At 67.2% G+C, this 57,671-nt stretch carries 51 protein-coding genes (2 of these 51 cut by a window edge); 16 read left to right on the top strand and 35 right to left on the bottom strand.

The window, feature by feature from the left end:
* The 4 genes from G6N35_RS01825 to G6N35_RS01810 all read right to left on the bottom strand — a co-directional run.
* Positions 1–2,122 carry the 5' portion of a PecA family PE domain-processing aspartic protease gene (locus G6N35_RS01825; protein WP_163802698.1) on the bottom strand. The gene continues 161 nt to the left of window position 1, outside the view, so only the first 2,122 of its 2,283 coding nucleotides appear in the window; it begins with the start codon at positions 2,120–2,122; the stop codon falls past the left edge of the window.
* A gap of 204 nt (positions 2,123–2,326) precedes the next feature.
* Positions 2,327–3,328 carry a ketol-acid reductoisomerase gene (gene ilvC / locus G6N35_RS01820; protein WP_163807409.1) on the bottom strand — a complete coding sequence of 334 codons (1,002 nt, stop codon included), beginning with the start codon at positions 3,326–3,328 and terminating at the stop codon, positions 2,327–2,329.
* Between the two features lie 56 nt (positions 3,329–3,384).
* On the bottom strand, positions 3,385–3,897 hold the full coding sequence (gene ilvN / locus G6N35_RS01815; protein WP_163802697.1) for an acetolactate synthase small subunit: 513 nt from the start codon (positions 3,895–3,897) through the stop codon (positions 3,385–3,387).
* On the bottom strand, positions 3,897–5,786 hold the full coding sequence (locus G6N35_RS01810; protein WP_163802696.1) for an acetolactate synthase large subunit: 1,890 nt from the start codon (positions 5,784–5,786) through the stop codon (positions 3,897–3,899). The genes ilvN and G6N35_RS01810 overlap by 1 nt, the downstream gene beginning before the upstream one ends.
* Before the next feature lie 243 nt (positions 5,787–6,029).
* Between G6N35_RS01810 and G6N35_RS01805 the strand changes: the two genes are divergently transcribed.
* Positions 6,030–6,449 carry a PH domain-containing protein gene (locus G6N35_RS01805; protein WP_179967302.1) on the top strand — a complete coding sequence of 140 codons (420 nt, stop codon included), beginning with the start codon at positions 6,030–6,032 and terminating at the stop codon, positions 6,447–6,449.
* Positions 6,450–6,525: 76 nt separating this feature from the next.
* On the opposite strand, the gene G6N35_RS01800 is transcribed toward G6N35_RS01805, so the two are convergent.
* A complete protein-coding gene (locus G6N35_RS01800) occupies positions 6,526–7,362 on the bottom strand; it encodes a DoxX family protein (RefSeq protein WP_179967301.1) in 837 nt (278 codons plus the stop codon).
* A 146-nt stretch (positions 7,363–7,508) separates the two neighbouring features.
* Between G6N35_RS01800 and G6N35_RS01795 the strand changes: the two genes are divergently transcribed.
* Both G6N35_RS01795 and G6N35_RS01790 read left to right on the top strand, forming a co-directional pair.
* Positions 7,509–8,630, top strand: coding sequence for a PQQ-dependent sugar dehydrogenase (locus tag G6N35_RS01795; protein ID WP_163802695.1), 1,122 nt, complete (start codon positions 7,509–7,511; stop codon positions 8,628–8,630).
* A gap of 181 nt (positions 8,631–8,811) precedes the next feature.
* Positions 8,812–10,164, top strand: a complete 1,353-nt coding sequence (locus tag G6N35_RS01790) for a hypothetical protein (protein ID WP_163802694.1) — start codon at positions 8,812–8,814, stop codon at positions 10,162–10,164.
* A 57-nt stretch (positions 10,165–10,221) separates the two neighbouring features.
* On the opposite strand, the gene G6N35_RS01785 is transcribed toward G6N35_RS01790, so the two are convergent.
* From G6N35_RS01785 to G6N35_RS01740, 10 genes are all read right to left on the bottom strand, one after another.
* Entirely contained in the window at positions 10,222–11,130 is a 909-nt protein-coding gene (locus tag G6N35_RS01785) for a DUF8686 domain-containing protein (RefSeq protein ID WP_163802693.1), read from the bottom strand.
* Between the two features lie 59 nt (positions 11,131–11,189).
* The gene (locus tag G6N35_RS01780) at positions 11,190–12,029 is read right to left on the bottom strand and encodes a hypothetical protein (protein WP_163802692.1); all 840 of its coding nucleotides are present in this window, start codon (positions 12,027–12,029) and stop codon (positions 11,190–11,192) included.
* Complete coding sequence (locus G6N35_RS01775; RefSeq protein WP_163802691.1) at positions 12,030–13,208, bottom strand: NHL repeat-containing protein; 1,179 nt, start codon at positions 13,206–13,208, stop codon at positions 12,030–12,032.
* Positions 13,205–14,095: a NifU family protein gene (locus G6N35_RS01770; protein WP_163802690.1), complete on the bottom strand. Its 891-nt coding sequence runs from the start codon at positions 14,093–14,095 to the stop codon at positions 13,205–13,207. The genes G6N35_RS01775 and G6N35_RS01770 overlap by 4 nt, the downstream gene beginning before the upstream one ends.
* A 3-nt stretch (positions 14,096–14,098) precedes the next feature.
* The gene (locus G6N35_RS01765; protein WP_246224167.1) at positions 14,099–15,391 is read right to left on the bottom strand and encodes a tetratricopeptide repeat protein; all 1,293 of its coding nucleotides are present in this window, start codon (positions 15,389–15,391) and stop codon (positions 14,099–14,101) included.
* Positions 15,392–15,403: 12 nt separating this feature from the next.
* A complete protein-coding gene (locus tag G6N35_RS01760) occupies positions 15,404–15,655 on the bottom strand; it encodes a hypothetical protein (protein ID WP_163802689.1) in 252 nt (83 codons plus the stop codon).
* Positions 15,656–15,676: 21 nt separating this feature from the next.
* Entirely contained in the window at positions 15,677–16,441 is a 765-nt protein-coding gene (locus G6N35_RS01755) for a hydrogenase maturation protease (RefSeq protein WP_246224166.1), read from the bottom strand.
* Between the two features lie 131 nt (positions 16,442–16,572).
* Complete coding sequence (locus tag G6N35_RS01750; protein ID WP_163802688.1) at positions 16,573–18,180, bottom strand: nickel-dependent hydrogenase large subunit; 1,608 nt, start codon at positions 18,178–18,180, stop codon at positions 16,573–16,575.
* 45 nt (positions 18,181–18,225) lie between these two features.
* Entirely contained in the window at positions 18,226–19,197 is a 972-nt protein-coding gene (locus G6N35_RS01745) for an NADH-quinone oxidoreductase subunit B family protein (protein ID WP_163802687.1), read from the bottom strand.
* Positions 19,198–19,302: 105 nt separating this feature from the next.
* Positions 19,303–19,842, bottom strand: a complete 540-nt coding sequence (locus G6N35_RS01740) for a helical membrane plugin domain-containing protein (protein WP_163802686.1) — start codon at positions 19,840–19,842, stop codon at positions 19,303–19,305.
* A 229-nt stretch (positions 19,843–20,071) separates the two neighbouring features.
* On the opposite strand from G6N35_RS01740, the gene G6N35_RS01735 reads away from it, so the two are divergent.
* A complete protein-coding gene (locus tag G6N35_RS01735; RefSeq protein ID WP_163802685.1) occupies positions 20,072–21,133 on the top strand; it encodes an AraC family transcriptional regulator in 1,062 nt (353 codons plus the stop codon).
* Positions 21,134–21,210: 77 nt separating this feature from the next.
* Here the strand turns inward: G6N35_RS01735 and G6N35_RS01730 are convergent, their stop codons facing one another.
* Both G6N35_RS01730 and G6N35_RS01725 read right to left on the bottom strand, forming a co-directional pair.
* The gene (locus G6N35_RS01730) at positions 21,211–22,416 is read right to left on the bottom strand and encodes a GAF domain-containing sensor histidine kinase (protein ID WP_163802684.1); all 1,206 of its coding nucleotides are present in this window, start codon (positions 22,414–22,416) and stop codon (positions 21,211–21,213) included.
* Positions 22,413–23,063 carry a response regulator gene (locus G6N35_RS01725; protein ID WP_163807404.1) on the bottom strand — a complete coding sequence of 217 codons (651 nt, stop codon included), beginning with the start codon at positions 23,061–23,063 and terminating at the stop codon, positions 22,413–22,415. The genes G6N35_RS01730 and G6N35_RS01725 overlap by 4 nt, the downstream gene beginning before the upstream one ends.
* Positions 23,064–23,311: 248 nt before the next feature.
* On the opposite strand from G6N35_RS01725, the gene G6N35_RS01720 reads away from it, so the two are divergent.
* Positions 23,312–23,887: an HAD-IA family hydrolase gene (locus G6N35_RS01720; protein WP_163802683.1), complete on the top strand. Its 576-nt coding sequence runs from the start codon at positions 23,312–23,314 to the stop codon at positions 23,885–23,887.
* On the opposite strand, the gene gatB is transcribed toward G6N35_RS01720, so the two are convergent.
* From gatB to gatC, 5 genes are read right to left on the bottom strand one after another with little or no spacing between them, the layout of a single operon-like run.
* Positions 23,884–25,398: an Asp-tRNA(Asn)/Glu-tRNA(Gln) amidotransferase subunit GatB gene (gene gatB, locus G6N35_RS01715; protein WP_163802682.1), complete on the bottom strand. Its 1,515-nt coding sequence runs from the start codon at positions 25,396–25,398 to the stop codon at positions 23,884–23,886. The genes G6N35_RS01720 and gatB overlap by 4 nt on opposite strands.
* 10 nt (positions 25,399–25,408) lie before the next feature.
* A complete protein-coding gene (locus G6N35_RS01710; RefSeq protein WP_197748403.1) occupies positions 25,409–26,644 on the bottom strand; it encodes a GGDEF domain-containing protein in 1,236 nt (411 codons plus the stop codon).
* Between the two features lie 38 nt (positions 26,645–26,682).
* Positions 26,683–27,714: an ATP-dependent 6-phosphofructokinase gene (locus tag G6N35_RS01705; RefSeq protein WP_163802681.1), complete on the bottom strand. Its 1,032-nt coding sequence runs from the start codon at positions 27,712–27,714 to the stop codon at positions 26,683–26,685.
* A 41-nt stretch (positions 27,715–27,755) separates the two neighbouring features.
* Positions 27,756–29,240, bottom strand: a complete 1,485-nt coding sequence (gene gatA, locus G6N35_RS01700; protein WP_163802680.1) for an Asp-tRNA(Asn)/Glu-tRNA(Gln) amidotransferase subunit GatA — start codon at positions 29,238–29,240, stop codon at positions 27,756–27,758.
* Entirely contained in the window at positions 29,240–29,539 is a 300-nt protein-coding gene (gene gatC, locus G6N35_RS01695) for an Asp-tRNA(Asn)/Glu-tRNA(Gln) amidotransferase subunit GatC (RefSeq protein ID WP_163802679.1), read from the bottom strand. Before gatC ends, gatA begins: the two co-directional genes overlap by 1 nt.
* 110 nt (positions 29,540–29,649) lie before the next feature.
* Between gatC and G6N35_RS01690 the strand changes: the two genes are divergently transcribed.
* A complete protein-coding gene (locus tag G6N35_RS01690; RefSeq protein WP_163802678.1) occupies positions 29,650–30,309 on the top strand; it encodes an ACT domain-containing protein in 660 nt (219 codons plus the stop codon).
* Between the two features lies 1 nt (position 30,310).
* On the opposite strand, the gene ligA is transcribed toward G6N35_RS01690, so the two are convergent.
* Positions 30,311–32,422: an NAD-dependent DNA ligase LigA gene (gene ligA / locus G6N35_RS01685; RefSeq protein WP_246224165.1), complete on the bottom strand. Its 2,112-nt coding sequence runs from the start codon at positions 32,420–32,422 to the stop codon at positions 30,311–30,313.
* Positions 32,423–32,583: 161 nt separating this feature from the next.
* On the bottom strand, positions 32,584–33,249 hold the full coding sequence (locus G6N35_RS01680; RefSeq protein WP_163802677.1) for a TetR/AcrR family transcriptional regulator: 666 nt from the start codon (positions 33,247–33,249) through the stop codon (positions 32,584–32,586).
* 222 nt (positions 33,250–33,471) lie between these two features.
* Between G6N35_RS01680 and G6N35_RS01675 the strand changes: the two genes are divergently transcribed.
* The 6 genes from G6N35_RS01675 (at position 33,472) to G6N35_RS01650 (ending at position 41,980) form a co-directional block, all read left to right on the top strand.
* Positions 33,472–34,611: an amidohydrolase family protein gene (locus G6N35_RS01675; RefSeq protein ID WP_163802676.1), complete on the top strand. Its 1,140-nt coding sequence runs from the start codon at positions 33,472–33,474 to the stop codon at positions 34,609–34,611.
* A gap of 3 nt (positions 34,612–34,614) precedes the next feature.
* The gene (locus G6N35_RS01670) at positions 34,615–35,814 is read left to right on the top strand and encodes a thiolase C-terminal domain-containing protein (protein WP_163802675.1); all 1,200 of its coding nucleotides are present in this window, start codon (positions 34,615–34,617) and stop codon (positions 35,812–35,814) included.
* Positions 35,811–36,260, top strand: coding sequence for a Zn-ribbon domain-containing OB-fold protein (locus G6N35_RS01665; protein WP_163802674.1), 450 nt, complete (start codon positions 35,811–35,813; stop codon positions 36,258–36,260). The genes G6N35_RS01670 and G6N35_RS01665 overlap by 4 nt, the downstream gene beginning before the upstream one ends.
* A gap of 331 nt (positions 36,261–36,591) precedes the next feature.
* Complete coding sequence (locus tag G6N35_RS01660; protein WP_163802673.1) at positions 36,592–38,055, top strand: aldehyde dehydrogenase family protein; 1,464 nt, start codon at positions 36,592–36,594, stop codon at positions 38,053–38,055.
* Between the two features lie 9 nt (positions 38,056–38,064).
* A complete protein-coding gene (locus G6N35_RS01655; RefSeq protein WP_179967300.1) occupies positions 38,065–39,084 on the top strand; it encodes a DUF2889 domain-containing protein in 1,020 nt (339 codons plus the stop codon).
* A gap of 454 nt (positions 39,085–39,538) precedes the next feature.
* A complete protein-coding gene (locus G6N35_RS01650) occupies positions 39,539–41,980 on the top strand; it encodes a CaiB/BaiF CoA-transferase family protein (protein ID WP_163802672.1) in 2,442 nt (813 codons plus the stop codon).
* A 76-nt stretch (positions 41,981–42,056) separates the two neighbouring features.
* On the opposite strand, the gene G6N35_RS01645 is transcribed toward G6N35_RS01650, so the two are convergent.
* The 7 genes from G6N35_RS01645 to G6N35_RS01615 all read right to left on the bottom strand — a co-directional run bounded on the left by G6N35_RS01645 (position 42,057) and on the right by G6N35_RS01615 (position 49,074).
* Positions 42,057–43,055: a uroporphyrinogen decarboxylase/cobalamine-independent methonine synthase family protein gene (locus G6N35_RS01645; protein ID WP_163802671.1), complete on the bottom strand. Its 999-nt coding sequence runs from the start codon at positions 43,053–43,055 to the stop codon at positions 42,057–42,059.
* A 73-nt stretch (positions 43,056–43,128) separates the two neighbouring features.
* Positions 43,129–44,211, bottom strand: coding sequence for a tRNA 2-thiouridine(34) synthase MnmA (mnmA, locus tag G6N35_RS01640; protein ID WP_163802669.1), 1,083 nt, complete (start codon positions 44,209–44,211; stop codon positions 43,129–43,131).
* Positions 44,208–45,413 carry a cysteine desulfurase family protein gene (locus G6N35_RS01635; protein WP_163802666.1) on the bottom strand — a complete coding sequence of 402 codons (1,206 nt, stop codon included), beginning with the start codon at positions 45,411–45,413 and terminating at the stop codon, positions 44,208–44,210. The genes mnmA and G6N35_RS01635 overlap by 4 nt, the downstream gene beginning before the upstream one ends.
* A gap of 57 nt (positions 45,414–45,470) precedes the next feature.
* Positions 45,471–46,307 carry a lysophospholipid acyltransferase family protein gene (locus G6N35_RS01630; protein ID WP_163802664.1) on the bottom strand — a complete coding sequence of 279 codons (837 nt, stop codon included), beginning with the start codon at positions 46,305–46,307 and terminating at the stop codon, positions 45,471–45,473.
* The gene (locus tag G6N35_RS01625; RefSeq protein ID WP_163802662.1) at positions 46,307–47,143 is read right to left on the bottom strand and encodes a GNAT family N-acetyltransferase; all 837 of its coding nucleotides are present in this window, start codon (positions 47,141–47,143) and stop codon (positions 46,307–46,309) included. Before G6N35_RS01625 ends, G6N35_RS01630 begins: the two co-directional genes overlap by 1 nt.
* Positions 47,144–47,283: 140 nt before the next feature.
* Positions 47,284–48,240 (bottom strand): electron transfer flavoprotein subunit alpha/FixB family protein, encoded by a 957-nt coding sequence (locus G6N35_RS01620; protein ID WP_163802660.1) that lies wholly within the window; start codon positions 48,238–48,240, stop codon positions 47,284–47,286.
* 39 nt (positions 48,241–48,279) lie between these two features.
* The gene (locus G6N35_RS01615; RefSeq protein WP_163802658.1) at positions 48,280–49,074 is read right to left on the bottom strand and encodes an electron transfer flavoprotein subunit beta/FixA family protein; all 795 of its coding nucleotides are present in this window, start codon (positions 49,072–49,074) and stop codon (positions 48,280–48,282) included.
* A gap of 206 nt (positions 49,075–49,280) precedes the next feature.
* Here G6N35_RS01615 and G6N35_RS01610 point away from each other — a divergent pair, with 206 nt between their 5' ends.
* From G6N35_RS01610 to G6N35_RS01600, 3 genes are read left to right on the top strand one after another with little or no spacing between them, the layout of a single operon-like run.
* The gene (locus tag G6N35_RS01610; protein WP_163802656.1) at positions 49,281–50,057 is read left to right on the top strand and encodes a class I SAM-dependent methyltransferase; all 777 of its coding nucleotides are present in this window, start codon (positions 49,281–49,283) and stop codon (positions 50,055–50,057) included.
* Positions 50,054–51,619, top strand: coding sequence for a 1,4-alpha-glucan branching protein domain-containing protein (locus tag G6N35_RS01605; RefSeq protein WP_163802654.1), 1,566 nt, complete (start codon positions 50,054–50,056; stop codon positions 51,617–51,619). The genes G6N35_RS01610 and G6N35_RS01605 overlap by 4 nt, the downstream gene beginning before the upstream one ends.
* Positions 51,616–52,854: a glycosyltransferase family 4 protein gene (locus G6N35_RS01600; protein ID WP_163802652.1), complete on the top strand. Its 1,239-nt coding sequence runs from the start codon at positions 51,616–51,618 to the stop codon at positions 52,852–52,854. The genes G6N35_RS01605 and G6N35_RS01600 overlap by 4 nt, the downstream gene beginning before the upstream one ends.
* Before the next feature lie 62 nt (positions 52,855–52,916).
* Here G6N35_RS01600 and G6N35_RS01595 read toward each other — a convergent pair whose 3' ends face one another.
* The 3 genes from G6N35_RS01595 to G6N35_RS01585 all read right to left on the bottom strand — a co-directional run bounded on the left by G6N35_RS01595 (position 52,917) and on the right by G6N35_RS01585 (position 55,649).
* Entirely contained in the window at positions 52,917–53,897 is a 981-nt protein-coding gene (locus G6N35_RS01595; protein WP_163802650.1) for a hypothetical protein, read from the bottom strand.
* Between the two features lie 483 nt (positions 53,898–54,380).
* Positions 54,381–54,749 (bottom strand): DUF4345 domain-containing protein, encoded by a 369-nt coding sequence (locus G6N35_RS01590; RefSeq protein WP_163802648.1) that lies wholly within the window; start codon positions 54,747–54,749, stop codon positions 54,381–54,383.
* Positions 54,750–54,911: 162 nt separating this feature from the next.
* The gene (locus G6N35_RS01585; RefSeq protein WP_163802647.1) at positions 54,912–55,649 is read right to left on the bottom strand and encodes an acyltransferase; all 738 of its coding nucleotides are present in this window, start codon (positions 55,647–55,649) and stop codon (positions 54,912–54,914) included.
* Between the two features lie 79 nt (positions 55,650–55,728).
* Here G6N35_RS01585 and G6N35_RS01580 point away from each other — a divergent pair, with 79 nt between their 5' ends.
* On the top strand, positions 55,729–57,015 hold the full coding sequence (locus G6N35_RS01580; protein ID WP_163802645.1) for a BamB-related PQQ repeat family beta-propellar protein: 1,287 nt from the start codon (positions 55,729–55,731) through the stop codon (positions 57,013–57,015).
* Between the two features lie 2 nt (positions 57,016–57,017).
* On the opposite strand, the gene G6N35_RS01575 is transcribed toward G6N35_RS01580, so the two are convergent.
* Positions 57,018–57,671, bottom strand: the 3' portion of a protein-coding gene (locus tag G6N35_RS01575) for an esterase (RefSeq protein ID WP_163802643.1). 24 nt of this gene lie beyond the right edge of the window; only the last 654 of its 678 coding nucleotides appear in the window; its start codon lies off the right edge, out of view — the gene reads right to left on this strand; the stop codon is at positions 57,018–57,020.

The following is a 57,671-nucleotide window of genomic DNA, read 5'->3' as shown; positions in this document are numbered from 1 at the left end:
GTGAGTCACCCGCTGCGACCTGGGACTCGGTCACTGTCGTCTGGTAGAGCAGCGTCGAGCCATCGGGAGTGAAGACCTCGATGAGGGTGCCGGCGGGCAGCGAGTCATAGTCGGAGAGACCCTGGATGGTCGAGGGCAGCATGCTGGCCGAGGCGCCGCCGCCGATACCACCGCTGTCGATGGTGGTGGTGGCGGGCTTCGTGGTCGTCGACACCCCGTTGTAGGTGATCTTGACCGTCGCCGTCGTGTAGAACCAGCCGGGCACGCTGGTGACCTTGGGCAATGGGTTGGCACCGAAGGTGAGCTGACTGTCGGGCATGTCGACCAAGAGGCCCTGAGCGAGTCCCCCTGGGAGTGTCAGCACCGGGCTGGAGATGTCGCCTCCGGTATAGGGGGCGACGCCCATTGTCGGGGCCAGGGCAGCCGCGTATTTCTGCTCGTCCCAATCGCTTTGCGGAACCGGCACCCACGTGTCGCCCTGCTTCTCCTCGATCTGGTCGACGACCGCGATCGGCGTGCCGGCGGTCACCATGCCGTTGCCGAAGTCGAGCGAGGCGGCATAGACGGTGTAGTAGAAGCGTCCCCACGTTCCGTACTGGATCATCCCGGTGACGCCGAGCGTCGGTCCCAGCGACGCGCTGTCCAACTTGGTGATCGGAACCACGAGACCTGCTGAGCCGGTGTCGATTTCGACGTTGTTAACCTGCGTGCCGTTGATCGTGAAATTCACTGTCGAGAAGTCCACGGTGGGATCGTAGGTCAACGTGACGGTCGGCGCGCCACCCGTGGCACCGGTTGCCCCGGTGATCCCCACCAGTCCACCTCGGCCACCGGCACCGCCGGTGGCGGACACCCCGCCGGCGCCGCCATCACCACCGATCCCGATGAGGACACCTGCGGTCCCGCCCTGTCCGCCTTGTGCACCCGCCCCGCCGGCGCCGCCATCGCCACCATTACCCACGAGCACCGCATTGCCGCCGGCCCCTCCGGCAGCCCCGGCCCCGCCGGCACCACCATCGCCACCGTTGCCCGCGAGAAGCCCCCCGTTGCCTCCGGCGCCGCCGACCGCACCCCACCCTCCGTCGCCGCCGGCCCCGCCACTGCCGATCAGCCCTGCCGCACCGCCGGCGCCCGCTTGGCCGCCAATTCGTATCCCGGCACCGCCGGCGCCACCGTCGCCGCCGCCGCTGATCGAGAAGGCTCCGCCGCTACCGCCATTGCCGCCGTTGCCGCCGATTCCGTCGTAACCGGTCGCGGCACCGCCGTCGCCGCCGGCGCCGCCATGGCCGAAGACCGCCAAGAGGCCGGTGCTGCCGCCGGCCCCGCCGGCACCACCTTTCCCGGCATTCCCCGAGGCAGCACCGCCGGCCCCACCGCTGCCGGCCACGCCGCCGAGCGATATCAGGCCGGTCGCGCCGCCGGAACCGCCTGCGCCGCCAACCTGGCCGGTCCCGGTGACTGCCCCGCCGGCTCCGCCGGAGCCGCCGTTACCCGCGAGCAGGCCTCCTCGGCCCCCGTTGCCGCCCGCGCCGCCGTCGACACCATCACCGCCGGAACCACCGTCGCCGACAAGACCGGCCGAGCCGCCGTTTCCACCGGCATAGCCATTGCCGCCATTGCCCCACAGCAGGCCGGACCGGCCACCAGCACAGGCCGCACCCTGATTGCAGGTCTGCGCGGTCCAGCTGTAGCCATTGCCGACCAGCAGACCGGCGTCGGGGTGAGCAGCGGTGCCGTTGCCGACCAGTAAGCCGGGGCTGACCACCGATGCAGCGTTGGTAGACCGGGCACCGGTGACGACGGCGGTGCGTGCGGAACGGGCCTGCGGCGCGGTCGGCGTCGCGATGCTGGACGGCCGCAGCAGCGCAGTGCTGTTCGCACCGGCCGCGGCGCTGTTCGCATGAGACGTCCGAGCCGACGCAGCCCCGGACGAAGGTTTACCACTGGAGGCCGTCGACTGGGTGTCAGCGGCCGCAGCTGCCGACATGGCCAGTGCCGTCGTCCCCAATGCGACGGTCAGCGCTCCAGCCCAGCCCAGGGAGCGCACGCTGACGAGCCGGGCGCGACCGGCAGCCGCCTGCTGCCGGTCCGGACCCTTCCCGACAGAATCGGCAACGGACACAGCGACCCCCCGACCTGGTCGTCGAAAACCGAAGTTGTGCGCAGAGACTACAACCAACGCCCCGCCAGTGCGGCCGCGATGGGCAAACATGCGGTCGGGTGCCGGCCTGCGCCGGTCGCTGACACACCCCGCACAAGCCGAAGCCACGCAGGAGATCAACTCCGTGCGTGGCTTCGGTTCGATTGTGCCGAAACGGCGGTCCGTTTAAGCGGTTTCGGTGATGGGCCGGTCCACCCAGCTCATCAGGTCGCGCAGCTTCTTGCCGGTGACCTCGATCGGGTGTTCGGCGTTCTTCTTGCGCAGGCCCTCGAGTTCCTTGTTGCCGCCCTCGACGTTGGCGACCAGGCGCTTGACAAAGGTGCCGTCCTGGATGTCGGAGAGGATGTCGCGCATCCGCTGCTTGGTGTCGGCGTCGATCACCCGCGGGCCGGACAGGTAGCCGCCGAACTCCGCGGTGTCGGACACCGAGTAGTTCATCCGGGCGATGCCACCCTCGTACATCAGGTCGACGATCAGCTTGAGCTCGTGCAGCACCTCGAAGTAGGCCAGCTCGGGGGCGTAGCCCGCCTCGACCATGACCTCGAAGCCGGTCTTGACCAATTCCTCGGTACCGCCGCACAGCACGGCCTGCTCACCGAACAGGTCGGTTTCGGTCTCGTCCTTGAAGGTGGTCTTGATGACGCCGGCGCGGGTGCCGCCGATGCCCTTGGCGTAGGACAGTGCCAGGGCAAGGCCGTTGCCGGTCGGGTCCTGCTCGACGGCGACCAGGCAGGGCACACCCTTGCCGTCGACGAACTGGCGGCGCACCAGGTGGCCCGGGCCCTTGGGGGCGACCATGCCGATGGTGACGTCGGCCGGCGGCTTGATCAGACCGAAGTGGATGTTCAGGCCGTGGCCGAAGAACAGTGCGTCACCGGCGTTGAGGTTCGGCTCGATGTCGTTCTTGAAGATCTCGGCCTGCGCGGTGTCGGGCGCCAGCAGCATGATCACATCAGCCCACTTGGCGACCTCGGCGGGGGTGTCGACCTCCAGGCCCTGCTCGGTCACCTTCTCGCGCGACTTCGAGCCTTCCTTGAGGCCGACCTTGACCTGCACACCGGAGTCCCGCAGGCTCAGCGAGTGGGCATGGCCCTGGCTGCCGTAACCGATCACACCGACCTTGCGGCCCTGGATGATCGACAGGTCGGCGTCGTCGTCGTAGAACATCTCGATGGAATTTGAAGCCACGGTGGCCTTTGCCTTTCTTTGTTTTCTTCGGTCTGTTACTTGGTATTGGTGATTCCGCGCGGCCCGCGGGACAGCGACACCACGCCGGACTGCACGATCTCCCGGATGCCGTAGGGCTCCAGGATGCGCAGCAGCGCCTCGAGCTTCTCCGGGGTGCCGGTGGCCTCGACGGTCAGCGACTCGGTGGACACGTCGATAACCTTCGCACGGAACAGGTTGACCGCTTCGATCACCTGGCTGCGGGTGCCGGCATCGGCGCGCACCTTGATCAGCGCCAATTCGCGCGACACCGAGTTCTCGGTGTCCTGCTCGACGATCTTGATGACGTTGATCAGCTTGTTGAGCTGCTTGGTGATCTGCTCGAGCGGGGTCTCCTCCGCGGTGACCACGATCGTCATCCGCGACATGTTCTTCTGCTCGGTCGCGCCGACCGCCAGCGACTCGATGTTGAAGCCCCGCCGGGAGAACAGTGCGGCCACGCGGGCCAGCACACCGGGCTTGTCTTCAACGAGCACCGAAAGGGTATGGGTGACAGTGTTTCCCGACATCAGGCCCGGCCTTCCTCGTTGTCGTCGAACAGCGGACGGATATTGCGGGCAGCCATGATCTCGTCATTGCTGGTGCCTGCGGCCACCATCGGCCACACCTGGGCGTCGGCGCCGACGATGAAGTCGATCACCACCGGCCGATCGTTGATGGCACGAGCCTGGGCGATGACGTCGGCCACGTCTTCGGCACGCTCACAACGCAATCCGACGCATCCGTACGCCTCGGCGAGCTTGACGAAGTCGGGGATGCGCTGGCTGTGGGTGGCCAGGTCGGTGTTACTGTACCGCTCGCCGTAGAACAGCGTCTGCCACTGGCGCACCATGCCGAGATTGCCGTTGTTGATCAGCGCAACCTTGATCGGCACACCTTCCACCGCGCAGGTGGCCAGCTCCTGATTGGTCATCTGGAAGCAGCCGTCGCCGTCGATGGCCCAGACCTCGGCCTCGGGGCGGGCCATCTTGGCGCCCATGGCGGCCGGGATGGCGTAGCCCATGGTGCCCAGACCGCCGGAGTTCAGCCAGGTCCGCGGGTTCTCGTAGGAGATGAACTGTGCGGCCCACATCTGGTGCTGGCCCACGCCGGCGACGTAGATCGCGTCCGGCCCGGCGATCTTGCCGAGCTCGGAGATGACGAACTCCGGGCTCAGGCTGCCGTCGTGCTGCGGCGCCCAGCTCAGCGGGTAGGTGGACCGGATCCCGGACAGGTACTCCCACCAGTTATCCAGGTTGGCCTTGGGTGAGCCAGCGGAAGAGGTCTTGCGCAGCGCCTCCACCAACTCGACGATCGCCAGTTTCACGTCACCGACGATCGGGACGTCGGCGTGCCGGTTCTTGCCGATCTCGGCCGGGTCGATGTCGACGTGGATCACCTTGGCCTCGGGCGCGAACGAGTCCAGCTTGCCGGTGACCCGATCGTCGAACCGCGCCCCCAGAGTGATCAGCAGGTCGCTGCGCTGCAGGGCCGCGACCGCGGCGACGGTGCCGTGCATACCGGGCATGCCCAGGTTCTGCGGGTGGCTGTCCGGGAACGCGCCGCGGGCCATCAGGGTGGTGACCACCGGAATTCCGGTCAGTTCGGCCAGGTCCAGCAATTCAGCAGTGGCATCACCGCGGATCACCCCGCCACCGACGTAGAGCACCGGCTTGCGGGCCGCGGCGATCAGCTTGGCCGCCTCGCGGATCTGGCGGCTGTGCGGCTTGGTGTTGGGCTTGTAGCCGGGCAGGTCGATCTGCGGCGGCCAGGCGAAGGTGCACTGGCCCTGCAGCACATCCTTGGGGATGTCGACGAGCACGGCGCCGGGACGCCCGGTGGCAGCGATGTGGAATGCCTCGGCGATCACCTTGGGAATGTCGTCACCACTGCGGACCAGGAAGTTGTGCTTGGTGATCGGCATGGTGATGCCGGAGATGTCCGCTTCCTGGAAGGCGTCGGTGCCGATCAGCGCGCGACCGACCTGACCGGTGATGGCGACGACGGGAATCGAGTCCATCTGGGCGTCGGCCAGCGGGGTGACCAGGTTGGTGGCACCGGGGCCCGAGGTGGCCATCATGACGCCGACCTTGCCGGTGGCGTGGGCATAGCCGCTGGCCGCATGGCCGGCGCCCTGCTCATGGCGCACCAGCACGTGGCGCAGCTTCTGCGAATCGAACAGCGGGTCGTAGACCGGCAGCACCGCCCCACCGGGGATGCCGAAGATGGTGTCGACGCCGAGTTCTTCCAGCGACCGCACCACCGACTCGGCACCGGTGAGCTGGTAAGGGGCGACGCGCTTGGCCGCCGGTGCGCCCGCCTTGTGGGCGGCGTTACCGGTGGTTGGCACTGCGGCTTCGGCGCCGTTGGCCGGCGATGCCGCCGCCGGTTCGGGTGCTCGCGTGGTCGGTGCGCTCACGGTATGTCCTCGATGTCCTTGTTGTCGTTTCCTTCGGGCAAGAAAAAACCCCCGTCAGCAGCCGGCTGTACGAGGGTTGCGCGCTGGTGCGGTTGGCTATACCCGGCGGGGGGCAAGCGCGGCACCAACGCGCTGGCCAAGTACTACGAGAATTCCGCCGGACTTCATAACCTGCGACGGTAGCCTCCGCACAGGTCAGACGTCAAATCCCGGCCACCGCAGCGATGGTGGGATGATGCAGCCATGTCCTCCGGTTCCGCCCCCGACCCGATCCCGGCCACCACTGCACCCGGGAAACCCGTGGTGATCAGGCTGTCGCCGATGGCCCACTTCGCCTCGGGGTTCCTGGCGCTGGGACTGCTGGCGCTGGTGGCGATGTTCCCGGCGGGGGGCATGGCGCTGCTGGTGATCCCGGTCGTGTTGTCGGCGGCGATCATCCGACTGCGCACCGTGGCTGACCGCGAGACGGTGACCGCGCGCACCCTGCTGGGCAGCCGCACCGTGCGGTGGGACGAGGTCGCCGGCTTGCGGTTCGAGCGCAGCGGCTGGGCCAAGGCTGAGCTGACCGATGGTGGCGACCTGCTGTTGCCGGCGGTGACGTTCGCCACGCTGCCGCGGCTGACCGCGGCCACCGACGGGCGGGTCCCCAACCCCTACCGGTAGGGGTTTCGCCGCCTCGAGACTGACATCAGGGCGCAGCCGACGGGCGTGTCGCCACCGTGTGTTCGGCCTCGACGAATTAGCCCAGCTTGCCGTGCAGGAAGAACCAGGCGGCGACACCACCGCCGATACCGATGACCAGCGCGATGAAGGAGCCGACGAAGGGCCTGCGGGCCCAGCCCCGACCGGCGTCGAAGCCGTAGCGGCCCGGACCGACCAAGATGATCGCCGCCGCCGCGGTCGCGAGCACCAGCAGGTATTCCACGCCGTTGGCGCCGAACACCGACAGGTAGCCCTCCTGCCGCTGAGCAGAGATGACGGTGAGCAGGCTGTTGACCAGGTAGGCCAACGCACCGGCGGCCGCCACCGGGGTGAACAGGCCGAGCACCAGCAGCACACCCGCGATGATCTGCCCACCGGCACCGACGTAGGTCAGGATGCCGGCGTGCTGATAACCGGCGTCGGCGATCGCGGTCTTGAACCCGTCGATGCCCTGGCCGCCCCACCAGCCGAACGCCTTCTGCAGGCCGTGGGCGATGAAGATGACGCCGACGACCACGCGCAGCAGCAATAGCCCCAGGTCTTGGGTGCCCCGGCGGCCGGCGGCTTTCGCCCGCTCCTCGGCGTCGAAGGGCTCGATCTCCATGGGACCGGCCGCGGTGATCGGTGCGGGTTCGGCGTGGGGTTGAACGTAGGGCAGCGGTTCAGGGTCGTGCAGCAGCCCGTACCCGCTCGACGGCGCCGGCGCGGGGCCGGGCGCTGCGGGACTGTAGGGCGGGATCTTGGTGGTCTCGAAGTCACCGCCGTAGGTGGCCGAGGGGAGGTCGTCTTCCGGGTCGACCAGTTGGGCCGACGCAGGTCGAACCGATGAGTCGTCGGGTCGTTGCCAGCGTGATTCGGGGCCTTGACTCGTCACGGAAGTCAGAGTAAGTGCAACTTCGCCCAAATCGGGGATTTGAGCGGCGCTTCTACCGGCCAATATTGCCTGCCGCCCGGGTTCGGGAGCCGCCCCGGCCCGGTCGTCGTGGCGAGCACGGGTGCGGTGTCCGTAATCTGGCGGGCATGCGAGTGCGCCGACCGGTTCATGGGGTGCTGGCCGCGGTATGTGCGGCGGGCCTGATGCTGTCGGGCTGCGCGAAGTTCAACAACTCGATCTCGCAGCCGTTCACCACGGCCCCTGAGCTTGCGCCCGGGCCGACGTCGACGCCGCCGCCTCCCCCGCCGCTGCCGCCCAAGCCGTTCCCGAAGGCGTGCCCGGCCCCGGGGGTCATGCAGGGCTGCCTGGACAGCACCAGCGGACTGATCATGGGGCCCGACAGCAAGACCGCCCTGGTGGCCGAGCGCACCACCGGTGCGGTCAAAGAGGTCTCGGTGAGCGCCGAGCCCAAGATCAAGACCGTGATCCCGGTCGACCCCAGCGGGGACGGTGGGCTGCTGGACATCGTGCTCTCGCCCACCTATTCGCAGGACCGGCTGATGTACGCCTACATCAGTACGCCGACCGACAACCGGGTGATCCGGGTCGCCGATGGCGACATCCCCAAGGACATCCTGACCGGCATCCCCAAGGGGGCAGTCGGCAACGCCGGATCGCTGATCTTCACCAGCCCCACCACTCTGGTGGTCCAGACCGGCGACGCCGGCAACCCGGCACTAGCTGCCGATCCGAATTCCTTGGCGGGCAAGGTGATTCGCATCGAGCAGCCGACCACCGTGAACCAGGCGGCGCCGACCACCGCCCTGTCTGGCATGGGTTCCGGCGGTGGCATGTGCATCGACCCGACCGACAAGGCGCTCTACGTCACCGATCGCACACCCACCGGTGACCGGCTGCAGCGCATCGGACCCGACTCGAAGGCTTCGACGGTCTGGACCTGGCCCGACCGCCCCGGCGTGGCGGGCTGCGCGGCGCTGGACGGCACGGTCCTGGTGAACCTGGTGAACACCAAGCAAACTGTGGCGGTGCGGCTCGCGCAGGGCACCGGCGCGGTGACGGGCGAGCCGGAGGTGGTGCGCCAGGACACCCACGGCCACGCCTGGGCGTTGCAGGTGTCCCCGGACGGAAACATCTGGGGCGCAACGATCAACCGCACGGCCGGCGATCCAGAGAAGCTCGACGACGTCGTCTTCCCCCTCTTCCCGCAGGGCGGCGGCTTCCCACGGAGCAACGCCGACAACACCTGATCGCGGATCCGCTGGCCGGTTCCGCGGCAAATACCTTGACTCACAATGTATTCAACACGTGGGTCACCGATACGACTCTGACGTGCATCGGTTTCATAACCGCACCCACGTCCCCTTGTCTGCGGCGCACAACCCGATACCGTCTGGTTGACGATTCAAGATCACCAGAGACGGGGAAGTCTTGTCACCGAATCTCGACCGCCCGGCAGTCGTGTCGGTCGGCATCAGCGCGCTGATCTTGTTCGGCTTCTCCCTACACCCGTTGGCCGGTGCAGATACCGCCGCCAGCCCGGGTGTGCCGTGTGGCAGCATCCTCGAACAGTTCGCGGCGTCGCCGGAGGCGCTACCCGAGGTGTTGGGCGATGCGATTCCCGACGCCCCGGCCGCGGCACCGGCCGCCGCGCCTGCGGCTGTTGCCGCTCCGCCACTCGTCCCGGCTCCAGTCGCGGCAGCCCCGCCGGTAGCGCCCGCCCCGGCGGCCGCGCTGCCGGTCGCCGCGGCTCCGGTCACCGACAGCGCACTCGGTCCGGCCGCCGCACCGGCGGCGGTGCCGGTGGTCCCTGCAGCGGTCCCGGTGGTGCCGGCCCCGCTGGGTGTTCCTGTGGTGCCGGTCGCCGCACCGGCGGCCGCACCGGTGCCCGCTCCCCTGGCCGCCCCGATCGCGCCCGTCGCCGCACCGGTGCCCGCGCCCATCCCTGCCGGGGCTGCGGCACCCGTCGCCGCACCCGTGGCCGCTCCTGCCGCCGCCCCCGTGGGCGCACCGGCACCCATCGCCGCACCCGTTGCACCGGTTGCCGCTCCAGCACCCGCACCGGCGTCCGCCGCTGCGGCACCGCCGGTCGCGCCAGCCCCCGCCGCGGCGCCAATTACCGATGTCACCCCGATCGCCGACATCTCCCAGGCTGCACCCGCCGCACCACCGACCCTGCCACCACCGACCCTGCCACCACCGGCTGCACTCCCCGAAGCCGCGGCGCCGCCCGTTGCGGCAGCCCCTCCCCCGCCAGCTCTCGAAGCAGCCCCCGCACAAGCACTTCCAGCGGCAGCACCCCCGGTCGCACCTGAGGCAGCGGCTACCGCCGCAGCACCGGAAGTGGCACCCGCCGCGGCCGCGGTCCCAGCCGACGTCGCGATGGCGGCGCCGATCGAAGACTCCGCACTGGCGCCGGTCGCCGCGCCGCCCGCGGCAGTCCCGGTAGTCGTTCCCCCGGTGGGTGTCCCGCTGGGTGCCCCGGTCCCCGTGGTCCCCGCACCGGCGGCCGCCCTCCCCGCACCGGTTCCGGCCGCCGCTCCGGTGCCGAACATCCCGGCCGCGCTGACCACGCTTCCCGACGCCGCGGCCCTGGCGCCACCGCTGCCGGTGCAGTCGATCGTCGACGCGGTTCCCGGCGGCGCCTTGCTGCCCAACCAGATTCCCGTGCCGCACGACCTGGTGTGTGAAGGCACCGCGTGGTCGGCCAAGGCACCCTCGGCGGCCGACGATCACGAACCGATCGAGCACCGGCCGTTCTGGGCCGACGGCGTCAAACCTTGAGGCTCTAGTCCAGCACCAGCTCCAAGTAGTCGTAACGCCGGGCCACCCGCAGGGTGCTCATGCGCTCGAGCCCGGCCGCTCGGGTGCATAGTCGGGGCGGCCACGATAACGCAGCCACGAGATCATAAAGACACCCATGGAGGCCATCAGCACGATGGCCACCCAGAGGAACACGCACACATCGATCCACGCCCCGATCTCCGGTGCCCCCGGCAGCAACCGCTGCAACGGAATCAACGCGAACAGCAATGCCGCAAACCAACTGGCGTGGGTGGCCTCGATGGGCCTGCGCCGGGTGGCCACCGCCCAGGCCACCGCAGCCGCCAGCGCCGCCATGGACAGCACCAGGAAGACCACCACAGCCACGGCGCCGATCACCGCACCGGAACGCTGCAGGGACAGATCCACCCGAAGCTTTGCGCCATCGGCGACCAGCCGCCACTGCTCGGCCCACCCGACCAGGCCGGCGGGTTCATCGGGACCAGGGCCGACCTTGACCGGGATGCCCTTGCCGTCGTCGCCGACTTCCTCGATTCGCAGGACGGGTGCCGCCCGGACCAGGTCTGCAGCCTGGGTATCGGTGTAGGAGTAGCTGTAGTGGTCCAGTGGATAGTTCTGTGGGTTGCCGACGATGGGCAGATCGAGATCCAGCGAGCCGCCCACCGCCTGACCCGCGTCGATGTCATAGATGACCGAGTCCTTGGGCGCCAGTGAGGTGACCCGCAACGGCACCGCGAACGTGTTGTTCCCGCTGTCGAGGTAGCGGCCCTCCGGAAAGAGCGTGGCACGTAGCGTGATCACGTGCCGCTCGGGATCGATGGCGACCAGATCGAGGTTGACGTTGACGCCGTCGTTGGCCCGCGCCGAGCGTTCCAGGACGCGTGTCTGACCACTGTGGGCGTAGCCGAACAACGTCAAACCGAACAACGTCACAAACGCGACGGCCGCCAGTAGCCCCTTCAGCACGGGCCTACTCTACGTAGGCACGCTCTCCGATTCGGACATTTCCGACATCGTCGGAACCACTAACGCCCGGCGGTGAGCACCAGGCCGGGATCGAACGTCGCGCGGGCGACCACGGAGGCCGCCGCCGCCGAAACCACCAGCGCGGCATCGGCTTCATGCCCCTTGGGAAAGACGATCTCGGCGCTGTCGGGATGCTCGCGGTGCGCCATCAGCCAGTCGTAGAGCAGCCAGTCCACCGCACACGTCGCCGCCAGCGGGTCGGCGTCGGCGGACCGGGCGGCGGACACCACGGCCTGCAGCGCGTCGCGGTGCTCCCTGCGCGCGGCATCCTTGTTGACCCCGGAGCTGTCGAACAACAGCATCGACAGGGTCAGCGGGAAGCGTTGACCGCCTTCGGTTCTCACCACCCAGCGACCACCTTTCCAGGGCCGGTCCGGATCGACCTGGTGGAACTCACCGAATCCGCCGATCACCCCGATCGAGGGGTCGTCCAACTCGCCGTCGAACGGCGCGGGCCCCAGCAGACCCAACGGTTGGCGGGCCCGGATGGAGAACAATGCAGCGGTGCCGACGATCTTGCCGGCGCGCAGATCGGCACTGCGACCCGTCTTCTCCAGAGCCGCGGCGTATTCGAAGCACAGCCGGTCCAGGTTGCGATGCAATTCGACCAGGTCGTCGCGCTCATCGGGACCTGCCGGTGCCCGGCCACCGCCCAGCACGTCACCGAATCGCGTGGCGGCGCTGATCAGAGCGTCGTCGAGGGCTTCCAGATGGGTGGCGATCAGACGGTCGGGTTCGTCGTCGTCGATCACCAGCGCCTGCAACGAGGTGGGGGCGCCCGACGGGGTCGCCCAGTAGAAGCCGATCTGGTCGTCGGTTTGGACGATCCGCGGTCTCACCTAGGCCCTCCCCCACAGCATGACGCGGTTGTTCCCCGAATCGGCCACCGCCAGGGTGTCGCCGCGCAGCGACAGCCCGTACGGCCAGCACAGGGTGTCGCGCTGCACCGAGGTCCACCGGTTCTCGCCGTTGGAGCCGAAATCATGCTGCGCCAGAACATGATCGGCGCCGCGACCGTCGGCGGGAACCCCGTCCCACAGCAGGATCCGGTTGTTGGCGGTGTCGGCCACCGCCAGCCGATTCGAGTCGAGGCATGCCGCGTAGGGAAACCGGAACCGGTCATTGGTATGCGGCCCATAGGGCCACTCGTCGGCGGTGGTGAAATCGGGCTGCCCCAGCACCAGGTCGGCGTCGCGGTCGGAGTCCGGTGGCGGCGCCCAGCCGAGCACCCGGTGGTCACCGGCGTCAGCGATCAGCAACAGGTCGTCATGGCCGGTGATGTCGTGCGGCCAGCGGAAACTGGCGGGGCCGGCAGCACCGCCGCGGTTCTCCTCACGCGAACCGGCATCCGGCTGGCCGAGCACGATGTCGGCGGGCTGGCCGGGCCCCGGAATCCCGTTGCTCCAGCCGAGGACCCGGCGGTTGCCGGTGTCGGCCACCCAGAACGTCGACCCGATCACGGCGATCCCGAACGGCCAGTAGAAGCTCGACGCCGAACACTCACCACCACGGTTCTCCGATACCGAGGAGGCATCGGGCTGGCCGAGGATCAGATCAGGCGCCACATCACTGCTCTGGGGAACGCTGTCCCACACCAGGATTCGGTGATGCCAGGCATCAGCCACGATCAGCCTGCCGTCGTGTACCAGGACACCGGTGGGCAGGTTCATCCCCTGTTCGGGGCCGCGTCCGCCTGCGCCATGGCCCTCGGTCTCGCCGTCGGGCTGACCCAGGACGACGTCGGCCGGTTGCTCGTCGCAGCACGGCATCTCGTGCCAGATCAGCACCCGGTGATTTCCGGAGTCGGCGACCACCAGATGTTGATCGCCGACGAACACCCCACGTGGGGAGTACATCCACGCCATCGACGGCTTCGCCGGCGGAAGCGCCAGACCGCCCGGGGCGGGAGCGCCCAGCCACAACGCCGGTGACCAGCCATCGCTGCGGTCGACGACCGGCGCGATATCGGGCTTGGTGCCCAATCCACTGATGTTGTGCCGAACGGTGTAGCGGCTCATCCGTCGACGCGGACCCAGACGTCACCACCGTCGACCCGCAGCGGCAACTGTTCGAGTTGCGCACCGGGTGCACTCAGGCACTCCCCCGAGGTCGCGTCGAAGCAGAAGCCGTGCCAGGGGCAGGTCAGCGTGTTCGTCCCAAGGTCGAGCACGGCATTGTCCAGTGGCAGCGCCTCATGGGCGCACTCGTTGCGGTAGGCCGACAACCGCTGGCCGGCATTGACCACGATCACGCTCACCTCAGCACCGGTCGCGGTGCTCAACGTCAGGGCGGTCAGGTCGTCGAGCGGCAGATCGGTGACCGCACCCGCCTTCACCCATCCCTCACCCGCCGGGTCGCGACCGATCCGCAGCGATTCCACCGGGATCAACGTCGGCGAGGGTTCGTTCGGCAGCACCTCGACAGCGGTGATCGACGGAACACCGGCAACCAGTGACTCTTCCACCAAGTTGCGCAGCGTCACCGACGACATCGAGCAGCCGTTGCACGCCCCTTCCAGGCGCACATAGGCGATGCCGTCCTGCACCCGCACCAGGTTCACGTCACCCCCGTGGCTGTGCAGCTGCGGCCGCACCTGCGTCAGAACCTGGTTGGCGTGCGTCACCGGGTCGGGGCGCACGATCCCGTGCAGCGACAGCAGCAGGTGCACGGTCGGGTCGTCGACGAGATCGAACAGCGCTGCCCGGGCAGCATCGTCGGCGCGCATCCGGCGCACCATCGTCACCAGTCCGGCGCGGTGGATCGCCTCGACCGCCGCCTTGAGTTCCTCGGCCACCGCGCGGGCGGCCGGTTCCAGGCCGGCCAGCGCGGCCACCGCGTCGTCGACGCGCGTGGCGAGCTCCTCGAAAGTGGGCTCGACGACCGGCCGTTCGGTGGTGGTCGACATCGTCTACTCCTGCTCACCGTCGGTGCGGTTCAACGCGGTGTGGCGGGCGATCTCGTCGAGGACGCCGCGCACCGTGCGCATCGCGTCATGATCGCCGAACTCCTCGAAGATGAACCGCGCCTCGTACAGCTTGGCCTTGGCCTGATCGAATACCCCCAGATGGGCGAGCACATTGCCCTGGTTGGCCAACACCCGGGCCCGGCCCAGCGGATCGCTGTCGCGGTCGCGCGCTTCCAGGACCGCCTCATACAACTCGACGGCCTCCACCAGGTTGTCGGCCTGATGCTTGGACGGGGTGTACACCAGCGAATTGGCCAGGTTCAGTTGCACACTGGCCCACTGCTCGGGGTAATCCTCACGGGTGTAGACCTTGAGCGCCGAACGCAGCGACTGTGCGGCCACCCCCAGCCGCAGCTGCCCGGAGGCCTCGGTCATCGGCATCGTCAGGTAGGCGGTGGCCAGGTTGGCGTGCGCGGAGGCCCACAGCAACGGGGCCTCTTCGCGAAGTATCAGCTGCAGAGCCGAATGATAATGCGGTACAGCGGCATTCAGCAGCTCCGGCCGCTCGGTGGCCTGCTCGTGCAGCAGGCCGGCAAGATTCAGGTGCAGTTCGGCGCGGGCGACGCGCAGCCCGTCGGCGCCGTCGAGGGCGGCCAGAGCGGATTCGAAGCGGCGGATCGCGTCGTCGTTGCCGCCGTGTGCGGCAATCGAGGCCGCCGCCCCGAGCAGCACACCGCACAACGGCTTGGAAACCCCGGTGGCCTCGTCGACCGCCTGATCGAGCAGACCGATGGCCAGGATCTCGGCCCGTTCGTTGAATGCCTTGCTGGCCTGCGCCGACAGGACCAGCGCAGCCAGTTCCGCGGTGGCACCGTCGCGGTGCGGCGCGGTGTCGGTACGTCCGAGTGCGAACTGCACCACATCGACGAGGACACCGAATTCGCCGAGCGCCGAACGCAACTCGTCGGCATCGGCACTGTCGGGATCCATCACGAACCGGTTGTAACGACTCACCGGATCAGCACCGGTCAGCGCCGCCAGCGCGCCGTCGCGATCGCCCGCCAGCGCCAGCTCGTGGGCTCGCAGGGTGGCCGGCCAGCGCTGCGGCAGCTGACCGGCGAGCAGCGCCTGACGCACCTCTTCGGTGTCCGGCGCGGCAGGAATCAGCAGGTAGCCCAGCGGGAGCGGGAAAGCACCCAGGGGCTGTGGCCGCACCGCGAGCACAGCCGGATCCTGCAGATCGGTCGATCCGCTGGTCGATACGTTGGTCGATACGCTGCTCGTTAGGCTGGTCACGACATCCCTTCCTTACCCATTGACGGGTCCACGTATGTCACGCTCGGCGGCGCGCCTGATCACGTTGGCCGACAGCTCCGCACGTGCCTTGGTGTGGTGGGTGTCGATGCGCTTGCGCACCACCCCGTCGGCGAACACCACGACGATCTCCACCGCCCACCTGCCGCGCTCCTCCACCACCACGGTCTCGACATGCAGCGCGTCGTCGGTCGAGGTGACCTGGGGAATCCGGGTCTTCGGGCGCGCCGGGGGTTGCTCGCACATCGCGATCACAGACCGGGCCCTCTAGTGCCGATCCAGGGGGATCCGCAGTGCCTTGTGCGCATCATCCCAGGATGCCTCACGGACGCCGACCGGGACACGGTCTGCCAACACCTCCCGGATCAGCACGGCGCGGTCACCGGCGGGGGTGCGCTGCTTGAGCAGCAGACCACCGCTGCGCGGCCCGCGCAGCGGGATCAGCCACAGGTCGTCGTCGCGCGGCACGGCTGCCACGGCGTCGGAGGGGAACCGGCTCGCCGCCAACGCGGCGTCCAGGCGCAGGTAACCGTCGGCGGTGAACTCGACGGTGTGCTCGGCACCGGTCTGGGGCCGCAACGGTGCCAGGTAGTCACGCTCCACCATCTCGATCACCTGCTCCATGGCGGCAGTGACCGGCTCGGACAGCTCCGCACCCAGCTCCACACCGGCCGCTTCGATGAGGAACACCGTGATGTCGGTCGGGCAGGCCTCGCCCAGCGCCCAGCGCGCGAACGCGATCGCGTGATCCCACCGAAACGAGTGGGTGTGCAGGCCCTGCAGCGGTGGCAAGTCCTCGAGTTCGGCACCGGGGACCCGGAAGACCGTGCCGGGTGCCGAACCGGTCGCCGAGGCGTCGACGATCACCACCCGGTCGGCACCACGCATCTGGAAAGCGACATCCATCCCGGCGGTTCCGCCGTCGACCAATTTCGCACCCACCGGGACACCGCGCTCCCACAGGTGGCGAACCAGGACCGGACCGACGCCGTCGTCACCGCGCAGCAGGTTGCCGCAGCCGACGACGAGCACCGCACACCCAGGCGGCTCGATATCCAGAGGAGGGGGTTGGATATCGATACCGCCTGGGTCGCTGTGGGTTTCGGGTGACCCGGGCTCAGCCGCCGGGATCACACGCTGCCGAACGTGGGTGACCGCACCGGTCACACCATTCCGTTGATGACGAACTTCGAGAGCTCCTTGCCGGTCTTGCCGTCATAGGCGTGCACGGTGCAGACCAGGCAGGAGTCGAAGCTACGGGCCACGTGGCCGAGCTCGACCGGATCCTCGGGGTCCACGATCGGCGAACCGACCAGAGCCTTCTCGATCGGTCCGAGGACCTCGTTCCCGTCGCGCGGCCCGATGTTCCACGCCGTCGGGGTGATCACCTGGTAGTTCTTGATCTTGTTGTCCTCGATGACAATCCAGTCGGCCAGGGACCCGCGGGCCGCCTCAGTCGCGCCGAAGCCCTTGCCCTCGGCGTACTCGGTGGGCTTGCTGTAGAAACTCTCCTTGAGGTCGAGCTGATCCAGCCACGACTTGACCCACTTGTAGTACTTCGGGCCCTCGTGCATGCGGGCCAACTGGCGGGTGAACACGCTGGGCCCGATCTTGTTCATGATGTCGACGAACAGCGGGTCGTTGTCCTGGTGCGGGGCGGCGTTGGGGCCACCGGCGGCCATCCGGCGGGCCAGCGGGCCGGCCTCCAGGGGGATGTTTCCCAGGTCGCCGACGGCGTAGCGCGGCGACTTCGCCCAGCTGTACTTGCCCTGCTTCTTCGCATCTTCCGGGTCGAGCGGGATGGTCTCGCCGTCGAACGGGTGCAGCGGCCGGCTGCCCTCGTAGAACGAATGGGTGACATCCTCGCGGACATTGGCCTGGTCGAAGTCGTACCACTGGCCCTGCGCGTAGACACCGCCGCGACCGATCAGCGCGGCGTTGCGCCCGTCGATGGTCGGGTTCTCGTACAAAGTCGGATCGAAGTAGGTGCCGGTGGAGATGTAGTTGCCCACACCCTGGCCGTACTTGTCCAGCCCGATATCGAGCGCGTAGCGGATGAAGAAACCGCAGTCGCTGTTGTAGTGCGACTCGTTCTCGTCCACCCAGGCCAGGACGTCTTCCCAGGTCTTGTTCTCCAGCCAGCGGTCGATGCTGCAGCCCAGCCACTCGGCTTCGAGCCAGTTGTCCTTCCAGTGCTCCAGGATGGCGATCGAACGGGTCACGTCCGACAGCGTCGGGGCACACATCACGCCGCCGGGCACCATGAAGCTGGAGTGCGGCCACTGCCCGCCGAAGATGGCGTAGACCTCGACCGGCTTGTTGGAGAGCACCACACCCTTTTGGTACGAGGTGCCGACATACGGCGCGAAGCGGCGGACGGCCTCGTCGTACATCGTCGATTTGGCGTAGTTCTTGTTGGTCAGGTCGATGGCGAACAGCGCGTAGAAGTAGCGCGGAATCGATTGCAGCGTTTCGCACGCCTGACAGATGTTGCGGACGAGCGTCGCGTTGGGCGGCATGTGCGTACGCCAGGCCGTGTCCAGGGCGTAGGCGGATTTGTACAGGTGGCTGCCGCCGCAGATCCCGCAGATGCGCGGGCAGACGACGAGACCGGCCTGCGGGTCCTTGCCCCGCAGGATGATCTCGAAGCCGCGGAACATCGCGGCTTCGGTCCAGGCCGACGTGACAACCCCGTCGTCGATGGTGACGCGGACGTCGAGGTCACCCTCGACACGTCCCAGTGGACTGACGTACAGGTCGAGCGAGGTCATGTTCAGTTCCTCCAAAGAGTTTGAGCGAAAACAGGTCTGGTGGGCCTAGACGACGAACATGTCCTCTTTGGACCACTGCGGTGCCGCGATGCGTGCCGCCGCGGCGTGGGCCATGTAGGTGAGGTGGTCGGATCCCTCCGGAACCTCCTTGGGGATCACCCCGCCGACCTTCTGGGTCTTGAACAGCGTTCCCGGCGCCAGGTCGAAGTGTGGGAACTCCGGCTCGGTGCAGCCAAGGCATGGCATGCCGGCGCGGGTCTTCGACGACTGCCGGTTCCACAGGATGCGGTTGCACGGCGAGTGCGTCATCGGACCGCGGCAGCCGAATTCGTAGAACAGGCAGCCGGTGCGGGTGCCTTCACCGAAGGACATCGTCGACTGCTTGTATTCGAAGAACTGCACACGGGTGCAACCGGTTTGGGTGAAGGTCTTGAAGAACGTCTCGGGCCGGTGCAGCTCGTCGAGTGCGATGTCGCCGGCGCGGCCGGTGGCCAGCGCGACGATGATCTGGGTGATCCAGTCCGGGTGCGCGGGGCAGCCCGGGATGTTGATCACGGGCAGGCCCATCTTGGAACGGAAGTCCGGTCCCAGGAAGCCGCCCTTGTCGCGCTTGTGGAACTGCAGACCCGTCGAGGCCGACGGGTTGGGTTCCATCGCGGGGATGCCGCCCCAGCATGCGCAGTCACCGATGGCGACGACGATCTGGGCCGCTGCGGCCAGGTCGGTCACCCAGTCCTTCATCGGGCGGTCGGCGAACATGTCCATCCGGCCGGTTCCGTTGGGCGCCTCGATGACGGTGCCCTCGAAGACGAAGATGTCCAGCGGCCGGTCGCCTTTGGCGCAGTCCCAGAACACTTTCTGGGCGTTCTTGCCCAGTTCCAGTCCCAGCGACGGATGCCAGATCAGATCCAGGCCGAAGTCGACGATGAGGTCGACGACGTTGGGTTCCTCGGCGTTGAGGAACGACATGGTGTTGCCACTACATGCCCCTCCCTGAAACCACAGAACGGAAGCCATGGGTGAACTCCTCTCAGATGACGGCCCAGGGCGAGGCCGACGCGGGCTGACGAACGACAGATCGAGCGGTGGACGTACAGGCGGGCTCGGCGGCCACGGCCGAGGTCACTGCTGGCCCACTCGGCGGCCGAAAGACTTGGCGACCGCGAGCAAGAAGCCCAGGCCGCGGGCCACATCCGGATCTTTGGTGGCCTTGTACAGGCCGTACAGCCCCTTCGGCGGATTGGCGGCGCCGGCCTTGCCGTCGACCAGGGCGTCACCGACGGAGGCGAGCAGCTGCGCGGTCTGCGGGTCGGTGAGCGTGGAGGTGAGCAGCGTGTTCAGGGCGGGGGTAGCACCCACGACCGAACCGGAGAGCGTGGCCAGGCTGGTGACCAGGCTCTGCAGATCGACACCCTTGAGGGCGTCGGCGCCCGGGATCGCGCCGACCACCGAGGCACCGCGGAATTCGGAGACCGCCGAGGAGACGCTGCTGGCGATGGTGTCTCCGCGGCGGACGAATCCGTCCAGACCGCTGACCAGCACAGCAAGCACATCGGCATGATCGAGCAGGGTGTTGAGCGCTTCGGCGACCGCGGGATCGTCCAGGCGCTCCCGGACCGAATCAGCGGGGGTGACCGCAACTGCCTGCCCGTTAGCCGTCATGCAAACCTCCTGGGGAGCCACCTACGGCACACCTATGGCAGGTGTGGCTTCTCTCACAAAAGTAGACCTATGGGGTTGGTGTGCCTATCGCTTTCGCGCAACGGCTGTCAGGATTGCGAAGAGTTGCCCGCGCTGAAACGACGCCGATGTTTAGGAGGCTGGACGTGCCGTTTGCAAGCAAACTTGTGCCGGTCATCCAGCAGTGCGGCGACGATTCCGGCAGGTCCCGATGTCGCGCCTGACGCGACTCGGCTACATCGACGTTCGACGCACCAGCAACCCGGTTCGCCGCAAGGTCCGCTCCCGGGGCGTGCCGCCGGCACTAGCAAACAACGAAATCTTCTACACCGAGGATGTGAAGTCCGCGGCCCGGCTCATCGCCAAAACGCTGGGGCCGCTGAACCTCACCGTCGGGCCCGACGAGGCGTCCGGATTCGCCGCCACCATGCACGGTGTGCGCCTGCGCAACGTCAGCCTGCTGTACCTGGACCTGCACGTGGCCGCGGCCGTCGACATCCCGATGCTCGGACCGCATTACGCGGTGCACATGCCGATGAACGGGCGCGCCCTCGTCGAGCATCGCGGCCGAACCTTCGAGGCCAACACCATCTGCTCGGTCGTCAGCAGCCCGGGGGCATCACTGCGGATGGTGTTCGACCACGATTCACCGCAGCTGATCATCCGCATCGAGGAACGCGCGCTGGCCGCGCACCTGACCCGGCTGCTCGGCCGCAGCATGGACCACCCGCTGATCTTCGAGCCCGAGTTCGACCTGGCCACCGAGGCCGCCATGCGCTGGCACGCCGCGGTGCAGCTGATCCACACCGAGGTCTTCCACGAGGGTTCGCTGATCCAGCGGGGCCAGGGTATCGGTGCGGTCGAGGAGTTCGTCATCAGCAGCCTGTTGCACCTGCAGCCGTCGAACTATCACGCGGAGTTCCTCGCGCCCGCCCAGCCAGACCAGCGCCGCGCCGTGGTGCAGAACGCGATGAACTACATCGAAGATCACCTGGCGGAGCGGATCACCATGGAAGCCGTGGCCAAGGCCGTCCACATGAGTGTGCGGTCCATCCAGCAGGGCTTCCGCGAAGAACTGGGGATGACGCCGATGACCTATGTGCGGGAGCGGCGCCTGGAGCGGGTGCACGAGGAACTCACCGACGCCATCCCGTCGGACGGGGTGACGGTGACCCAGGTCGCCGAGCGCTGGGGCTTCCACCATCTGGGCAGCTTCGCCGTCGAGTACCGCAAGCGCTGGGGCGAGGCACCGTCGGACACCCTGCGCCGCTAGCTCCCACCCCCTTACGCCCAAACCGGCACATCGGCGCGAAAGTGCGAGCGCGGAGCGCCATTTCGTCGATCTCGGCGCTAGCCGTCGACGGGAATCGTCACCGTCACCGTGGTGCCCGCCCCTGGCCGGGACCTGACCTTGACCGTGCCGCCCACCAGCTCGGCGCGCTCGGCCATCGACAGCATGCCGTAGCCACCGGAGGCCGACACAGGTCCGGTCTCGAATCCCACCCCGTTGTCGACGACCTCGAGCCGGGCCGCCCCCTCGGCGATGGTGAACGTGACGGTCGCGACCAGCGCCCGGGAGTGTTTGACGACGTTCTGAAAGCACTCCTGGGCAATGCGATACAGCGCCACCTCGATGTGTTCGGGCAACCGCTCGTCGGCCAGGTGAAGTTCCAGATCCACCTCCGGGATGGAGGCGGCCAAGCTGGCCAGACCACCGACCAGACCGAGGTCGTCGAGCACCGGCGGGCGCAGTCCACTGATCGCTGAGCGGGCCTCGGCCAGGGTGAGATCGACCAGGTCCCTGGCCTTTTCGAGTTGCTCGGCGGCTGCCGGCTGATCTCCGTCGTCGACGGCTCGGGCGGCGGCATCCAGGCGGTAGGTCAGCCCGACCAGACGCTGCGAGATACCGTCGTGGATGTCACCGGCCAGCCGGCGACGCTCGCTTTCCTGCGCGGCGATCACCTGCTCGGCGAAGTTCTCGTGGGCGCGTTCACGAGCCGAGAGCTGCCGATGAAGCCGCGCCTGGTGCAGCGCACCCGCGATCAACCTGCCGATCACCAGCAGCAGTTCGATATCGCGCGGGGTGAAGTCCCGGCGCTCGATATTGTGCACGTTGAGCACCCCGACCAGGCCGCCCGGCTCGGTCTCCATGGGCACCGAGGCCATCGAGGTGAAGTCCTTGCCGCGCAACGCCGCGATCGGCATGTACCGCGGGTCGGCTTCCTTGTCACTGACGATCACCACCGGCTCGCGGTGGCTGGCCACCCAGCCCGACACGCCAGAGCCCAGCGGCAGCCGCACCAGCCCCACCTGCTCGTCGAACGGCGGGGTGGCACCTGCCAGCGTCAGCGACCTATCGGTGTCGTCGAGCACGTGTACGAAGCAGACGTCGGAAGCCGTTGCCGCAGTGATCATCTGAGCTACCGCCGCGGCCATCGGCTCGACGCCCGGCCCCGACGACGTCGCGGCGATGATGTCGAGCAGCAACGCCACCTCGCGGTCAGCGTCGACCAATCCGTGGACGGCGTGGGGACTCACCCCGCGGGGCGTGCTCATTGAAAGATGCCCTCACGCAACGCCGTTGCGGCGGCGCTGGTGCGATCACTGACCCCCAGCTTTCGGTAGATCGAACTGAGGTGGGTCTTGACCGTCTCCTCGCCGATCACCAGTTTCGAGGCGATGCCCCGGTTCGACAGTCCCGTCACCACCAGCGACAGGATCTCACTTTCCCGCTGGGTCAGCCCGTGTCGGGCGCCGGGCCAGAATTGGTCGCTCTGCAGCCGGGCGGCCGTCTCCGCGGCGCGCGCGGCCAGTCCGGCGTCGATCGCCGTCGCCCCACCCTGGACGCCTTCGAGTTGTCGGACCAGTTCGTCGCTGCTGATGCCCTTGAGCAGATAGCCCGACGCACCCACCCGCATGGCCTGGAACAGGTACTGCTCGTCGTCGTAGACCGACAGCAGGATCACCTTCTGGCCGGGATCACGCTGGCGGATCTCCCGGCACAGGTCCAATCCGCTGGCACCCTGCATGCGGACATCGCAGAGCACGATGTCGGGGCGCAGCTCGCTGATCACCGCCATCGCCTTCTCGGCGCCGACCGCTTCACCGACCACCTCGACCCGTTCGGCGAAGGGCGCGAGCATCGCCTTGAGGCCCTCGATGACCATCTCGTGGTCGTCGACCAGCACCACCCGCACCGTCATGGGATCACCGTAGCGGTGGGCACCACCGTCGTCACCGGAATCACGGCTGAACATCCCCCGCGCGTCGACCCGGACCACGACTGCACTCGACACCTGTCGAACTCTGTAATATGCTCCGCCGCAGAATATTTCGACGTCGGCGCCAATCAGACCATTGTCGATCTAGAGCGACCCGGGGGACGGCCTCCACCCTGCCATCCCCTGATCGGGGGATGCCCGGGCCAGGCTGGCGGGGCCATACTGCCGTCGTGGTCGCAACTCTGGACACTCTTCCCCGGAGTCGCTCATTCTGGTGGGACCGGGCGCATTGCGCGCATGCCGATGTACCGGTGCTCGAGGCTGTCGTCTTCGACTTCGACGCCCCAGTCGGGGCCAGCGAGCGCGACGCCCACATGTTCCGCGATCTGATCTGGAGCCTGCACTGCGCCGGCATCCGCATCGCCGTGACCGCCGAGGGCCGGCGGGAACGCATCCAACCGCTGGTCCGTGAGCTGATCGGCGACGGCGTCGTGGAAGTCCTGATCGCCGGTGACGACGTGCTGCGGCCCAAGCCCGATCCGGAGGCCTATCACCGGGTGCTGTCCGAACTGGGCGTCGGTGCGGCCAATGTGCTGACCTTCGAGCACTCGATGACCGGCTTTCATACCGCACGCTCGGCGGGCCTGGCCACCGTCGTCGTGATGACCGATCAACTACGCGGGTACGAGTTCACCGGCGCCGCCGAGGTACTCGACCGCTATGACTGGCCCGATCCACTGTCGGCGGCCCGCTGTCGGCGCCTGCACGAACGCTGGTGGATCAGCTCCGGTCGGCTGAGCGCCTAAACCGCCTGGCCGCAAGCGGCCATGACCAGTTCGCGCACCCGCGCGGCATCGGCCTGGCCCTTGGTGGCCTTCATGACCGCGCCGACGATCGCGCCTGCCGCCTGCACCTTGCCGCCGCGGATCTTCTCGGCGACATCGGGATTGGCCGCCAGCGCCTCGTCGACAGCGGCCTGGATCAGCGAGTCGTCACGCACCAGCGCCAGGCCGCGGGCGGCCATCACCTGCTCGGGTTCCCCCTCGCCGGCCAGCACCCCTTCGACAACCTGACGGGCCAGCTTGTTCGACAGCTTGCCCTCGTCGACCAGGGCCACCACCGCGGCCACCTGGGCCGGGGTGATCCCGAGGGCATCGAGCTCCACCCCCACTTCATTGGCCTTCTGCACCAGGAAGTTGCCCCACCATGCCCGGGCCGACTCGCTGGACGCCCCGTGGCTGACGGTCGCGGCGACCAGGTCCACCGCACCGGCGTTCACCAGGTCACGCATGACCTCGTCGGAGATCCCCCACTCCTGCTGAATTCGCTTGCGCGACAACCACGGAAGCTCTGGAATGGTGGTGCGCAGCCGCTCGACGAGCTCCTCGGCGGGGGCCACCGGTTCGAGGTCGGGCTCCGGGAAGTACCGGTAGTCCTCGGCGGTCTCCTTGTCGCGGCCGGGCGAGGTGTAACCGTCCTCGTGGAAGTGCCGGGTCTCCTGATGGATCTTGCCGCCGTCGGCGAGGATCGCGGCCTGGCGGCGCATCTCGTAACGGACGGCCACCTCGACGCTCTTGAGCGAGTTGACGTTCTTGGTCTCGGTGCGGGTGCCGAACTCCACCTGGCCGATCGGCCGCAGCGAGACGTTGGCGTCGCAGCGCAGCGAGCCCTGGTCCATCCGCACGTCAGAGACGTCCAGTGCCCGCAGCAGGTCCCGCAGTGCGGTCACGTAGGCACGCGCCACCTCCGGTGCACGCTCCCCGGCACCCTCGATCGGCTTGGTGACGATCTCGATCAGCGGCACTCCGGCGCGGTTGACATCCAGCAGCGAGGTGGTCGCGCCGTGGATACGGCCGGTGTCGCTGCCGACGTGGGTGAGCTTGCCGGTGTCCTCTTCCATGTGGGCACGTTCGATGTCGACCCGGAAGGTGGTGCCGTCGTCCAGCGGCACGTCGAGGTAGCCGTCGAAGGCGATCGGCTCGTCGTACTGGGAGATCTGGTAGTTCTTCGGCTGATCCGGGTAGAAGTAGTTCTTCCGGGCAAACCGGCACCACGAGGCGATGCGGCAGTTCAGCGCCAGCCCGATCCGAATGGCCGACTCGACGGCAGAGCCGTTGAGCACCGGCAGCGCTCCGGGCAGGCCCAGGCATACCGGGCACACCTGGGTGTTGGGCTCGGCGCCGAACCTCGTCGAGCAGGCGCAGAACATCTTGGTCGCGGTCGACAGCTCGACGTGCACCTCGAGGCCGAGGACCGGGTCGAACCGGGCCACGACGTCGTCGTAGTCGAGCAGATCAACGGCACTGGCGACGGTCATGGGGTCAATCTTAGGGGCGGGCGTGACGCTGTCTCATCGGCCGGTCCTCGCCGCCGACGATGCGGTTACGCCCCTGCCGCTTGGCCCGGTAGAGGTACTCGTCGACCGTGGCCAGGATGGATGCCGCGTCGAAGTGGTCCCGGACGGTCAGCACGCCGATGCTGAGCGTCACCACACCGGGCGAACCCGACGCCGCGTGCGGGATGGCCAGGTCGGCCACCGACTGCTGGATGCGCACGGCGACCGCATGCGCCGCCGCCTCATCGGCGGCCGGCAGCAGGCACAGGAACTCCTCGCCGCCATAGCGGGCGGCCAGACCGCCGACCTCGGTGACGACCCCGTCCACCGCGTGGGCGACCCGGCACAGACAGTCGTCGCCAGCGGCGTGCCCGTAATGGTCGTTGAACGCCTTGAAGTGGTCGACGTCGATCATGATCACTGACAGCGGATCGCCGGAGACGATGTGCGCGGTGATCCGCTCAGCCAAGGCGGCGTTGGCACGGCGGCGGTTGGCGATGCCGGTGAGCTCGTCGGTGTTCGAGAGCCGCGTGATCTTCTGGTTCAGCTCCAGCAGCTGGGCTTCGAATCGCTTTCGCTCGGAGATATCGCGCACGATCGAGCAGTTGTACTGTGCACCTTGGTGTTCGACGTAGTTGACCGTCACCTCGATGGGTACCCGCTCACCGGACTTGGTGGTGTTGACCGTCTCGATGGTGAATGACTTCCGCTCGACGATGTCCTGCCAATGTTCCCGCCAGCGCTGCTCGTCGAACATCGGATCGACGTCGACCACCCGCAGTGTGGACAGTTCCTCCGCGGAGTAGCCGAGCAGCGCGGTGGCGCCCGGGTTGACGAACACATAGCGCCCGTCTGGGTCGAGCCAGATGATCATGTCGGTCATCCGGTCGATGGTGGTCTGGGTCAGATGCAGGCGCCGCCAGGCCGCCGTCCTGGCGGCGACGTCTTCGACCTCGATCGCGAAACGGTCCGGCCGTGGTGTGGGCCGCACGATGAACCGGCGACCGGCGGCGTCGAACACCGCACCGTGCGGACCGCCCGCGTCGAGGTGGGCCCGTACCGGCGCAGCCAGCTCCGACGGGAGCACCGTCTCCACGGCCCGTCCGACAAGCGGCGTCGAGTCCGCCGTGCCGAGGACCGCCCCGGCCGCGGCATCGCACTCGAGGATCACGCCACCGGCATCGACGATCAGCTCGGCGGCGAACGGCGGCAGGATCGACGCACCCATTGCCAAGGGCCTCCTCCCCGAGGCTCAGCCACAGAACGTCAGCCGAAGAAGGCGGCCGCGTCGTCGTAGCGGGTCTGCGGCACCAGCTTGAGCTGGCGGACCGCGTCGGCCAACGGAACCCGGCCGATGTCATTGCCCTGCAGCGACACCATCATCCCGTACTCGCCGGCATGGGCGGCGTCGGCGGCGTTGACCCCGAACCGGGTGGCCAGCACCCGGTCATAGGCGGTCGGCGTGCCGCCGCGCTGCACGTGCCCCAGGACGGTGACCCGCACTTCCTTCTTGATCCGCTTCTCCACCTCGATGGCCAGCTGCTGGGCCACCCCGGTGAACCGTTCGTGGCCGAACTCGTCGACCCCACCCGAGCGCAGCGCCATCGATCCCTCGGCGGGCTTGGCGCCCTCGGCCACCACGATGATGAAGCTGGACTCACCGCGCTGGAAGCGCTTCTTGACCAGCCGGCACACCTCTTCGACGTCGAAGGGTTGCTCGGGGATCAGCGTCATGTGCGCCCCGGAGGCCAGCCCGGCGTTCAGCGCGATCCAGCCGGCGTGGCGGCCCATCACCTCGACGAGCATCACGCGCTGGTGCGACTCGGCGGTGCTGTGCAGCCGGTCGATGGCGTCGGTGGCGATCTGCAGCGCGGTGTCATGCCCGAAGGTGACGTCGGTGCAGTCGATGTCGTTGTCGATGGTCTTGGGCACCCCGACGACGGGCACACCTTCCTCGGAGAGCCAATGCGCGGCGGTCAGCGTGCCCTCGCCGCCGATCGGGATCAGCACGTCGATCCCGTTGTCCTCCAAGGTCTGCTTGATGTCGTCGAGCCCGGCGCGCAGCTTGTCGGGATTGGTGCGCGCAGTGCCCAGCATGGTGCCGCCCTTGGCCAGCAGCCGGTTGTTGCGGTCATCGTTGTGCAACTGGATGCGCCGGTCTTCCAGCAGGCCACGCCAGCCGTCGAGGAACCCGACCACCGACGAGCCGTAGCGGGCATCGCAAGTCCGCACAACCGCGCGGATGACGGCATTGAGCCCGGGACAGTCACCGCCGCCGGTGAGAACTCCGATACGCATGCGCCCTATCTTGCCCGTTGGCGCGTTCTGAGGCAGCGCATCTACAGCGCCGACGGCATAACCCCGCGAGCGGCCTCGTAGGCCGCACCCACCCGGTAGAGCCGGTCATCGGCCAGCGCCGGAGCCATGATCTGCAGCCCGACCGGCAGGTTGTCGTCCGGCGACAGGCCCGACGGGACCGACATTCCGCAGTGCCCGGCCAGGTTCAGCGGCAGCGTGCATAGGTCGAACAGGTACATCGCCAGCGGATCGTCGACCTTCTCACCGAGCCGGAACGCCGTTGTCGGAGTAGCCGGCGACACCAGCACGTCGACCTTTCGGTAGGCGTTGTCCAGATCGTTGGCGATCAGGGTGCGAACCTTCTGCGCCTGGTTGTAGTAGGCGTCGTAATAACCGGCAGACAGCGCATAGGTGCCAATCATGATGCGGCGCTTGACTTCTGGACCGAATCCCGCGGCCCGGGTCAGTGCCATCACCTCTTCGGCGCTGTGGGTGCCGTCGTCACCGACGCGCAACCCGTAGCGCATCGCGTCGAAGCGGGCCAGGTTGCTGGACACCTCCGACGGCAAGATCAGGTAGTAGGCGGACAACGAGTAGTCCAGATGCGGACAGTCAACCTCGGTGATCTCCGCCCCCAGGGCGGCCAACTGCTCGACGGCGGCGTTGAACGAGGCGAGCACGCCCGGCTGGTAGCCCTCGCCACTGCGCAGCTGCTTGACGACACCAATCCTGACACCGGACAGGTCGCCGGCGGCACCGGCCCGGGCCGCGCCGACGACGTCGGGAACCTGGGCCTCCACCGAGGTCGAATCCCGCGGGTCGTGGCCGGCGATCACGGCGTGCAGCAGAGCGGTGTCCAAGACGGTGCGGGCGCACGGGCCGCCCTGGTCCAGGGACGACGCACACGCCACCAGCCCGTACCGCGACACGGTGCCGTAGGTGGGTTTGACGCCGACGGTCGCGGTCAACGCCGCCGGCTGGCGGATCGAGCCGCCGGTGTCCGAGCCCAGTGCCAGCGGCGCCTGGTAAGCGGCCAGCGCGGCGGCACTACCGCCGCCGGAGCCGCCGGGCACACGTTCGACGTCCCACGGGTTGCGGGTGGGGCCGTAGGCGGAGTTCTCGGTGGAGCTACCCATCGCGAACTCGTCCATATTGGTCTTGCCGAGGATCGGGATACCGGCCGCACGCACCCGGGCGGTGACGGTCGCGTCGTACGGCGACACCCAGCCCTCGAGGATTTTCGAGCCGCACGTGGTCGGCATGTCGGTGGTGGTGAACACGTCCTTGAGCGCCAGCGGCACACCGGCCAGCGGCGAGGGCAGCTTCTCCCCCGCGGCCACCGCCGCGTCGATGCGGGCCGCAGTGGTCAACGCCTGGTCGGCGGCGACGTGCAGGAACGCGTTGAAGCGCTGGTCGGTGGCGGCGATCTGGTCCAGGCAGGCCTGGGTCACCTCGACCGAGGACAGTTCCTTGGCGGCGATCTTCTCGCCCAGGGTGGCGGCGTCGAGCCGGATCACGTCGCTCACTACTCTGCCTCTCCCAGGATCTGCGGCACGGCGAATCGGCCCTCGGCGGCAGCCGGCGCCTCGGCCAGGGCTTCGTCCTGGGTCAGGCAGGCCTCGACCACATCGGGGCGGGTCACGTTGACCGACTTCAGCGGGTTACCGGTCGGCGAGACGTCGGTGACGTCGACGGCCTGGATCTGGCTGACATACCCCAGGATGGCGTCGAGTTGGCCGGCGAAATTGTCGACTTCGTGGTCGGTCAAGGCCAGCCGGGCCAGCTTCGCCAGCCGGGCTACCTCGTCACGGGAGATCTGGGACACGGTGGACCAGCCTAGTTGGCCGTACCGACCCGCCCGGACCGCAGGTGCGGCAGACGCCGGAGCGGCAAAGCCGGAGTGCCGCGATCGGATGACTGTGAAAAGGTGTGCGCGTGCCTTCCTATCTCTTGCGGGTTCAGCTTGAGGACCGCCCCGGCAGCCTCGGGTCGCTCGCGGTTGCGCTGGGGTCGGTCGGCGCCGACATCCTGTCGTTGGACGTCGTCGAGCGCGTCACCGGCTATGCCATCGACGACCTGGTGGTCGAACTGCCGCCCGGCACGATGCCGGACATGGTGATCACCGCCGCCGAGCGCCTCGAGGGTGTTCGGGTGGACACCATCCGTCCGCACACCGGGCTGCTCGAGGCGCACCGCGAACTGGAACTCATCGATCACATCGCCGCCGCCGACGGCCGCGACGCAAAACTGCAGGTGCTGGCCGATGAGGCGCCCCGGGTACTGCGGGTGGGCTGGTGCACGGTGGTCCGGTCCACCGAGTCGGGGCTGCAGCGAGTGGTCGGCAGCCCCGGATCCCCGGAAACCCAGGCGCACAGCGCGCCGTGGCTACCGATGACCCAGGCCGAGGCACTGGACGGCAGCGCGGACTGGGTGCCGCAGGTGTGGCGCGATATGGACACCACACTGGCCGCCGCACCGCTGGGCGAACCGACTCTGGCTGTCGTCCTGGGGCGCCCGGGCGGCCCACTGTTCCGGCCGTCGGAGGTGGCCCGGCTGGGTTATCTGGCCGGCATCGTGGCCAGCATCGTGCGCTGAGCTAATCGGCCGGCGCGTCTGTGCGGAACTGGCCGGGCCCGTTCTCCAACAGCGCGCGGAACCCGTCCTCGTCGAGGATCGGCACCCCGAGTTCGACGGCCTTGTCATACTTGGAGCCCGGTGCGTCACCGGCCACCACGAACGAGGTCTTCTTCGACACCGATCCGACGGCCTTGCCGCCGCGGGTGATGATGGCCTCCTTGGCTTCGTCCCGGGAGAAGCCGGTCAGCGACCCGGTGACCACGATCGACAGCCCCTGCAGCGTGGCGGCGACGTCGGTGTCGCGCTCGTCTTCCATGCGAACCCCGGCCGCCCGCCACTTGTCGACGATCGCGCGGTGCCAGTCGACAGCGAACCACTCCGTGAGGGCCGCGGCGATGGTCGGCCCGACGCCTTCGACATCGGCCAGCTGCTCCTCGTCGGCTGCCATGATGGCGTCCAGGCTGCCCAGTGCGGTGGCCAGCGCGCGGGCCGCCGTGGGACCCACGTGGCGGATCGACAAAGCGACCAGGATCCGCCACAGCGGACGGTTCTTGGCCTGGCCGAGATTGGCCAGCAGGCGCGCACCGTTGGCCGACAGCACACCTTTGTTGGTGCGGAAGAACTCGGCGGTGAGCAGGTCCTCGGCGGTCAGATCGAACAGGTCACCTTCATCGTCGATCACCTTGGCGTCCAACAGGGCGGTTGCCGCCTCATAGCCCAGGCCTTCGATGTCCAGACCGCCACGACCGGCGAGGTGGAATACCCGCTCGCGAAGCTGCGCGGGGCAGGATCGCGCGTTGGGGCAACGGATATCGACGTCGCCCTCCTTGGCCGGGGCCAGCGCGGTGCCGCACTCCGGGCAGTGGGTGGGCATGGCGAACTCGCGCTCGGTGCCGTCCCGCAGGTCCACCACCGGACCCAGCACCTCGGGGATGACGTCACCGGCCTTGCGGATCATGACGGTGTCGCCGATCAGCACGCCCTTGCGTTTGACCTCCGAGCCGTTGTGCAGGGTCGCCATGGCGACGGTGGATCCGGCGATGCGCACCGGTGTCATCACCGCGAAGGGAGTCACCCGGCCGGTGCGCCCGACGTTCACCTGGATGTCGAGCAGCCGGGTCTGGGCTTCCTCGGGCGGGTACTTGTAGGCCACCGCCCATCGGGGCGTGCGGGAGGTGGCACCGAGGCGGCGCTGCTGGGCGAAGTCGTCGACTTTGACCACCACACCGTCGATTTCGTGCTCGATCTCGTGCCGGCGTTCGCCCCAGTAGGTGATCTTCTCCTCGACGGCGGCCAGCCCCGCCACCCGGGTGGTGTGGTCGGAGACCGGTAGGCCCCAGGCCTTCAGCGCGAAGTAGGTGTCGTGCAGGGTGGCCGGGTCGAAACCCTCGGTGTAGCCCAGCCCGTGGCAGATCATCCGCAGCTTGCGTTTGGCGGTGACGGCCGGGTTCTTCTGCCGCAGCGAACCGGCCGCACTGTTGCGCGGATTGGCGAACGGCGGCTTACCCTCGGCGACCAGGCTGGCGTTGAGGTTCTCGAAGTCGGCCACCATGAAGAACACCTCGCCGCGGACTTCCAGCACCGCCGGGATCGGGTATTCGGTTGAGGGCGTGAGGGTTTCGGGGATGTCGTCGATGGTTCGCGCGTTGTTGGTGACATCCTCGCCGACCCGCCCGTCGCCGCGGGTGGCCGCCCGTTCGAGCTTGCCGTCGCGATACACCAGCCCCAGCGCGACGCCGTCGACCTTGAGTTCACACAGGTAGTGCGGGGCTGGGCCGATCTCGGCTTCCACCCGGTTGGACCACGCCACCAATTCGTCGGTGTTGAACACGTCCTCCAGGGACAGCATCCGTTCCAGATGCTGGGCCTCGGCGAAGTCGGTGGCGAAACCCGCGCCACCGACCAGTTGGGTCGGCGAGTCGGCCACCTTGAGCTCGGGATAGCGCTCTTCCAGGGCGAGGAGTTCGTTGAACAGCGCATCGAAGTCGGCGTCGGAGATGATCGGCGCGTCCTTGATGTAGTAGCGGAACTGGTGTTCGCGCACCTCGTCGGCAAGCTCCTGCCAGCGCCGCCGCACGGACGGGTCGATCGGATCGGTTTCCGGATCGCCGGAGGGCGTTTCTGGGGCCACCCTCGCAGGCTAGTGGACCGCGCCGACAACGCCTCGACCTGCCGGTGGCGACACCGGATGAGGCTCGATGACGACGTTCCCGCGGGCTCGACTGCGGCGCGAAATCCACCAGATGAGACGGTCGACTTCGCGACTGACGGACGGACTCGACGGCTATCGGCTTAGTCGTGATCAACGTGGCGAGCGGAGTTCTGGCCAGAGACTACTGCCGGGCCGATGACAGCTCCGACAGCACCAATGCCCCGCAGAACAAACCCCACCAGCAGGTCGAACTCGACAGATGCATCGGTAGCACCCTGACGCTGAAAGCGGTTGACAACCGCAGCTTCAAGCGCTGCACGGATGGAGCGTGCGTCCAGTTCCGGGCTGCAGGCCAGGAAGACCCCCTCCGCTTTGCCCCGGTGCAGGATGGCCGCCAAAGCCGACTCCTCAGCCTTGACGAATAGCTCGAGCTCCCGGAAATACCCCGGGGTGCGCCGCATCTCTTCTGAATAGAAGGTCGCCACGCGCTTGCGTCGACGCGGATCCGACACTATCTCGAACAAGTGGGCCATCCACGCCCGAAGTTCGTCTACCGGAGTATCGGCCCGGGCAGCAGCTCCGCGCAGTTCCACCAGGACCGCTTCACGGTCGCGCCGAAACATCTCCAGGAACAGCTCGTGCTTGGTGCTGAAGTTGCGATAGAACGCGCGTGTCCCCAGACCAGTCTCTTCAAGGATTTCACTGATGGACGCCGAGAGCCCGGAGTTGCGGTCCAGACAGCGATACGCGGCATCGATGATGTGCTGGCGCTCCGAGGAACGTTCAACTGCTCTGTTCGAAACCACAGCTCCTACACCGGCATCCTGACGCGTCGAGATCGTCGGGCAATCGTAGCCCAACCCGCCAGCCACCCTAGCGGTCCGCCACTGAAAAGACTCTTTTCAACTTGACAGAACGATGCGGGATAACCCCACGAATGGCGCTGACTTCATTGACATCCTGATGTCGACGACTCTAGTGTTGCTGAAAATTGCTTTTTCAGTGTCGAAGCTCACCATGGAGGCTTTATGTCGAAGATCTGGGCGAACTCTGGCGACTCCCACTTCTTGGAACCAGATGATCTGTGGCAGTCACGCTTGCCCAAGAAACTCGCCGATCTGTGCCCCCGCTCGGAGAAGGACCCCGACGGGGAGTACGAAACCGTTTACGTCGACGGTCAGATCTTTCGGCGCAAGTTGCCCTCGTCGGCATTGGTGGCGTTCGTCGAGATGAGCATGCAAGCCAAAGGCCACCGCGATGCCACGGTCCGTCTTGGCGATCTCGACCAGGAAGGAATCTGGGGAGAGGTCATCTTTCCGTCGCTGGGTATGTGGGCATCGTCGTTCCGCACGCCGGAGCTGCTCAAAGCCTGTCTGCGGGTCAGCAACGAGTGGGCGCTTGACGAGATCGCCTCGGTTTCACCGCGCTACGTCGTCACGGCACAAGTCTCCACTCTGGTTGTCGACCACGCGGTCGAGGAGCTGCAGTGGGCAGCAGACAAGGGATTCAAGGCGGTATTCCTCCCCACTTCGCCTCATCCCAGCGCGCCGGACTGGCACCGCGATGATTGGGAGCCGCTGTGGGCGGCCGCTGAGGAGGCCGGCATGGTGCTCGCCTTCCATATCGGCACCGACCCCGTGGACGTGACGGCCTCCAACAGTGCGACCGGCGGCGCTGGGCTGGTATACCGCGGGCCTGGCGCGGCGATCATGAACTACGCGGAGACGACGTTCTCCGGCCAACGGGCCACCATGAAGCTCGTCGCCTCCGGAGCGTTGGACCGTCACCCCGACCTCAAGGTATTGATCTCGGAAGGCGGCGCAACCTGGGTACCGTTCCTTGGCGACCGCCTCCTGGAGGGATACCGGCAGCACCACATGACGGTACGCCCCAAACTGAAGCGGAGTCCGAAGGAAATCCTGTTCAGTCAGGTGTATGCATCGTTCCAGCATGACGAGACCGCTGTGCAGGCATACGACTACATGGGCTATCGCAACGTCATGTTCGGCAGCGATTATCCGCATATGGAGGGCACTTTCGGCCACACCCAGGAGACGTTGACCTCACTGTTCGCCGGGGTGAGCGACGAGACCCGACTACGTATCACCCAGGGGGCGTTCTTCGAACTGTTCCCGCACGTGCCGCCCGTGGGTGCTGAGAGCGCCTGACGAGTGTCCACTTCGAAGGGTCTTCGCGACTGCGCCATCGTCGGCATCGGCGCGACACCGTACTTCAAACGCGGCGAATCGCTGCCGAGGACCACCACCGAACTCGCGGGTGACGCCATTCTGGCCGCTTGCGAAGATGCTGGCTTGACTGTCCGGGACGTGGACGGTTTCGCCTACTATTCGGGCGCAAGTGCCGGCTATACCGAGAAGATGGATACCGCCGACTTCGTCGAAACGCTCGGTATCCCGGAGATTCGGTTCACCGCATCGCTGACGTCGGGAGGAGGAGGTTCGGCTGGAGCAATCGGCCTCGCACGGGCGGCAATCGTCGCCGGCGATGCCGACGTGGTTGTGACGGTCATGGCGTTGCAGCAGTCCAAACAGCGTCTCGGCTCGGTGTTTTCGGCCATGACCCCAGACCCGATCAACTCGTTCCTGCAGCCGTCGGGGCTATCGGGCCCCGGCCACCTGATGTCAGTGCTGGCCCGGCGCCACATGCATCTCTACGGCACCCGACGCGAGGCCTTCGCCGAGGTCGCAATCTCGACACGCGCCAACGCCATCAACCGGCCCAAGGCCCTTCACCGGAAGCCGCTGACCGCCGAGGAGTATTTCGGCGCGCGGATGATCGCGGACCCCCTGTGCCTGTACGACTTCTGCCAGGAGACGGACGGCGCGGTCGCGGTGATCACCACAAGCATCGAGCGTGCCCGGGACCTCAGACAGCGGCCGGTTCCCATCGTGGCGGCTGCCCATGGCGGCGTTCGGGATTGGGGCCGCGCATTCGCGTGGATGGGCATGCCTGACGAGTACTTCGCATCCTCTGGCAACAAACCCATTGCCGACCGACTTTACCGACAGGCCGACATCACACCCGACGATATCGACGTCGCTCTCCTGTACGACCACTTCACTCCGATGGTCGTCATGCAACTGGAGGACTACGGATTCTGCAGGAAGGGCGAAGGCGGCCCATTCGTCGAGAGCGGCGCGATCCGTTACGACGGGGGCTCGATTCCGGTCAACACGCACGGTGGCCAGCTCTCCGAGGGTTACGTCGTCGGCATGACTCACATCATGGAGGGCGTTGAGCAGATGCGCGGCAGTGCAATCAATCAGGTGCCCGGCGCAGAACTCGCGCTGATCACCGGCGGTCCGGCCAGTCTGCCGGTCAGTGGCCTGATCCTGGGACGCGCAGCATGAACGCCCAGCAGGAGACGCTGGCGACGACCATGCCGACCGACTATCTGCGCATCGTCGTCGACAAGAACACCGAGCCCTTCTGGCAGGCAGCCAGGGAACGTCGGCTGGTGGCGCCACAGTGCTCCGAGTGCGGCACCTTCCGGCTCCCGCCCACACCGTTCTGCCCTACCTGCCAGTCAAAGTCGGTGAACTGGATCGAACTCAGCGGTGCGGCAACGGTTTACAGCTTTGCTGTCGTGTACGGCATGCCAGGGATGCCGGAAGTGACACTGGTGCCCGCGGTGCTCGAACTTCCGGACGCCCCGGGCGCCAGACTGGTGAGCAACATCATCGGAGTCACGCCAGCCCAGGTGTCCATCGGAATGGCTGTGCGAGTGGACTTTTGCCCAGCCAATGACGGCTGGATGCTACCCGTCTTTCATCCTGACCGCCCTGGAAAGGAGTGATTGCCGATGTCGGACGAGGACAACGCGCTGCACGAGAAGCCCTTGGAGTTCTTTGCCAGTATTTCCAGCGTAGGCACAGACTGCGGCGGCCAAGCGATACTGCCTGAAGGCTCACACTTTCGCGCCTGGTGTACCTGTGGCCTCTGGAGCGTCGAAACCGATACGTCTGGCGAGGGTCTTCGATTGGCGCGCTTGCACACCCAGGGCAGTACCGGTTAGTCGGACCGACACGGCTCCGCCGGCATCTGCGGCCACTTCCATGAACGGCCCTGGGCCAGAACACCATCCACGCACCAGCGGCGCATTACCTGACAGGATCGTGAGGACCACTATGACGCACCCGACGCTCGACACTGAGCACCGACAAGTGACGCTAAGAATTGGGGGTGAGAAGCGAACGTCCGCCTCAGGTGGCTGGTTCGCACATATCAACCCGTGCACAGGTACTACCGATGCCGAGATTCCGCTGGCCGGCCCCGAGGAGGTCGATGAAGCGGTACAGGCTGCTCACCGCGCATTCGAGAGCTGGCGTAGCACCAGCCCGGCAGAACGCCGGGGTATCCTCATGCGCTTCGCCGACCTGATCGACGAGCACGGCGAAGACTTCAAGCAGCTCGCCGCCCTCGACAACGGCACGCCGATCGGCTTGGGCGATGGATTCGTCGGTATGTCGGTCGAGTGGACACGCTACTACGCGGGCTGGGCCGACAAGATCAACGGCGACGTCACCTCTTCGCTACGCACGCACGGCGACTTCAGCTACACCCTCAAGCAACCGTATGGTGTGATCGGTGTGATCATCACGTGGAACGGGCCGCTGTTCTCCTTGGCGATGAAAGTTCCTGCAGCCCTCGCGGCCGGCAACACCGTGGTGATCAAGCCCTCGGAACTCACCCCATTCAGCGCCGATCTGTATGCCCAACTGGCCACCGAGGCAGGCATACCCGACGGCGTCATCAATGTCGTTCCCGGATCGGCCGAGGCCGGCGCAGCACTTGTCGCGCATCCGCTGGTCAAGAAGGTGACGTTCACCGGCGGCCCTGCCACCGCGCGCAAGATTCTCGCGTTGTGTGCCGAGCACATCAAACCGGCGGTGATGGAGTTGGGCGGCAAGTCGGCCAACATCGTCTTCGCCGACGCAGATCTGGATCTGGCATGTGGCCTCGGCACGATCATGTCGGTCGGAGTCATGAGCGGCCAGGGATGCGCAATGCCCACCAGGATGATCGTCGCGCGCGAGGTCTATGACGAAGTAGTGTCCCGAGTGGCCGACTTGGCCAAGATGGTCAAGGTCGGAGATCCCCTCCAAGCCGATACCTTATCCGGCCCAGTTGTGAATTACGCAGCATTGCAACGTATTACCGGGATCATTGAACGGGCGCAGCGAGACGGCGCACGACTGGTGGCTGGCGGTAAACGGCTCGGAGGCGAGCTCGCCAACGGGTACTTTCTCGAGCCCACCGTGTTCGCCGACGTCGATCCCCTCTGCGAACTTGCCCAACAAGAAGTGTTCGGTCCGGTGTTGTCGATCATTCCGTTCGACACCGAGCAAGAGGCTGTGGCGATCGCCAACAACACCGAATACGGCCTCTCGGGCTATATCTTCACCAACGACCTCAAACGAGCCCATCGTGTGTCCGAGGCACTCAACACTGGCGAGGTTCTGATCAACGGGGCGGCGAACCTCGCGGTGAACCGGCCATTCGGCGGAATCGGTATCAGCGGAATGGGCAAGGAGGGCGGCCGCGAGGGTCTCGACGAATTCTTGCGCATCAAAGGAGTAGCCATCGCATGAGTACTCCTCATGAGTGACGTCCGACTAGGCATACCCGCCTTCGACCTCCACCCACTCCATGGTCTCCACGACCCCACCAGCTCGACGCCGGCACGGGAGCCGGGATCATTGCGGCGGACCAGTTCCATCGACATGGTTCGCGCCCCTGGTTCACTCGATCCGCTCTACCTACACGGCCGCGCACGGGACCTCGAAACAAGACTCGACGGTTCCGCGACCGAACGAACCACCGCGAGCCTCGAGGCGACGATCGACACTGCCGCACGGGTGGTGACACAACTCGAGGTCTCCCCCGACGTTCCAGAGCTACGCCTGGTCGGCGTACCAGCCATGAGTGGCTTCAGGGCCGCCGCCGACCGGGCAGCTCCGGAGCTGCGTCGGCACCGGGATCTGCGCTACACCTTGCTCGATGACGTCCCGGTCGCAATCCTGATCTCTGGACACGCCATCTCGGCCGCGCGTATCAAAGATCACCCAACGCAATCCGGCTACCTGCCCGTGGCCGACCAGTGCGCAGGCTTCCTGACCGGCGGGCTCCTGATGTCGTCGTTCGAAGCCGGGGACGCAGCTGTGGTCACCGGGCCGCCGGCGCCCGACCTTACCGGCATCGACCCGATCGGTTGGCATCCGATGGATGCACTACCTCTGCACGGAATGCGCAGGCGCCGCAGAGTAGACGTGACACTTGATAGCGGCGGCCGAGAGGTGACTATAGACAGCATGTTTCGTGACACCTACGTCAGGTCGGACAATCTAGAGACGGTCATTCACGAATACACACTCGAAGCACATGTAGACCGCCTGACGGGTGTAGTCCTGTCATCCCGAGCAACACCACGTGTCTTGCCCTGGCAGGAGTGCCCCGGCGCCGTGGCGAGCGCTGCCCGCATCGTCGGTATGCGACTGGATGATTTGCATACCAGAGTCCGACATGAGCTTTCGGGCATATCGACCTGTACGCATCTCAATGATCTCCTCCGGAGCGTCGCCGACGCTTCGGCGTTGATTGCCCTGCTGGACGACAAGTGACCAGTTCTGAGCAGCAAGCAAGAAGTCAAAGGCGCTGCGCGACAAATATTTTCATGGAAGTAGAACATCTACCGCAGGAGTTCGCCTCTGATTGACCTCTATTGAATCCTTCTCACGCACTGCCGAACGATCACGTCTGAATCTGAAATAGACTGTCGATCAACCGACATCATTAGCTCGACCCGACCTCAGGGGCATTCTTCGGTCGACGAGTCTTCGTCACACGGCCCCATCTCCGGTGGACAGCAACCAGTCGGGTGTTGACATCCTGACACGTCAGCACTTGGGCCAGACCCGGACTACGTCTCGAAATCGCCTGTGTTGCAACGCATCTGTTGCTCATACCGGCAAGATTTTTCATTGACACTGGACCGCCCCAGTGCGACACTCATCACACATCAACCCAAGCTGTGGCACAGATCGCCCCGGCCAAGACTACGTACAGGAGCAACGGATGCCCGGCGCTGAAGCCCTTCCACCACTTGACGGGGTCGTCGTCATTGATCTTTCGACAACGCTGGCCGGGGCTCAGGCAAGTCAGTTCCTCGCCGATTGTGGCGCAGAGGTCATCTTTGTCGAGCCGCCGGACGGAAGTCCGCTGCGCCAACTGCGAGGATGGCCGGCGCTTCTACGGAACAAACGCAGCATAACTCTGGACATCCGGAATGATGTTGGGCAAGAACGCTTGTGGAGCCTGTTGGAATCTGCCGATGTTCTGGTCACAACGATGCGCCCTGCCGCGGCGGAGCGACTCGGACTGACTTCCGATCAGATCACCCGACGCTGCCCGCAACTCGTGGCAGCCTCGATCACCGGCTGGGGATCCACGGGGCCCTTTCGCGACTACAAGGGCTGGTCTGCCCTCGTCGACGCGAAGATCGGAGTAATGCGATCCAAGCAAGGTCTGCTGTCACCGCCGCGGCCGGCATTCTGCAGCGCGCCCTATTCGGCGTGGGGCGCCCAGCAAGCTGCAGTCCAGGCGATCCTGGCTGCATTGATCGAACGTGAGAACAGCGGCGTCGGACAGGTGGTGGAATCCAATCTGGTGACCGGCATAGGTGCCATGGACCCGTACAACTGGTTCTATGAAACAGTCGTTGAACGCTATCCTGACGCGTATTTGCCAATGGACACTGTCTTCGACGATGAAGGACGTCCACAGATCTACCTGCTGTACGCACTGCTGACTGCCCCGACCTCAGACAACAAGTGGCTGCAATTCGCCCAAGTCTCCCCGCGCCTCATGCAAGCGTGGCTCACGGAGCTCGACCTTCTCGAAGAACTTGCGAATCCCAAATGGCAGGGATTTCCGATGCTTCCGACTGCCGAGCTTCGCACGCAGTGGTGGGACATCATGATCGAGAGAGTCGGCCGCCGCAGTCTCGATGAGTGGCAGCAAGCCTTCGACAACAATCGTGATCTCGGCGGTGAGTTGTTTCGTAGCCCCGCCGAGTCCCTCGACCACCCTCAGACGGTCTACGAGAATCGGGTCGTAACCGTCGATGACCCGAAAATCGGCCCCGTTCGCCAAGTTTCAACGCTCATTCATTCTGGAACGAAACCTCTCAGGCAGCCAGGTCGCGCCCCGGGCATCGGCGAACATTCTGACACCCCACTGCCCAAGCGGCGCGAGTGCAACACGACAGGCACACCCACCGTTGGGCTCCCACTCGCTGGCATCACCATCCTTGAGTTCGGAACGATGTTCGCCGGACCGTACGGGGCCACGATCTTGACCGATCTGGGTGCACGGGTGATCAAGGTTGAGCCACTGGAGGGTGATCACATTCGCCAACTGCTTGCCTTTCCCGAGGCCGGCGGGGCTAAAGTCCTGCAAGGCAAAGAAAGCGTCGCGATCGACTTTACCCAGCCCGAGGGCCTCGAAGTTGTCTACAAGCTGGTTGCCATGAGTGATGTCGCGCTGCTGTGTTTCCGGGGCGGTGCCGCCGAACGCGCGAAGATCGACGAAGACAGTCTTCGGAAGATCAAACCCGACATCGTTGTGCTCCACGCGCCGGGCTATGGGACAGAAGGCCCGTTCGCGCACCGAGCGGCATATGCACCATCAATCGGCGCGGCATCCGGCTTGGCGCAGGTCGACAGCAGGGGTGCGGCCGCGCCACCCAGGGATATCGAGGACATACACCGCCGGGCCGCAACCCTTTTCGCAGCTGGTGCCGTCTCGACGGTGCAGGCCGACGGTATCGCCGCCTTGGGAGTGGCATCCGCTCTGCTCGTCGGAATCTATGCGCAGAAACGGGGTATCACCATCCCGAACATGGCGGCGACGATGCTCGGCAGCAGCCAACAAGCTCTGATCAATCTGAACACGACATACCCCGGCGCCCCAACCGAAGCTGTCGTCAACGACGACTTCACCGGACTCAACGCGCTCTACCGTGCATACCCGGCCTCCGACGGTTGGGTCTTCCTCGCCGCTCCGCAACCGGAAGAGTGGCCCGTCCTGGCGAAGGCGCTGTCACAGTATGCGGACATCGGCGGTGATGAACGTTTCGCGACCGCGGAATTGCGAGGTCAACACGATGCGGATCTGGCCGAGTTGCTAGCCGCCATCTTCGCCACCAAGCCGAAACTGGAATGGGAGCGGGAACTGACCGGACAAGACGTCGGCTGCGTCGAAGTGGCTCAGTCGATTCCGGAGCGGCTACTGCAGAGCGATACGTACTTCGACGCCGGCTACGCTGTCGAGGCCGACAGTCCCATTTTCGGTCATCACCGCCGACTTGCACCGTTGGCTCGGTTTTCCAGGTCCGCGACCAAAGCCGATGGCGGATGCACGATCGGCCAACACACCGACGCGGTGCTCCGGGAAGTCGGCTTGTCAGATGAGGACATCGCCACACTACGTCTGAAGAGCATCGTGGGCAGCCCTTGAGAGCAACGGGATGCCGTTCATCAGCCACTGGTCCGAGGCGCCGCGAAGACCGGCACCTTCGACTCCGGTGGTCCGCTCAGGACGCCCCTGCGACGAAATCGGCACCACGCTGACACAAGCTGACTGCGGCACGCGCCCATGAGGAGGTCGCGCCGGCTAACCCGCAGGTGGGGCTGATGCCCACTCGATCGCGTACCGAACTGCGGGAGAAGCCGACTCGATCAATGATTCGAATCGCGGTCTCAGCCACCTCCTCGGCCGACGGCCAGCTCGCCGGGGTGCTCGTCGGTACCACGCCGAACACCACCGCCCGGCCCGAGTCCAGGAACTCGCCGAGCCCATCCAGATCGGTCTCCGCAAACGTACTCGCATCCACCGAGATGGCATGGATCATGCTTCGCTGCAGCACTTTCCACGGCACTGCTGCGCAGCTGTGCAACACCACATCCGTACCCGCAGCGACAACACACTCGTCGAGCAGGCTGATAGCCACCGCTTCATCGACCGCATGCACCGGGTTCATCACAGTCACCCCGGTCAACTGTCCGGCCAGCGCGGAGGACAGCATGGGCTCGTCGAACTGCACCACGACGGTCGTACCTAGCCGTCGCGCCAGCTCGGCCCGATGTCGACCTACGCCTTCGGCCAAGGAGGACGTCAGGTCACGGACGGCACCGGCGTCCGTGATCGCGCGGTGCCCATTGGGCAACTCCAGCCCGGCCGCTAGGGTGATCGGTCCCGGCGCCTGCACCTTGACCGGCCGTCCCGAGCCTGTCCCACCGGCCTTCTCCCAGGCCTCCTCCAGCGCGTCGATGTCCTCGTCGAGCAGGCTGGTCGCCCGGCGCACCACCGCACCGGGCCGGGCGGTGATGCGGTATCCACGCGGCACGGTGTCGATGGCGATGTCGATGAGCAGGGCACCGGCCCGCCCGATGGTGTCCGCACCCACGCCGCGGGCGGGCAGCTCGACCAGGTGGGGCAGCCTATGCAGCTCACCGACCACGATCTGGGCGGCTTCCCGCGGCGCCGAACCGGGCCAGGAACCGATGCCGGTGGCCGCCGCGAAAACATTCATCGGGCAACCGTATTGGACACCCGACGCAGGGTTGGCACCCGGGGCCCGGGGGGACCGACGGCGGGCACCGTCGTCAGCAGGATTGCGATCGGTTGACGATCGTGGCGCTGCCGATGACCTCGTCGCCGGCCGGATCGGGCCGGTAGAGCACCAGCGTCTGGCCAGCAGCCACCCCGTTCAACGGAGCCCGCAGCCTCACCTGCACATCCTCCCCGACCAGTTCGGCCACCGCGGGCACGATGCCGCCGTGGGCGCGCACCTGCACCTCGCACTCCACCGGACCCTGCGGTGCCACACCGGAGGTGAACACCGGCTGCTTGCCGGTCAGGGCCCAGGTTTGCAGATCGGCGGCCGCGCCGACCCGCACGGTCTGGGTGTCGGCGTCGATCTCGGTGACATAGCGCGGTGCGCCGTCCGGACCGGGACCGGCGATACCGAGACCCTTGCGCTGACCGATGGTGAAGCCGTGCACGCCATCGTGCTCGGCGAGCACGGTGCCGCCGGCATCCACCACGGCCCCGCGGCGCACGCCGATGCGGGCACCCAGGAAGGCGCGGGTGTCCCCGGACGGGATGAAGCAGATGTCGTGGCTATCGGCCTTGCGGGCCACCGGCAGGCCGCGCTCGGCGGCCTCGTCACGGATCTGCGGCTTGGGGGTGTCACCGATCGGGAACAAGGCGTGGCGCAGTTGGGTGGCGGTCAGCACGGCCAACACATAGGACTGGTCCTTGTCGGCGTCCACGGCGCGACGCAACCGGCCGTGTTCGAGCCGCGCGTAATGGCCGGTGGCCACCGCATCGAAGCCCAGCGCCAGGGCCCTGGCCGCCAGCGCAGAGAACTTGATCTTCTCGTTGCACCGCACGCACGGGTTCGGTGTTTCACCGCGGGCATAGGACTCGACGAAATCGTCGATCACATCCTGCTTGAACTGGTCGGCGAAATCCCAGACATAGAAAGGTATTCCGAGGACATCGGCCACCCGACGGGCGTCACCGGCGTCCTCGCGCGAACAGCAGCCGCGCGAGCCGGTCCGCAGTGCACCAGGCGCGCTGGACAGCGCGAGGTGCACACCGACCACCTCGTGGCCGGCGTCGACCATGCGTGCGGCGGCGACCGACGAATCCACCCCGCCGCTCATCGCGGCCAGCACCCTCATCGCAGACCGCCCAGCGTCGAACTGGCCAGCGCGGCCTGCCGGGCCCGCTCGACGGCGCCGGGCAGCACCCGCAGCGCCGCGTCGACGTCGGCCTCGGTGCTGGTGTGCCCCAACGACAACCGCAGCGACCCACGGGAGACATCGGCATCGGCGCCCATCGCCAGCAGCACGTGCGAGGGCTGAGCCACCCCGGCGGTGCACGCCGAACCGGTGGAACATTCGATCCCGTTGGCGTCCAACAACATCAACAACGAATCACCCTCGCAGCCGCGGAACGTGAAGTGCGTGTTGCCGGGCAGCCGGCGCTCACCCAGCGCACCGTTGACCTGGGTGTCGTCGATCGTGTCGAGCACACCGTTGATCAGTCGCTGCTGCAGGGCACGCAGCCGCGCGGCGGTGACGTCCAATGACTCGACGGCGATCCGGGCGGCGGCCGCCATCGCCACCACGCCCGCGACATCGGGTGTGCCCGAACGGACGTCGCGTTCCTGGCCGCCACCGTGCAGCAGCGGCACACAGGCGGCGTCGCGGCGCAGGAAAAGCGCCCCCACTCCGGTGGGGCCGCCGAACTTGTGGGCGGTGATGCTCATGGCCGACAGCCCGGCTGCACCGAAGTGCACCGGGATCTGCCCGACGGCCTGCACGGCATCGCAGTGCATCGGGACTTCGAACTCGGCCGCCACGGCGGCCAGTTCGCTGATCGGCATGATGGTGCCGACCTCGTTGTTGGCCCACATGATCGAGACCAGGGCCACCTGGGGCCCGTGCTCGGCGAGCACCTCACGCAACGCGGCCGGTGTCACCGAACCGTCGGCTTCGGTGGGCAGGTAGGTGACCTCGGCGCCCTCGTGCTCGGCCAGCCAGATGACCGCGTCGAGCACCGCGTGGTGTTCGACCGCGGTGGTCACGATGCGGGTGCGCTGCGGGTCGGCGTCACGACGAGCCCAGTAGAGGCCCTTGACGGCGAGGTTGTCGCTCTCGGTACCGCCGGCGGTGAAGATGATCTCCGAGGGACGGGCGCCGAGCAGCGCCGCAAGGCTCTCCCGAGACTCCTCCATCCGGCGCCGGGCGTCTCGTCCCGAGGTGTGCAACGAGGAGGCGTTGCCCACGGTGGCCAGGGCAGCGGTCATCGCCTCGATGGCAGCGGGATGCATCGGGGTGGTGGCGGCGTGGTCGAGGTAGACCGGAGCGGTCAGGCTCATGGCCTGTCCAGGATACCCGCAGGCCAGCGCCCACCTGTCCGCGACGAAGCTCAGGCGCTAACCAACCAGCGCGTGGGTGTGCTCGAAGTGGGGTGTGATCCGGCCCCGCACGGCCACCTCGCAGCGCGCCGCCAGCTCCCGCCGGCAGGTGCCGGGCAGCTCCAGTGAGGCGACGTCCACGTCGACCACGGTGAGCTTGGTCCGGGCGGTGCGGCTCAGCGACTGCCACAGCGTGTCGTCGCCGATGAACGCCGGCAGGGTCGAGGGCCGACCGTCGCGGTGGTGGTAGGTCAGCCGCAGCGGCTGCACCGGGCGACCGGAGTCGACCGCGGCTTGGAACATCGCCGGACGGAATGGCCCGTAGGCCAGCCCACACCAGGTGGTCCCTTCCGGGAAGGCCACGACGGTCTGACCGCGCCGCAGCCGTTCGGCCACTACCGCCACCACGTGCGGCAGCCGGCGCAGGCTGGCGCGGTCGATCGGGATGATCTTCATGATGCGCGCGGCCAGCCCCACCGCGGGCCAGTCGATCAGGTCCGCGCGGGCCACGAAGGCGCCGGGCAGCACCGAGCCGATCACGAAGATGTCCACCCACGACACGTGACCGCTCACCACTAGAACTCCACGCAGGTTCCGAATGGGACCGCCGGACAACGTAATTCGCACGCCCAAGCTGCGCAGGAACAGCCGGCAGTACAGCCGCTGCACCCGGGAGCGGCCCGGCAGCGGCACCGCCAGCAGCGGCAACGCGGGCAGCATCAACAGCGCGGCGGCGACACGCCTGATCAGCCGCAGGGTGGCCAGGACCGGATCACCCGGCGTCCCGCTGCCGGCCCGCACGCAGCTGTCATCGCAGCTGGCCCTGGGCAGCCAGGCATGTTCGACGGTGCTCATCAGGCCATCCCCAACTCGGCGGCCGCCGATACCGAACGCAGCCGGGTCAGGTAGCGGGTGTCGGCCTGACGTTTGTCCAGCAGGGCCGGGAAGTCGCCGACGCCGAAGTCCGGGTCATGAGCGGGTTCGCCGCAGACTTTGGCGCCCAGCCGCAGGTAGCCGCGCATGAGCGGCGGGATGGTGGGCCGGCTCGGTGGGTCGATGTCGTCGAGGGAGCGGCCGTCGATCACCACCGGCCGGTAGGGCCGGACCGTGAGTTCCGGGGCGGCCGCGTGGCGGCGCAGGACGAAGTCACGCACCCCGCGCAGGTGGCTGCCGGGTTCCCCGTCGCCGTGGGTGGGCACCGAGACGCACCCGGTGACGTAGTCGTAGCCGCTGCGGTCGAGGTAGGCCAGGATGCCGCCCCACATCAGCAGCACCACTGCACCGTTGCGGTGATCACCGCGCACCACCGCACGCCCCATCTCCACCAGCGAGGGTCGTAGTACGTCCAGTGCGGAAACGTCGAATTCGGTTGCCGTGTAAAGACTTCCGGCGGCAATGGCGCCGGGCGGCGGCAGCATGCGGTAGCAGCCGACGATCTCGCCGCTGATGTCCTCACGGACCAGCAGGTGATCGCAGAATTCATCGAAGCGGTCGGCGTCCAGATCGGCGGCCACCCCGTCCCCGCCGGCCGGCAGGGCGAATCCCGGCTCGGTGCTGAACACTAGGTGGCGCAGTCGCTGGGCCTCCTCGACGAGTGCGGGGGCATTGGTCAGCAGCAGCGTGTAGCGGGGGCCGCTCAGGGCGGCGGATTCGGCGTGATCGGGGGCTATGAGTACAGAGGCAGTGCTCATGCCTGCACGGTCGCCGTTGCGTTCAGCGGGAGGCCAACGTGTGCGTGACGTGTTCGTGCACTCTGGATGACGAATAGAAACAGAAAGCCCCGGGACCCGCCGCTAACGGTGGGTGCCCGGGGCTTTCCGGTGAAGCGTGCTCAGCCCTTGCGGGCCTTGACGGCCTCGGTCAGCTGCGGGGTGACGTTGAACAGGTCTCCCACGATGCCGTAGTCGGCGATCTCGAAGATCGGCGCCTCTTCGTCCTTGTTGACCGCGACGATCGTCTTGGACGTCTGCATCCCGGCCCGGTGCTGGATCGCTCCGGAGATGCCCAGCGCGATGTACAGCTGCGGCGAGACGGTCTTGCCGGTCTGGCCCACCTGGAACTGGCCCGGGTAGTAGCCGGAGTCGACGGCCGCACGGGAGGCGCCCACGGCACCGCCCAGCGAGTCGGCGAGCTCCTCGACGACGGTGAACTTTTCGGCGCTGCCGACGCCACGGCCGCCGGAAACCACCACACTGGCCTCGGTGAGCTCCGGGCGATCGCCGGCGACGGCGGGCTGACGCGAGGTGATCTTGGTGGCGTTCTCGGCCGGAGCCGGGACCTCCACGGTGACCTGCTCGCCGGCACCTGCGGCAGGCGCAGCCTCGACGGCGCCCGGGCGCACGGTGATCACCGGCACCTCAGCGTTGACCTGAGCCTCGACGGTGAAGGCGCCACCGAAGATCGAGTGGATGGCCTTGCCACCCTCCTTGACCTCGACGACGTCGGACAGCACACCCGAACCGATCCGGGCGGCCAGCCGGCCTGCGATCTCCTTGCCGTCGGCGTTGGCAGCCAGCAGCACGGCGGCCGGCGAGGCCGACTCCACCAGCGACTCCAGCACGTCGACGAACGGGGTGATCAGGTAGCCCTCTGCGTCGGCCGACTCGGCGACGTAGATCTTGGCCGCGCCGGCGGCCTTCAGGTCGTCGACCAGCGGGGCGGCGGTGCCGGGAGCACCGACCACGACAGCGGACGGCTCGCCCAGGGTGCGGGCGGCGGTGATGAGCTCGGCGGTGACTTTCTTCACCGCACCTTCGGAGTGCTCGACGAGCACCAGTACTTCAGCCATAGCGGTTGTTCGCCTCTTGTTCTCGTTAGGTGGTCTGTTCTAGATGATCTTTTGCGCCACGAGGTACTCGGCGATCTTCTTGCCGCCCTCGCCCTCGTCGGTGATCTTCTCGCCCGCGGTCTTCGGCGGCTTCGGGGTGGAGGCCAGGACCTTCGAACCGGCGTTGGCCAGCCCGACCTCGTCGGCCTCGACGCCGATCTCGGCCAGCGTCAGGGTGGTCACTTCCTTCTTCTTGGCGGCCATGATGCCCTTGAAGGAGGGGAAGCGAGGCTCGTTGATCTTCTCGTTGACGCTGATCACTGCGGGCAGCGACGCCTCGACGGTGAACACACCCTCGTCAGTCTCGCGCTCACCGGTGATCTTGCCGCCCTCGACGGTGACCTTGCGCAGGTGCGTCAGCTGGGGCAGGCCCAGGTACTCGGCGATGATGGCCGGAACGGCTCCGCCGGTGCCGTCGGTGGCCTCGTTTCCGGCGATGACCAGCTCGGTGCCCTCGATGGCGCCCAGCGCGCGGGCCAGGGCCCAGCCGGTCTGGACCATGTCGGAGCCGTGCAGGCCCGGATCGAGCAGGTGTACGGCCTTGTCGGCACCCATGGACAGCGCCTTGCGGATGGCCTCGGTGGCGCGCTCGGGACCGGCGGTCAGCACGGTCACGGTGCCGGCGGCGTCGCCTTCCTTCTCCTTGATGAGCAGCGCTTCTTCAACTGCGCGCTCGTTGATCTCGTCCAGCACGGCGTCGGCGGCGTCACGGTCAAGGGTGTAGTCACCGTCGGAGAGCTTGCGCTCGGACCACGTGTCTGGGACCTGTTTGATCAGGACCACGATGTTCGTCATGAGTCTTCCTACGTCCTCCTGGCAGGCGTCCTGCGCCGAGAGTGGACGCAAGACTTTGGGTCACTTCCGCAACTCACACCATGTTACTCGTCGGTAACTTTGAGTGGTTCGCACGAACACCATAGCTGAGCGAAGTTTGTGTTCTTGCAGCCCATCGGTACCCGAGCGGTTCGCGATCCGCCGAGTTCGGGTTAGCCTGCCTTGCAATGAGCGCATCTGTGACGGACCCGGGCGACGGCGGCTTGCCGCTGACCGGCGAGCGGACCATCCCGGGTCTGGCGGAAGAGAACTACTGGTTCCGCCGGCACGAGGTGGTCTATCGACGTCTGAGTGGCCTTTGTGCAGGTAAAGACGTCCTCGAAGCAGGTTGCGGCGAAGGTTACGGCGCCGACTTGATCGCCGACGTGGCCCGCCGGGTGGTGGCGGTGGACTATGACGCCGCCACGGTGGCCCATGTGCGAGCCCGCTACCCCCGGGTGCAGGTGGTCGCAGCCAACCTGGCCTCCCTGCCGCTTCCGGACACTTCGGTTGACGTTGTGGTGAACTTCCAGGTCATCGAGCATTTGTGGGATCAGCCACAGTTCGTGACGGAATGCTTACGGGTGCTGCGCCCCGGCGGACTGCTGTTGATGTCCACGCCGAACCGGATCACCTTCTCCCCCGGTCTGGACACTCCGGTCAACCCGTTCCATACCCGCGAGCTCAATGCCGCTGAACTGGCCGAACTGCTCACCGAAGGCGGTTTCCGGATGCAGTCGATGAACGGGGTCTTTCACGGCCCCCGGCTGGCGGAGATGGACGCCCGCCACGGCGGGTCGATCATCGCCGCACAGATCGACCGTGCGGTGGCCGACGCTCCATGGCCGGCGGATCTGCTGGCCGACGTGGCCGCGGTGCAGTGCGAGGACTTCGATCTGGCGCAAGAGGCCGATCGGGATATCGACGAGAGCCTGGATCTGGTGGCGATAGCGGTGCGCCCGTGACGACTGCACCGGAGCCCGTCCCCGGGCAGTTCTCGCTCGTCCTGCACACGCACCTGCCGTGGCTGGCCCACCATGGTCGCTGGCCCGTCGGCGAGGAGTGGCTGTATCAGTCCTGGGCGGCGGCCTACCTGCCACTGATGCGGGTACTGCGGACGTTGGCCGCCGAGGGGCGTCGCGGACTGCTGACGCTGGGTATGACCCCGGTGGTCACCGCCCAACTCGATGACCCGTATTGCCTCGACGGGATGCATCGCTGGCTGGCGAACTGGCAGCTGCGGGCGCTGGAAGCAGCGAACCTGCACACCCCGACGGGAGCGGCCGACGGCACCGCCACAACGCCGGAAGCCTTGCGCCAGTTCGGCATTCGCGAATACGACGAAGCCGGCCGGGCCCTGGAGGACTTCACCACGCTGTGGCGCCACGGCGCCAGCCCGCTGCTGCGCGGGCTCATCGAGGCCGGCACCGTCGAACTGCTTGGCGGCCCGCTGGCCCACCCGTTCCAGCCGCTGCTCAATCCCCGGCTTCGCGAGTTCGCGCTACGCGAGGGGCTGGCCGATGCCCGTGCGCGATTCGCCCACACGCCGGCCGGCATCTGGGCACCCGAATGTGCCTATGCCCCAGGGATGGAACACGGCTACGCCGCCGCCGGCGTCGGGCACTTCATGGTCGACGGGCCCTCGCTGCACGGCGACACTGCGCTGGGCCGGCCCGTGGGCGAGTCCAATGTCGTCGCCTTCGGCCGCGATCTTCAGGTCAGCTACCGGGTGTGGTCGCCGAAGTCCGGCTACCCCGGCCACGCCGCCTACCGTGACTTCCACACCTACGATCACGTCACCGGCCTCAAGCCCGCCCGGGTGACCGGCCGCAACGTCACCTCGGAGAACAAGGCTCCCTACGATCCGGCGCGGGCCGACCGGGCCATCGACACCCATGTCGCGGACTTCGTGGACGTGGTCCGCCAGCGCCTCATCTCCGAGTCCGAGCGCATCGGACGTCCCGCACATGTGGTGGCCGCCTTCGACACCGAACTGTTCGGGCACTGGTGGTACGAGGGGCCGATCTGGTTGGAGCGGCTGATGCGGGCACTCCCCGAAGCGGGGGTGCGCGTCGGCACGCTCAGCGATGCACTGGCAGGAGGCTTCGTCGGGACGCCGGTCGAATTGCCGCCCAGCTCATGGGGTTCGGGCAAGGACTGGCAGGTGTGGGCCGGCGAGAAGGTCGCCGATTTCGTGGCGCTCAATGCCGAGGTGGTCGACACCGCACTGACGACCGTCGACAAGGCGCTGGCGCAGAGCGGCACCGCGCCGAGCCGGGACTTCGTCGCCGACCAGCTGCTGCGGGAGACGCTGCTGACCGTGTCCAGCGACTGGCCGTTCATGGTCAGCAAGGATTCGGCCGCCGACTACGCGCGCTACCGCGCCCATCTGCACGCCCACGCCACCCGCGAGATCGCCGACGCGCTGGCCGGGGGCCGCCGTCCCGCTGCCGAAAGGCTGGCACAGGACTGGAACCGGGCCGACGGCCTGTTCGGCGCACTGGATGCGAGGCGGCTGCCGCGATGAAGATCCTGATGGTGTCGTGGGAGTACCCGCCGGTGGTGATCGGCGGCCTCGGCCGGCACGTCCACCACCTGGCCACGGCGCTGGCCGCCGACGGCCACGAGGTGGTGGTGCTCTCGCGTCGGCCCACCGGCACCGACCCGTATACGCACCCCACCACCGACGAAGTCCACGAGGGTGTGCGCGTGATCGCCGCCGCCCAGGATCCGCACGAATTCGACTTCGGCCGCGACCTGATGGCCTGGACGCTGGCGATGGGCCACTCGATGGTCCGCGCGGGGCTGACCCTGCACGCCAAGGGCTGGCAACCCGATGTGGTGCATGCCCATGACTGGTTGGTTGCCCATCCCGCCATCGCCTTGGCCGAATTCTTCGATGTACCCATGGTTTCCACCGTGCATGCCACCGAAGCGGGCCGGCATTCGGGGTGGGTGTCGGGCAAGATCAGCCGCCAGGTGCATGCCATCGAGTCCTGGTTTGTCCGCGAATCGGACTCACTGATCGCCTGCTCGGCGTCCATGTCGGAGGAGATCTCCGACCTGTTCGGGCCAGGCCTGGCCGAGATCAGCGTCATCTGCAACGGGATCGATTCCAGTCGTTGGCCGTTCGCGCCCCGGCGCCGTCACGACGGGCCGGCCGAACTGCTGTTCTTCGGGCGGCTGGAATACGAGAAGGGTGTCCACGAGGCGATCGCAGCGCTGCCGCGCATCCGTCGCGCCCACCCAGGCACCACCTTGACCGTGGCCGGCGATGGTACGCAGCAGGAGTGGCTGATAGAGGTAGCGCGAAAGCACAAGGTGCTCAAGGCTGTTCAGTTCGTCGGTCGCGTCGACCACGACCAGCTGCTGCACCTGCTACACCGCGCCGACGTCGCGGTGCTGCCCAGTCACTACGAGCCGTTCGGGATCGTCGCGCTGGAGGCGGCCGCGGCCGGCATCCCGCTGGTGACTTCCACCGCGGGTGGTCTGGGTGAGGCAGTGATCAGTGGCCAGACCGGGATGTCCTGCCCGCCGCGCGATGTCGCCGCGCTGGCCGCTGCGGTGCGCAGTGTGCTCGACGATCCGCAGGCGGCCCAACAGCGTGCCGTCGCCGCTCGCGCGCGACTCACCTCGGATTTCGACTGGCACACCGTGGCCAGCCAGACCGCTCAGGTGTATCTGGCGGCCAAGCGCCGAGAACGCATCCCGCAGCCGCGCCGGCCGATCGTCGAGCACGCGCTGCCCGGCCGTTCGGACTGACCAGACACGACAACGAAGTCCTTCCCACCCGCAATCGCGGGTAGGAAGGACTCCGGTGGCTGCTACGGGTTGTGTACGGTCTTGGCGTTACCGACAACCCCGACATGGTTGTTGTCGCCCGGCCCGGCGGTCACGGTGTTCAGATTGCCGACCGCAACGGCCGAGTTGTGGCTGGACACCGGCTGATCACCAGTTGCGCCGGCGGTCACGACATTCTTGAATCCGTGCCCCCAGGCGCGGTTGTAGTCGCCGCCACTGGCCGTGGCGGAGCTGTCCGTACCGGCCACGATCGCGAGATTGTGGTTACCGTTCTGGGCGTAGGCATAGTTGTTGTTCCCGCGCGCGAAGGCATGGTTGTAGTTTCCGGCTGCCGCAGTCGCTTCGCTGTCGCCAGTCTCGATGGCCCAGTTGCCGTTACCGTTATAAGCATCGGCGCCTGCCTCGTCGCCTCCACCCAGTGCGGCGATGGCGACATTGTTGTCCCCGTGGTTGGCCTCCGCATACGAGTAGTAACCGCCGGTCAAGAAGTTCAGGGCGGTGTTGAAGTTGCCGCTGTCGGCCTCCGTGAAGGGTTCGTAACCTCCGGTGAGGAACTGGAGAGCCAGGTTGTTGTTGCCATTCTCGGCGTCAGCCTCGCTGTAATACCCCGCAGGCGAAAGGATGTTCACGGCGCGGTTGTTGTTGCCGCCCGTCGCCGTTGCCGATCCATCCCATCCGGCTTCGATGACCGTGGCGATGTCGTGGGTGCCGCCGTAGGCGGACGCAGCGTTGTAGTAGCCGACGGCGGTCGCCCGGTTGAAGTCACCACCGTAGGCCTGGGCGGTCGAATCAGCGCCGATCGCCGTCGCCCAATCGAGATTGCCGGCCGGTGAAGTCGCGTTGTAGGCGGTGGCAGTAGAGCCATTGCCCACCGCGATCGCCTCGTCCGCCGAGCCACCTCCGGCGGTCGCAGAGCTGTTGACGCCGATCGCCCACGCTCCGCTGAACAGACCACTGGCCGTGGCCGAACTGTCGTAGCCGAAGGCCACCGCGAGCGCACCCATCCCAGTCGCGGAACATGTCGAGGACCCGCTGTGCAGGTTGACATTCCCAAACGCGATACACCCGTCCGCACGCGCCGGCGCCGCCGAACCCAATGCCGCCGTTCCGAATGTCGTCGCACACGCCGCACCCCCCAGCGCCAACAATCCGATCCGAATCACGCGATCACGCGTGGACGCCGTCCACCCACCAAACCCTTGCATCGAGCTCCCCAACCTCTCTCCGGAATGCCGCAACCATTGCGGCAATCCGACATATAGCCACACCTTTGCATGAGGAACTATCCAAAAAGGGCACCGTTCAGCGCATTCGCAGTCAATTACCATTCTTTGCCAAGTTCAGACCCGCATGGGCGAACTCACAAGAACACGTTCCAAAAGCACTGTCCAGCAATCTCTTTTCGGCAGGAGAGACGACCACTAGCATCCCGACCACTTAGCTGCAGCACGAGCGGCTGGGACCGCGTCATCGTCGGTGCCAGGAGATCAGGGCGACACGATCAGCATCAGAGCGGCGGCCGCAACGATCTCGACCAGGCAGTAGAACCAGTTGGGGTAGAAGGACGTTCGGTCGCCGCACAGCGTGGAGACCACCCGACCGAGGGCCATCCCGGCCAACGCGAGCGCGACGGTGAGCACGATGCCGGTTCGCAGCGGCGGATGCAGCAGCCCGTAGCCGAGCACGCCCGCGATCGCGACACCGAAGCCGCCGTAGACCGCACGTACCTCGGCGCGCGCCACCGAGCGGTCAAGCGTGATGCCGAACGGTGCGACGAGGCTGGCCGGCGCAACCAGACCGTAGAGACCCATCCCCAGGAAGAACACGCCGACGACGACAAGGACGACAGTGGCCATATCGGCAGTATCGAGTGACACCCCGGCCGCGGTCTACGCCGTGAACCCCACACATCGGGCCAAGCGCGCCGAGCAGGCGCAAAATCGCACGGTCGAGGCCCGATCTATGCGACTTTGCGTCTGTTCGCCGAGCAGACGGGCCACGCGCCGAAGCCGGCCAGCTTAGTGGCTGGCCTTCTTGCGTTCGATGTCGGCCAGCGCAGCCGCCAGCTCGGCCCGCTGCGCAGCTGAGGTCTCCCAGGCCAGTTTGCGGTTCTTGACGACCTTGGCAGGCGAGCCCACGGCGATCGAGAAGTCCGGGATGTCGCCCTTGACCACGGCATGCGCGCCGAGCACGCAGCCCCGGCCGATCGTGGTGCCGCGCAGGATCGTCACCTTGGCGGCGATCCAGGTGTCCGGGCCGATGCGCACCGGGCTCTTGATGATGCCCTGGTCCTTGATCGGCATCTCGATGTTGTCCATCTTGTGGTCGAAGTCGCAGACGTAGCACCAGTCGGCCATCAGAGCGGAGTCACCGAGCTCGATATCGAGGTAGCAGTTGATGACGTTGTCACGGCCCAGCACCACCTTGTCGCCGAACCGCAGCGAACCTTCGTGCGCCCGGATGGTGTTCTTGTCACCGATGTGCACCCAGCGGCCGATCTCGAGCTGGGCGAGCTCCGGGGTGGCGTGGATCTCGACGTTCTTGCCGAGAAACACCATGCCACGGGTGATGATGTGCGGGTTCTGCAGCTTGAACTTCAGCAGCCGCCAGTACCGCACCAGGTACCAGGGTGTGTAGGCCCGGTTGGCGATCACCCATTTCAGCGACGCCTTGGTGAGAAACTTGGCCTGGCGGGGATCCCTGAGCCGCGAGCCTGCCCACCGCTTGTGGATCGGCGCGCCCCACATCGTCGTCATGGCCTGAGAGCCTAACCGAGGGCGGGTACGGGTTACCCTCGCCTGTACTGTCACGTTTCGACCCAGGGGAAGGACCGGAGTGCTGCGGCGATTGCTCGCGTCGGCGTCGGCGACGCTGTTGGTGAGCACGGTTGCCGGGTGCGCCACCACTGATTCGTGGGTGGATGCCACCTCGGCTCAGGGCTGGGCCGCCCAGTACGCCGACGCGGCCAACACCAGCTACACCCCGACCGCGGGCACCCCGGACCTGAAGCTGACCTGGAGCCGCTCGGTCAAGGGTGCACTCGACGCGGGTGCCGCCCTGGGGTCGGGCAGCTACCTGGCGGTCAATGGACAGACCGCCGGCGGGTGTTCGCTGATGGTCTGGGAAATCGACAACGACGGCCGCCAGCGCTGGTGCACCCGGATGGTCCTCGGGGGCGGCTTCGCCAGCCCCCTGTTCGACCAATTCGACAACCTCTACATCGGACAGCCCGGCCTGATGCTGTCCTACCCGCCAACGCAGTGGGTTCGCTGGCGTACCAATGTCATCGGAATGCCCACCACCACAAGGTTTCTCGGCGGCGGCCAGCTTCTGGTGGTGACCCACCTCGGCCAGGTGCTGGTCTTCGACAGCCACCGCGGCGACGTCAGCGGCACCCCGATGGATCTCGTCGAAGGCCTCGACCCCACCGATTCCACCCGCGGCCTCGACGACTGCCAGCAGGCGCTGCCGCAATGTCCGGTCTCAGCCCCGCCAGCCTTCTCGGCGGCCACGAACACCATCGTGCTCGGCGTATGGCAGCCGGGCGCCAAGGCCTCGACTCTGGTCGGTCTGCAGTACCACCCTGGCCAGACCCCGCTGATCACCAAGACGTGGACCAGTGCTGCCGTGGCCGCCGGGGTGATCGCCGCGCCGGTGCTATCCGCTGACGGCAAGACCGTCTACGTCACCGGTCGCGATCGCGAGCTATGGGCGCTCAACGCCTCGGACGGCACCGTGAAATGGTCTGTGAGCCTTGGCTTCCAGCCACAGACGCCGCCGTCGCTCGGCCCTGGTGGGGTCATCGTCGCCGGCGGCGGCCCGGACACCCACCTGGTCGCGCTCAAGGATGCCGGCGACCGCGCCGAGGTGCAGTGGCGCCGCGACGACGTCGCACCGTTGGCCACCTCGAGCCAGGCCGGCGCCGACGTGGCTTACACCGTGGTCCCTGATCCCTCGGCAGGCCTGGCTCTGCTGGCGTTCGATCTCGCCGACGGCCACCCGCTCAAGCAGTACCCGCTCCCCCAGGCCGACGGCTACCCGGTCGGCGTCTCGGTGGGTCATGACCGGCGGGTGGTGGTCGCCACCAGCGCCGGCCAGGTGTACAGCTTCGACCCGTCCTGAGCTCAGAGCGCCAACGGCGGCAACGCGTTTCGCGGAACTGATGCCGAGGTGGCGCCGGCGTCGGACGGCAGCAGTTCACCCTGGCCGAAGAAGAAGATCACCGCGTCGTCGGTGACGGCGAAATTCTGGTAGTGCGACGGGTCCATCCCATCACCGGTGGAGATGACGCCGGTCAGCCCGGTCTGCCGCTCCAGTTCGCGCTGGACGATCGGGAAGATGATGGCCAGCGGCTTGGCCCCCGGGGCGAACAGCGTGTCGAACGTGACGGGCTTGCGCTGGCCGAGGTCGTAGGTGAACGCCTTGTACCAGGTGGTGGGGTGCGCGCCGCCGACGTCCTGGAACAGCTTGAGGACCACGCTCTGGGTCTGCGCCGAGCTGAAGGACTGTGCGGTGACGTCCATCTCGTAGGGCAGATTGCGAGACCCGGGCTGGGCGACGTTGACGAAACCGTCCCGGCTCTGCGCCAGATAGTCCTGCACGGACTGTTCATCGGCGTAGTCGATGGGGAAGCGCACATCCATCGTGTAGGTCGGTGTGGCGGCGGTGATGTGGCAGATGTTGCCCGCCTCGACGGTTCCGCCGAGCCCCTGGCAGTCGGCCTGGGCTTGGGAGACGGCGATCGTGGGTGTACCCAGCAGTGCTCCGGCGGCCAGCAG

Source organism: Mycolicibacterium anyangense, assembly GCF_010731855.1.
GTDB classification, from domain to species: Bacteria; Actinomycetota; Actinomycetes; order Mycobacteriales; family Mycobacteriaceae; genus Mycobacterium; species Mycobacterium anyangense.
Note: the sequence above shows the minus strand (reverse complement) of the source record. Positions and strands in the feature narration are given on the sequence as shown.

Coding starts and splice junctions, on each gene's coding strand:
- G6N35_RS01705 (WP_163802681.1), bottom strand. CDS start 27,714: ATGCGTATCGGAGTTCTCACCGGCGGCGGTGACTGTCCCGGGCTCAAT.
- gatB (WP_163802682.1), bottom strand. CDS start 25,398: ATGACCGTCGCCAGTGCCGTTGATCTGCTCGACTACGACGACGTCGTG.
- G6N35_RS01745 (WP_163802687.1), bottom strand. CDS start 19,197: ATGGCTTCCGTTCTGTGGTTTCAGGGAGGGGCATGTAGTGGCAACACC.
- G6N35_RS01630 (WP_163802664.1), bottom strand. CDS start 46,307: ATGAGCACCGTCGAACATGCCTGGCTGCCCAGGGCCAGCTGCGATGAC.
- G6N35_RS01710 (WP_197748403.1), bottom strand. CDS start 26,644: ATGGGTGCGTCGATCCTGCCGCCGTTCGCCGCCGAGCTGATCGTCGAT.
- G6N35_RS01615 (WP_163802658.1), bottom strand. CDS start 49,074: ATGACGAACATCGTGGTCCTGATCAAACAGGTCCCAGACACGTGGTCC.
- G6N35_RS01625 (WP_163802662.1), bottom strand. CDS start 47,143: ATGAGCACTGCCTCTGTACTCATAGCCCCCGATCACGCCGAATCCGCC.
- ilvN (WP_163802697.1), bottom strand. CDS start 3,897: ATGTCGGGAAACACTGTCACCCATACCCTTTCGGTGCTCGTTGAAGAC.
- G6N35_RS01735 (WP_163802685.1), top strand. CDS start 20,072: ATGTCGCGCCTGACGCGACTCGGCTACATCGACGTTCGACGCACCAGC.
- G6N35_RS01675 (WP_163802676.1), top strand. CDS start 33,472: ATGTCGAAGATCTGGGCGAACTCTGGCGACTCCCACTTCTTGGAACCA.
- G6N35_RS01795 (WP_163802695.1), top strand. CDS start 7,509: ATGCGAGTGCGCCGACCGGTTCATGGGGTGCTGGCCGCGGTATGTGCG.
- G6N35_RS01805 (WP_179967302.1), top strand. CDS start 6,030: ATGTCCTCCGGTTCCGCCCCCGACCCGATCCCGGCCACCACTGCACCC.
- G6N35_RS01645 (WP_163802671.1), bottom strand. CDS start 43,055: ATGAATGTTTTCGCGGCGGCCACCGGCATCGGTTCCTGGCCCGGTTCG.
- G6N35_RS01655 (WP_179967300.1), top strand. CDS start 38,065: ATGAGTGACGTCCGACTAGGCATACCCGCCTTCGACCTCCACCCACTC.
- G6N35_RS01775 (WP_163802691.1), bottom strand. CDS start 13,208: ATGAGCCGCTACACCGTTCGGCACAACATCAGTGGATTGGGCACCAAG.
- ilvC (WP_163807409.1), bottom strand. CDS start 3,328: ATGTTCTACGACGACGACGCCGACCTGTCGATCATCCAGGGCCGCAAG.
- G6N35_RS01770 (WP_163802690.1), bottom strand. CDS start 14,095: ATGTCGACCACCACCGAACGGCCGGTCGTCGAGCCCACTTTCGAGGAG.
- G6N35_RS01750 (WP_163802688.1), bottom strand. CDS start 18,180: ATGACCTCGCTCGACCTGTACGTCAGTCCACTGGGACGTGTCGAGGGT.
- G6N35_RS01620 (WP_163802660.1), bottom strand. CDS start 48,240: ATGGCTGAAGTACTGGTGCTCGTCGAGCACTCCGAAGGTGCGGTGAAG.
- G6N35_RS01665 (WP_163802674.1), top strand. CDS start 35,811: ATGAACGCCCAGCAGGAGACGCTGGCGACGACCATGCCGACCGACTAT.
- G6N35_RS01595 (WP_163802650.1), bottom strand. CDS start 53,897: ATGGGTGCGCTCGCGGTGGCCTTCGGCTACGACAGTTCGGCCACGGCC.
- G6N35_RS01725 (WP_163807404.1), bottom strand. CDS start 23,063: ATGACGGTGCGGGTGGTGCTGGTCGACGACCACGAGATGGTCATCGAG.
- G6N35_RS01585 (WP_163802647.1), bottom strand. CDS start 55,649: ATGACGACGATGTGGGGCGCGCCGATCCACAAGCGGTGGGCAGGCTCG.
- G6N35_RS01740 (WP_163802686.1), bottom strand. CDS start 19,842: ATGACGGCTAACGGGCAGGCAGTTGCGGTCACCCCCGCTGATTCGGTC.
- G6N35_RS01650 (WP_163802672.1), top strand. CDS start 39,539: ATGCCCGGCGCTGAAGCCCTTCCACCACTTGACGGGGTCGTCGTCATT.
- mnmA (WP_163802669.1), bottom strand. CDS start 44,211: ATGAGGGTGCTGGCCGCGATGAGCGGCGGGGTGGATTCGTCGGTCGCC.
- G6N35_RS01760 (WP_163802689.1), bottom strand. CDS start 15,655: ATGTGCGAGCAACCCCCGGCGCGCCCGAAGACCCGGATTCCCCAGGTC.
- G6N35_RS01730 (WP_163802684.1), bottom strand. CDS start 22,416: ATGAGCACGCCCCGCGGGGTGAGTCCCCACGCCGTCCACGGATTGGTC.
- G6N35_RS01635 (WP_163802666.1), bottom strand. CDS start 45,413: ATGAGCCTGACCGCTCCGGTCTACCTCGACCACGCCGCCACCACCCCG.
- G6N35_RS01600 (WP_163802652.1), top strand. CDS start 51,616: ATGAAGATCCTGATGGTGTCGTGGGAGTACCCGCCGGTGGTGATCGGC.
- G6N35_RS01610 (WP_163802656.1), top strand. CDS start 49,281: ATGAGCGCATCTGTGACGGACCCGGGCGACGGCGGCTTGCCGCTGACC.
- G6N35_RS01590 (WP_163802648.1), bottom strand. CDS start 54,749: ATGGCCACTGTCGTCCTTGTCGTCGTCGGCGTGTTCTTCCTGGGGATG.
- G6N35_RS01660 (WP_163802673.1), top strand. CDS start 36,592: ATGACGCACCCGACGCTCGACACTGAGCACCGACAAGTGACGCTAAGA.